The 56570-nt window shown below is 71.7% G+C and carries 51 protein-coding genes (1 of these 51 running past the window's edge); 20 read left to right on the top strand and 31 right to left on the bottom strand.

The genetic code is table 11. The features are described from left to right. Positions 1-365, top strand: the end of a protein-coding gene (locus ACFVH5_RS19455; RefSeq protein WP_385834909.1) for a hypothetical protein. 1084 nt of this gene lie to the left of the window's left edge; 365 of the gene's 1449 nt are visible here — the last part of the coding sequence; its start codon lies off the left edge, out of view; its stop codon occupies positions 363-365. Positions 366-583: 218 nt separating this feature from the next. Here the strand turns inward: ACFVH5_RS19455 and ACFVH5_RS19450 are convergent, their stop codons facing one another. Continuing rightward, positions 584-1003 carry an STAS domain-containing protein gene (locus tag ACFVH5_RS19450; RefSeq protein ID WP_385834896.1) on the bottom strand — a complete coding sequence of 140 codons (420 nt, stop codon included), beginning with the start codon at positions 1001-1003 and terminating at the stop codon, positions 584-586. A gap of 114 nt (positions 1004-1117) precedes the next feature. Then, on the bottom strand, positions 1118-1597 hold the full coding sequence (locus ACFVH5_RS19445) for a helix-turn-helix domain-containing protein (RefSeq protein ID WP_385834895.1): 480 nt from the start codon (positions 1595-1597) through the stop codon (positions 1118-1120). Positions 1598-1670: 73 nt separating this feature from the next. Between ACFVH5_RS19445 and ACFVH5_RS19440 the strand changes: the two genes are divergently transcribed. Next, complete coding sequence (locus ACFVH5_RS19440) at positions 1671-2561, top strand: class I SAM-dependent methyltransferase (RefSeq protein WP_385834893.1); 891 nt, start codon at positions 1671-1673, stop codon at positions 2559-2561. Positions 2562-2629: 68 nt separating this feature from the next. Here ACFVH5_RS19440 and ACFVH5_RS19435 read toward each other — a convergent pair whose 3' ends face one another. The 3 genes from ACFVH5_RS19435 to ACFVH5_RS19425 all read right to left on the bottom strand — a co-directional run bounded on the left by ACFVH5_RS19435 (position 2630) and on the right by ACFVH5_RS19425 (position 6012). Next, on the bottom strand, positions 2630-3139 hold the full coding sequence (locus ACFVH5_RS19435) for a DUF5990 family protein (RefSeq protein WP_385834892.1): 510 nt from the start codon (positions 3137-3139) through the stop codon (positions 2630-2632). A 92-nt stretch (positions 3140-3231) separates the two neighbouring features. Then, a complete protein-coding gene (locus tag ACFVH5_RS19430) occupies positions 3232-4671 on the bottom strand; it encodes an NAD-dependent succinate-semialdehyde dehydrogenase (protein ID WP_385834891.1) in 1440 nt (479 codons plus the stop codon). A gap of 81 nt (positions 4672-4752) precedes the next feature. Next, positions 4753-6012 (bottom strand): aspartate aminotransferase family protein, encoded by a 1260-nt coding sequence (locus ACFVH5_RS19425; RefSeq protein WP_385834890.1) that lies wholly within the window; start codon positions 6010-6012, stop codon positions 4753-4755. 172 nt (positions 6013-6184) lie between these two features. On the opposite strand from ACFVH5_RS19425, the gene ACFVH5_RS19420 reads away from it, so the two are divergent. Continuing rightward, positions 6185-7930 carry a PucR family transcriptional regulator gene (locus ACFVH5_RS19420; RefSeq protein WP_385834888.1) on the top strand — a complete coding sequence of 582 codons (1746 nt, stop codon included), beginning with the start codon at positions 6185-6187 and terminating at the stop codon, positions 7928-7930. Between the two features lie 37 nt (positions 7931-7967). Here ACFVH5_RS19420 and ACFVH5_RS19415 read toward each other — a convergent pair whose 3' ends face one another. The 7 genes from ACFVH5_RS19415 to ACFVH5_RS19385 form a co-directional block, all read right to left on the bottom strand. Further along, a complete protein-coding gene (locus tag ACFVH5_RS19415) occupies positions 7968-8990 on the bottom strand; it encodes an SMP-30/gluconolactonase/LRE family protein (protein WP_385834887.1) in 1023 nt (340 codons plus the stop codon). Positions 8991-9160: 170 nt separating this feature from the next. Next, positions 9161-10084, bottom strand: coding sequence for a helix-turn-helix domain-containing protein (locus ACFVH5_RS19410; protein ID WP_385834886.1), 924 nt, complete (start codon positions 10082-10084; stop codon positions 9161-9163). A gap of 89 nt (positions 10085-10173) precedes the next feature. Further along, on the bottom strand, positions 10174-12267 hold the full coding sequence (locus tag ACFVH5_RS19405) for a xanthine dehydrogenase family protein molybdopterin-binding subunit (RefSeq protein WP_385834885.1): 2094 nt from the start codon (positions 12265-12267) through the stop codon (positions 10174-10176). A gap of 26 nt (positions 12268-12293) precedes the next feature. After that, on the bottom strand, positions 12294-13289 hold the full coding sequence (locus ACFVH5_RS19400) for an FAD binding domain-containing protein (protein WP_385834884.1): 996 nt from the start codon (positions 13287-13289) through the stop codon (positions 12294-12296). Continuing rightward, positions 13286-14032, bottom strand: coding sequence for a (2Fe-2S)-binding protein (locus ACFVH5_RS19395; RefSeq protein WP_385834883.1), 747 nt, complete (start codon positions 14030-14032; stop codon positions 13286-13288). Before ACFVH5_RS19395 ends, ACFVH5_RS19400 begins: the two co-directional genes overlap by 4 nt. Positions 14033-14184: 152 nt before the next feature. Further along, positions 14185-14610: a DUF6003 family protein gene (locus ACFVH5_RS19390; RefSeq protein ID WP_385834882.1), complete on the bottom strand. Its 426-nt coding sequence runs from the start codon at positions 14608-14610 to the stop codon at positions 14185-14187. Positions 14611-14717: 107 nt separating this feature from the next. Next, positions 14718-15863: a hypothetical protein gene (locus tag ACFVH5_RS19385; protein WP_385834881.1), complete on the bottom strand. Its 1146-nt coding sequence runs from the start codon at positions 15861-15863 to the stop codon at positions 14718-14720. 229 nt (positions 15864-16092) lie between these two features. Between ACFVH5_RS19385 and ACFVH5_RS19380 the strand changes: the two genes are divergently transcribed. Genes ACFVH5_RS19380 through ACFVH5_RS19360 form a run of 5 tightly spaced genes read left to right on the top strand, consistent with a single transcriptional unit; the run spans position 16093 to position 20118 of the window. Next, a complete protein-coding gene (locus ACFVH5_RS19380; RefSeq protein ID WP_384802703.1) occupies positions 16093-16281 on the top strand; it encodes a hypothetical protein in 189 nt (62 codons plus the stop codon). 12 nt (positions 16282-16293) lie between these two features. After that, entirely contained in the window at positions 16294-17013 is a 720-nt protein-coding gene (locus tag ACFVH5_RS19375; RefSeq protein ID WP_385834880.1) for a hypothetical protein, read from the top strand. Next, on the top strand, positions 17010-18095 hold the full coding sequence (locus ACFVH5_RS19370; RefSeq protein WP_385834879.1) for a DUF6895 family protein: 1086 nt from the start codon (positions 17010-17012) through the stop codon (positions 18093-18095). The genes ACFVH5_RS19375 and ACFVH5_RS19370 overlap by 4 nt, the downstream gene beginning before the upstream one ends. After that, the gene (locus ACFVH5_RS19365; RefSeq protein ID WP_385834878.1) at positions 18092-19012 is read left to right on the top strand and encodes a DUF6895 family protein; all 921 of its coding nucleotides are present in this window, start codon (positions 18092-18094) and stop codon (positions 19010-19012) included. The genes ACFVH5_RS19370 and ACFVH5_RS19365 overlap by 4 nt, the downstream gene beginning before the upstream one ends. Then, the gene (locus tag ACFVH5_RS19360; RefSeq protein WP_385834876.1) at positions 19009-20118 is read left to right on the top strand and encodes a serine hydrolase domain-containing protein; all 1110 of its coding nucleotides are present in this window, start codon (positions 19009-19011) and stop codon (positions 20116-20118) included. The genes ACFVH5_RS19365 and ACFVH5_RS19360 overlap by 4 nt, the downstream gene beginning before the upstream one ends. A gap of 140 nt (positions 20119-20258) precedes the next feature. On the opposite strand, the gene ACFVH5_RS19355 is transcribed toward ACFVH5_RS19360, so the two are convergent. Beyond that, positions 20259-21620, bottom strand: a complete 1362-nt coding sequence (locus ACFVH5_RS19355) for a carbohydrate-binding protein (RefSeq protein WP_385834875.1) — start codon at positions 21618-21620, stop codon at positions 20259-20261. A 237-nt stretch (positions 21621-21857) separates the two neighbouring features. Continuing rightward, the gene (locus ACFVH5_RS19350) at positions 21858-23522 is read right to left on the bottom strand and encodes an alkaline phosphatase D family protein (RefSeq protein ID WP_385834874.1); all 1665 of its coding nucleotides are present in this window, start codon (positions 23520-23522) and stop codon (positions 21858-21860) included. A gap of 369 nt (positions 23523-23891) precedes the next feature. Here ACFVH5_RS19350 and ACFVH5_RS19345 point away from each other — a divergent pair, with 369 nt between their 5' ends. Further along, positions 23892-24434, top strand: a complete 543-nt coding sequence (locus tag ACFVH5_RS19345; protein WP_385834873.1) for a hypothetical protein — start codon at positions 23892-23894, stop codon at positions 24432-24434. Here ACFVH5_RS19345 and ACFVH5_RS19340 read toward each other — a convergent pair. From ACFVH5_RS19340 to ACFVH5_RS19325, 4 genes are all read right to left on the bottom strand, one after another. Further along, complete coding sequence (locus ACFVH5_RS19340; RefSeq protein WP_385834872.1) at positions 24431-25078, bottom strand: CatB-related O-acetyltransferase; 648 nt, start codon at positions 25076-25078, stop codon at positions 24431-24433. The genes ACFVH5_RS19345 and ACFVH5_RS19340 overlap by 4 nt on opposite strands. A 53-nt stretch (positions 25079-25131) precedes the next feature. Beyond that, on the bottom strand, positions 25132-26418 hold the full coding sequence (locus ACFVH5_RS19335; protein WP_385834871.1) for a HEAT repeat domain-containing protein: 1287 nt from the start codon (positions 26416-26418) through the stop codon (positions 25132-25134). 109 nt (positions 26419-26527) lie between these two features. Beyond that, positions 26528-28171: a thiamine pyrophosphate-binding protein gene (locus ACFVH5_RS19330; RefSeq protein WP_385834870.1), complete on the bottom strand. Its 1644-nt coding sequence runs from the start codon at positions 28169-28171 to the stop codon at positions 26528-26530. Then, positions 28168-28953, bottom strand: a complete 786-nt coding sequence (locus ACFVH5_RS19325; RefSeq protein WP_385834869.1) for a cyclase family protein — start codon at positions 28951-28953, stop codon at positions 28168-28170. Before ACFVH5_RS19325 ends, ACFVH5_RS19330 begins: the two co-directional genes overlap by 4 nt. 101 nt (positions 28954-29054) lie before the next feature. Between ACFVH5_RS19325 and ACFVH5_RS19320 the strand changes: the two genes are divergently transcribed. After that, positions 29055-29672: a hypothetical protein gene (locus ACFVH5_RS19320; protein ID WP_385834868.1), complete on the top strand. Its 618-nt coding sequence runs from the start codon at positions 29055-29057 to the stop codon at positions 29670-29672. A gap of 4 nt (positions 29673-29676) precedes the next feature. Here ACFVH5_RS19320 and ACFVH5_RS19315 read toward each other — a convergent pair whose 3' ends face one another. Further along, complete coding sequence (locus tag ACFVH5_RS19315; RefSeq protein ID WP_385834867.1) at positions 29677-30756, bottom strand: protein kinase family protein; 1080 nt, start codon at positions 30754-30756, stop codon at positions 29677-29679. Positions 30757-30886: 130 nt separating this feature from the next. Between ACFVH5_RS19315 and ACFVH5_RS19310 the strand changes: the two genes are divergently transcribed. Next, the gene (locus ACFVH5_RS19310) at positions 30887-32071 is read left to right on the top strand and encodes a PP2C family protein-serine/threonine phosphatase (protein ID WP_385834866.1); all 1185 of its coding nucleotides are present in this window, start codon (positions 30887-30889) and stop codon (positions 32069-32071) included. Positions 32072-32223: 152 nt separating this feature from the next. Here ACFVH5_RS19310 and ACFVH5_RS19305 read toward each other — a convergent pair whose 3' ends face one another. After that, complete coding sequence (locus tag ACFVH5_RS19305) at positions 32224-33234, bottom strand: ArsR/SmtB family transcription factor (RefSeq protein ID WP_385834864.1); 1011 nt, start codon at positions 33232-33234, stop codon at positions 32224-32226. 344 nt (positions 33235-33578) lie between these two features. Here ACFVH5_RS19305 and ppk2 point away from each other — a divergent pair, with 344 nt between their 5' ends. Then, a complete protein-coding gene (gene ppk2, locus ACFVH5_RS19300) occupies positions 33579-34565 on the top strand; it encodes a polyphosphate kinase 2 (RefSeq protein ID WP_385834863.1) in 987 nt (328 codons plus the stop codon). 145 nt (positions 34566-34710) lie between these two features. On the opposite strand, the gene ACFVH5_RS19295 is transcribed toward ppk2, so the two are convergent. After that, positions 34711-36363, bottom strand: coding sequence for a serine/threonine-protein kinase (locus ACFVH5_RS19295; RefSeq protein WP_385834862.1), 1653 nt, complete (start codon positions 36361-36363; stop codon positions 34711-34713). A 452-nt stretch (positions 36364-36815) separates the two neighbouring features. On the opposite strand from ACFVH5_RS19295, the gene ACFVH5_RS19290 reads away from it, so the two are divergent. Further along, complete coding sequence (locus ACFVH5_RS19290) at positions 36816-37298, top strand: ATP-binding protein (RefSeq protein ID WP_385834861.1); 483 nt, start codon at positions 36816-36818, stop codon at positions 37296-37298. Positions 37299-37491: 193 nt separating this feature from the next. Here the strand turns inward: ACFVH5_RS19290 and ACFVH5_RS19285 are convergent, their stop codons facing one another. The 5 genes from ACFVH5_RS19285 to ACFVH5_RS19265 form a co-directional block, all read right to left on the bottom strand. Next, complete coding sequence (locus tag ACFVH5_RS19285) at positions 37492-38058, bottom strand: snapalysin family zinc-dependent metalloprotease (protein WP_385834859.1); 567 nt, start codon at positions 38056-38058, stop codon at positions 37492-37494. A gap of 229 nt (positions 38059-38287) precedes the next feature. Next, positions 38288-38410 carry a type B 50S ribosomal protein L36 gene (gene ykgO / locus ACFVH5_RS19280; protein WP_107014949.1) on the bottom strand — a complete coding sequence of 41 codons (123 nt, stop codon included), beginning with the start codon at positions 38408-38410 and terminating at the stop codon, positions 38288-38290. 29 nt (positions 38411-38439) lie between these two features. Then, positions 38440-38700 carry a type B 50S ribosomal protein L31 gene (locus ACFVH5_RS19275; protein ID WP_385834858.1) on the bottom strand — a complete coding sequence of 87 codons (261 nt, stop codon included), beginning with the start codon at positions 38698-38700 and terminating at the stop codon, positions 38440-38442. A 46-nt stretch (positions 38701-38746) separates the two neighbouring features. Then, positions 38747-38911, bottom strand: a complete 165-nt coding sequence (gene rpmG, locus ACFVH5_RS19270) for a 50S ribosomal protein L33 (RefSeq protein ID WP_107014951.1) — start codon at positions 38909-38911, stop codon at positions 38747-38749. A 122-nt stretch (positions 38912-39033) separates the two neighbouring features. Continuing rightward, the gene (locus tag ACFVH5_RS19265) at positions 39034-41376 is read right to left on the bottom strand and encodes a glycoside hydrolase family 36 protein (RefSeq protein ID WP_385834907.1); all 2343 of its coding nucleotides are present in this window, start codon (positions 41374-41376) and stop codon (positions 39034-39036) included. A gap of 89 nt (positions 41377-41465) precedes the next feature. On the opposite strand from ACFVH5_RS19265, the gene ACFVH5_RS19260 reads away from it, so the two are divergent. The 6 genes from ACFVH5_RS19260 (at position 41466) to ACFVH5_RS19235 (ending at position 51492) form a co-directional block, all read left to right on the top strand. Further along, positions 41466-42512: a LacI family DNA-binding transcriptional regulator gene (locus ACFVH5_RS19260; RefSeq protein WP_385834857.1), complete on the top strand. Its 1047-nt coding sequence runs from the start codon at positions 41466-41468 to the stop codon at positions 42510-42512. Between the two features lie 68 nt (positions 42513-42580). Then, on the top strand, positions 42581-43915 hold the full coding sequence (locus ACFVH5_RS19255) for an ABC transporter substrate-binding protein (RefSeq protein ID WP_385834856.1): 1335 nt from the start codon (positions 42581-42583) through the stop codon (positions 43913-43915). Between the two features lie 37 nt (positions 43916-43952). Then, positions 43953-44891, top strand: coding sequence for a carbohydrate ABC transporter permease (locus ACFVH5_RS19250; RefSeq protein WP_385834855.1), 939 nt, complete (start codon positions 43953-43955; stop codon positions 44889-44891). Then, complete coding sequence (locus ACFVH5_RS19245; protein WP_385834854.1) at positions 44888-45754, top strand: carbohydrate ABC transporter permease; 867 nt, start codon at positions 44888-44890, stop codon at positions 45752-45754. The genes ACFVH5_RS19250 and ACFVH5_RS19245 overlap by 4 nt, the downstream gene beginning before the upstream one ends. A gap of 124 nt (positions 45755-45878) precedes the next feature. Further along, a complete protein-coding gene (locus ACFVH5_RS19240) occupies positions 45879-48347 on the top strand; it encodes a CBM35 domain-containing protein (RefSeq protein WP_385834853.1) in 2469 nt (822 codons plus the stop codon). 205 nt (positions 48348-48552) lie between these two features. Next, entirely contained in the window at positions 48553-51492 is a 2940-nt protein-coding gene (locus tag ACFVH5_RS19235) for a SpoIIE family protein phosphatase (RefSeq protein ID WP_385834852.1), read from the top strand. A 121-nt stretch (positions 51493-51613) separates the two neighbouring features. Here the strand turns inward: ACFVH5_RS19235 and ACFVH5_RS19230 are convergent, their stop codons facing one another. The 4 genes from ACFVH5_RS19230 to ACFVH5_RS19215 all read right to left on the bottom strand — a co-directional run bounded on the left by ACFVH5_RS19230 (position 51614) and on the right by ACFVH5_RS19215 (position 55429). Further along, entirely contained in the window at positions 51614-53158 is a 1545-nt protein-coding gene (locus tag ACFVH5_RS19230; RefSeq protein WP_385834851.1) for a CHAD domain-containing protein, read from the bottom strand. A 60-nt stretch (positions 53159-53218) separates the two neighbouring features. Beyond that, positions 53219-54190: a pyridoxal-phosphate dependent enzyme gene (locus tag ACFVH5_RS19225; RefSeq protein WP_385834850.1), complete on the bottom strand. Its 972-nt coding sequence runs from the start codon at positions 54188-54190 to the stop codon at positions 53219-53221. Between the two features lie 97 nt (positions 54191-54287). Then, positions 54288-54605, bottom strand: a complete 318-nt coding sequence (locus tag ACFVH5_RS19220) for an AzlD domain-containing protein (RefSeq protein WP_384802800.1) — start codon at positions 54603-54605, stop codon at positions 54288-54290. Then, positions 54602-55429, bottom strand: a complete 828-nt coding sequence (locus ACFVH5_RS19215; protein ID WP_385834849.1) for an AzlC family ABC transporter permease — start codon at positions 55427-55429, stop codon at positions 54602-54604. Before ACFVH5_RS19215 ends, ACFVH5_RS19220 begins: the two co-directional genes overlap by 4 nt. A gap of 49 nt (positions 55430-55478) precedes the next feature. Here ACFVH5_RS19215 and ACFVH5_RS19210 point away from each other — a divergent pair, with 49 nt between their 5' ends. Next, a complete protein-coding gene (locus tag ACFVH5_RS19210; RefSeq protein ID WP_385834848.1) occupies positions 55479-56084 on the top strand; it encodes a CGNR zinc finger domain-containing protein in 606 nt (201 codons plus the stop codon). On the opposite strand, the gene ACFVH5_RS19205 is transcribed toward ACFVH5_RS19210, so the two are convergent. After that, a complete protein-coding gene (locus ACFVH5_RS19205) occupies positions 56054-56431 on the bottom strand; it encodes a DUF952 domain-containing protein (protein ID WP_385834847.1) in 378 nt (125 codons plus the stop codon). The two genes, ACFVH5_RS19210 and ACFVH5_RS19205, sit on opposite strands and share 31 nt — an antisense overlap. Positions 56432-56570 lie beyond the last annotated feature (139 nt).

The raw sequence follows: 56570 nt of genomic DNA, 5'->3' as shown, positions 1-56570 counted from the left end.
CCGTCGCACTGGTCCGTGGACGCCAAGGGCTGCTGCCCCACCGCGAGGCCCGGGGGCCGGGGGCCGGGGGTCCAGTGCCCGGCGCCGAGTCCCCGACAGCAGGCGTCGCGTCTCCGGGGGCGGGCGCCGAGTCGCTGCGGGCCGGTGCTCAAGCCCGGCTCGCCCTGCTCGTCCTGTGCGGGCTGCTCGCCCTGCTCATCGCCGACCTGTCCGGGATGAGCAAGGCCGAGACCGAACGCATCTGGCTGCCCTTCGCGATGTGGCTGCTCCCGGCATGCGCGCTGCTCAGCCGTCCCCGGGCCTGGCTGGGCGCCCAGGCCGTACTCGCCCTGCTCCTCAACCATCTGCTGCTGACCGGTTGGTGACCGCCCTCGTGCCCGTCGTCAGGACACCGTCACGATTCTTTTGCTCGCCCGCCGCCCAAAGAACCGTATTTTCCCGCGCGGGTGTGGCAAGTTGTACCTCAGCCGGTCCCGTCACTTCCCCCCGTAGTGGCGGGCCCGGCGTTTTTTGCGTCCGGCCGGTGCGGTGGACGCCCCCTCCGCGCTCGTCCTCCGGTCCTCACCCGTCGCCTCACCGGTCCTCACCCGTCGCCTCGCTTGTCGTCGGGATCGGGCATGGGGGGCCAGATGGGGCGATGGGCCTCGGGGAGTTCCAGCAGAGCCGGCCCGACCGCCCGGCGGACGGGCAGCAGCTCCGTACTGCCCGTCTGGACGAGCAATTCGGAGAGTCTGCGGCCCGCTCCGGCCAGGATGAGCCTGCCGTCCAGGCGTTTCAGCAGCCATCTGATCGCGAGCAGGCAGTTCAGCCCACGTGAGTCGCAGAAGACGAGCGCTGTCACATCGAGCACCAGGTGCCGTCGCCCCGCGTCGACGATGGCGGCGAGGGTACCCAGGAAGTACTCCTCACAACTCTGGTCGAGTTCGCCGCTGATCCGCAGGACCGCGCAGTGCTCGCCGTCGGTTATCTGGGTGATGGTCAGGCGGTGGGTCTGCGTGGACATCACACCTCCCGGTTCCAAGGCCACGGGCGCCCGGTGGCACGCGCCCGTACGCGTCCGTGTGCCCCGCATTCGAGCGGACAACGGCGCGGGCCGAAACTCTCTCCGCGCGGTGGATCACGGTTGCCCGGGACCCTGCTTCCGAGGCGTTCCCGGTGTCCTTTCCGGTGCCCCTTTCGGAGTTCTCTTCCGTGGCGCTCCGACGACACCGGCCGCCGCGGCCCTGAGGAGGCGACGGAAAGTGGGGCATTCGACGTGGCTCGGCGCGGGGCAGGCCGCGGCGTGCCGCAGGGAGTCCCGCAGGACAGCGAGCTCCTGGATCGTCCGGTCCAGTTCGTCCGCCCGGTCGGTCAGCAGCTGCCGGTCGATACGTGGTTGCCCGTCCGGCGCGAACATGCGGGCGATCTCGTCGAGCGAGAACCCGGCGGTGCGGCCCAGCGCGATCAGCGACAGGCGCTCCAGCACGGCGGGGTCGTACTGACGCCGCAGACCCCGTCGGCCGGTCGGGGTGATCAGGCCTTTTTCCTCGTAGAACCGCAGGGTCGAGGCAGGCACCCCGGCGCGGTGCGCCACCTCCGCGATGTCCAGTTCCGGCATGTTCTTGACCTCAAGTCGGCTTGAAGTAGCACGGTGTCATCTCCATCCGGGCGAGGCAAGCACAGGAGACACCATGGACAGGGGCATCGACATCACGCACGGGACCGACAACGAGCAGGCGGCCCGCTGGAACGGGACCGCCGGCCGCGCATGGGTCGAGAGCCGGGCGGTGCTCGACGAGTTGTTCAGGCCTTTCGAGGACCTTCTCGTCGAGGCGGCCGTCACCGAACGGGCCGGCCGGGTGCTCGACGTCGGCTGCGGCACCGGCAGCACCACGCTGGCCGTCGCGCGGCGGCTCGGCGCGCGCGGGCGCTGCGTCGGCGTCGACCTCTCCGAGCCGATGATCACGGTCGCCCGGACGCGCGCCGGGCAGGAGGGCGGGCAGACCGGGCGGGAGGGCGGGGAGGAGGGCACACGGGCGGCCTCGTTCGTGCTCGCCGACGCACAGGATCACGCGTTCGAGCCCGGCAGCTTCGACCTGGTGGTCTCGCGCTTCGGAGTCATGTTCTTCAACGACTCCGTCAAGGCCTTCACCAATCTGCGGCGTGCCGTGCGCGACGACGCCGGGCTCAGGTTCATCGCCTGGCGCGGCCCCGCGGAGAATCCGTTCATGACGACGGCCGAACGCGCCGCGGCACCGTTCCTGCCGGACCTGCCCGCCCGCCGTCCCGACGAGCCCGGCCAGTTCGCCTTCGCGGCTCCCGACAGGGTGCGCCGCGTCCTGGAGGAGAGCGGCTGGACCGGGGTCGACATCCAGCCGCTCGACGTCGACTGCACCCTGCCCGAGAGCGAACTCGTCCCCTACTTCACCCGGCTCGGACCGCTCGGCCTGGTCCTGCGCGAGGCGGACGAGCGGACCCGTACGGACCTCGTCGAAACGGTCCGCGCCGCGTTCGACCCGTACGTCCAGGGTGCCGAGGTCCGCTTCACCGCGGCCTGCTGGACGGTCGGCGCGCGGGCGTAGGCCGCCGCTCCCACCCGGGCGCCCGGCCTCCGGGACGGGTACACGTAATCCGCGACGGCGTCCCGCGATCAGGCGTCCCGCGCGACGACGGGCGGCGCGCAGGTGTCGCGTTCGGCGGTCCAGGTGATGTGCGGGGGGACGACCCGTGCGCACAGGGGGCCGCCCTGGGGGTCGGTCAGGCCCAGACGTGCCACCAGTACGCCCTCGCGGGCGGCCTCCGCGAGTACGTCCGCAGGGACCATGTCGAGCATGAGCTTGGCGCGCCGGAACATCGAGAAGACGCCCTCCTCGTCGACCGTGCCCCAGGACAGGTAGACGAAGCGGCGGCCCAGGCGGTCCTGCACGTAGGGGCCCTGTACGTCGGTGCCGGTCGGTGTCGTCGTCGCCGTGCACTCCAGGGTCCAGGTCGCCGACTCCGCGTCCCCGGGGTGGGGGTCGAGCACTTCGCCCGGCCTGCTCCGGCGCTGTACGGCCACGTGGATCTCGCGGGGCTCTTCCGGGCCGTTGCGGCTGATGGGGACGGGGTGGGTGCGTCCTGGGAGGTCTACGGCTTCGATACGGATGCGCAGGGCGGTCATGGGGTCATCATGCCGCCGTGCGGAGCTGCGGCTTCGTCGGGGCTGGGCGCGCCGTTCCCCGCGCCCCTTTCGGGGCGCCCCTCGCTCAGGCCTCAGGTCACGGGGATCGCCACGTACTGGTAGTCCAGGAACTCGTCCATTCCCACTCGGCCGCCCTCCCTGCCCAGGCCGGACTGCTTGACCCCGCCGAAGGGGGCCGCCGGGTTGGAGACCAGGCCGGTGTTGAGGCCGACCATGCCGACCTCCAGGAGTTCGCTGACGCGGAGGGCGCGGTCCAGGCCCTCGGTGAAGACGTAACCGACCAGCCCCCAGGGGGTGTCGTTGGCGCGGCGGACCACCTCGTCCTCGTCGTCGAAGGTGAGGATCGCGGCGACCGGGCCGAAGATCTCCGCGCCCATCAGACGGCTGCCGGTGTCGACGTCCGCGAGCACGGTCGGCGGATAGAAGCACCCCGGCCCCGCGGGCGTACGGCCGCCGACGAGCACCCGGGCGCCGCGTTCCACCGCGTCCGCGACCAGGTCCTCCACCTTGGCGCGGCCCTTCGCGTCGATCAGCGGGCCCACGTCGACTCCCTCGCGCGTGCCCGGCCCCACGACGAGCGCCCCCATCCGCCGGGCGAGCCGCTCGCCGAACTCCTCGGCCACCGTCCGGTGCACGAAGAAGCGGTTGGCGGCGGTGCACGCCTCCCCCATGTTGCGCATCTTGGCGGTCATCGCGCCGTCCACGGCCTTGTCGAGGTCCGCGTCGCCGAAGACGATGAAGGGCGCGTTGCCGCCCAGCTCCATCGAGGTGCGTACGACAGCGTCCGCGCACTGCGCCAGCAGCAGCCGACCCACCTGCGTGGAGCCGGTGAACGACAGTTTGCGGATGCGTCCGCCGCGCAGCAGCGGCTCGCAGACCTCGCCGGCGCGGGAGGTGGTGACGACGTTCAGGACGCCGTCCGGCAGCCCGGCCTCCTGGAGGATCGCGGCCAGCGCGAGGCTGGACAGCGGTGTCTGCGGAGCCGGTTTGAGCACCATCGTGCAGCCCGCCGCGATCGCCGGGCCGATCTTGCGGGCGCCCATGGCCAGCGGGAAGTTCCACGGGGTGATCAGCAGACAGGGGCCGACCGGGCGGCGGGAGAGCAGCATGCGGTGCCGCCCGTCGGGCAGCGTGCCGTGGCCGCCGTCGACGCGTACGGCCTCCTCGGAGAACCACCGGAAGAATTCGGCGGCGTACGCCACCTCTCCCCTGGCCTCGGTGAGCGGCTTGCCCATCTCGGAGGTCATCAGGTGGGCGAGTTCGTCGGTCCGTTCGAGGACGAGTTCGTGTGCGCGGCGCAGGATCTCGCTGCGGGTCCGGGGTGCGGTACGGGCCCACGTCTCCTGGGCCCGTACGGCGGCGTCCTCCGCGAGCCTGGCCTCCTTGAGGCCTCCGTCGGCGACATGGCAGAGGATCTCTCCGGTCGCGGGGTCGTCGACGGGCAGGGTGGCGCCGTCCGCGGCATCCACCCAGGCGCCGCCGATGAACAACCGGGTCGGGGTGTCGGTCATGGTGTCGCTCCTGAGTCGATCGGCGGCGGGGCGGGCGTGCGGCTGCACACGGGCCGGGGCCGGTCCTTCAGCGGCGGCGGTCTAGGCCGGTGATGTACCGGCCTCCACCGCCGCCGCCCACGCCTCAAGGCCCGCGTCCACCGCCGTCTCGTCGATCACCAGCGCCGGGATCATACGGACGACCTGGTTCCAGGCGCCGCACAGCAGCAGGAGCAGGCCCTCGTCGACGGCGGCCCGCTGGACGCGGGAGGCGGTCACTGGGTCGGGGCCGCCGTCCGCGTCGACGAACTCGCTGCCCAGCATCAGCCCGAGGCCGCGTACGTCCCCGATGGCGGGCGTCCGGTCGGCCACCGCAGCCAGGCCCCGGCGCAGCCGTGCCCCCATCGCCTCGGCGTTCTCGACCAGTTTCTCGTCGCGTACGACGTCGAGGGTCGCGCAGGCCGCGGCGCACGCCACCGCGTTGGCGCCGTAGGTGCCGCCCTGCGAGCCGGGCCACGCCTTGGCCATCAGCTCCTCGGGGGCGGCGATGCCGGACAGCGGGAATCCGCTGGCCAGCCCCTTGGCGGTGACCAGGATGTCGGGGGTGACACCGAAGTGGTCGTGTCCCCAGAACCGGCCGGTGCGGCCCACCCCCGTCTGCACCTCGTCCAGGATCTGCAGGAAGCCGTGCCGGTCGGCGCGTTCCCGCAGCCCTTCCATGAAGGCGCGGGTCGCGGGCACGTAACCGCCCTCGCCGAGCACCGGTTCGACGATGACGGCGGCCGTGTCGGCGGGCGAGGAGATCGTCTGCAGCGTGTGGTCGAGCTCCTGGAGGGCGAAGCGGGTGGCGGTCTCCTCGTCCCAGCCGTACCGGTAGGCCGTCGGGAACGGGGTGACGACCACGCCGCTCATCAGCGGGGAGAACCCGGAGCGGAAACGGGTGCCGGACGTCGTCATGGCGGCGGCGGCCACGGTCCGGCCGTGGAATCCGCCGTGGCAGACCAGGACGTTCGGGCGGCCGGTGGCCTGCCGGGCCAGCCGCAGCGCGGCCTCCACCGCCTCGCTCCCGGAGTTGGTGAAGAAGAGGCTGTCGAGGCCGGCGGGCAGCACCTCGCCGAGTCTGTCGACGAGCCGGCGCAGCGGCTCGTGCATGACCGTCGTGTACTGGCCGTGGATCAGCGTGCCCACCTGCTCCTGGGCGGCTTCGACGACCCTCGGGTGGCAGTGTCCGGTGCTGGTGACACCGATGCCCGCGGTGAAGTCGAGATAGCGGCGGCCGTCCTCACCGAAGAGGTGGACGCCCTCGCCCCGGACGGCCACCACGGGAGTGGCCTGGCGAAGGTGCGGCGACAGTGCGGTCATGTGCGTCTCCCGGCCGTGCGTCGTCGTCTGCTCCCGAAGGGCGAGCATCTCGACCGGGGCGGCAGGCGGCAATGCGTGAACTGTCCGGCCCGGCGGCGGGGTTCGGACGTTGTGTCAACCGTGCGCAGGTCAGCCACGCTTGTCACAGGGTCCGGGCGGGCAGGCACGCACCATGAGCGAGTACGCCGAAACGCCCCGCACGTCCCTGGCCGAAGGACGGCCGGGCACAGCTCCCGCGGGCCGCGCGCTCACCGTCGCCGACGTCCTGGCCCTGCCCGTCCTGGCCGCGGGCAGACCGGAGGTGGTCGCCGGGGCGACCTGTCTCGACCGGCCGGTCCGCTGGGTCCACATCACCGAACTCACCGACCCCGCCTCCTTCCTCAAGGGCGGCGAACTCGTCCTGACCACCGGTATGCCGTTGCCCGAGGACCCGGCGGGCGTACGCCGTTACGTCGACGAGCTGGCCGACGTCGGGGCCGCGGCCCTGGTCATCGAACTCGTACGGCGCTACCACCGCCCGCCCACACCCCTCATCCAGGCGTGCCGCGTCCGTGGCCTGCCGCTCGTCACCCTGGCCGAGGACGTCAACTTCCTTGAGGTCACCCAGGTCGTCCACACCCTCATCCTCGGCAGCCAGGCGGACGCCGTGCGCCGGACCCAGCGCATCCACGAGGCGTTCACCGCCCTGACGCTGCGCGGCGCCGGACCCGAGGACGTCGTCCGCGCGGCGGCGGAGATGAGCGGGCGTACGGTCGTCCTGGAGAACCTGGTGCATCAGGCGCTGCTCTGCGAGCCGTCCGGCAGCACGGTGGACGAGGCACTGACCGGCTGGGAGCGGCGCTCCAGGGCGACGCAGCACGAGCAGGCCCCCCGGACCGCCCGTCCGGAGGTGACCGGTCCCGAAGTAACCGGCCCCGACGTAACCGGCTCGGAGGTCACCGGCCCCGAAGTGACCGGCCCGGAGGGCTGGCTCGTGGCCCCCGTGGAGTACCAGGGCGAACTCTGGGGACGCGTCGCCATGCTGCCGCCCTCGGCGCCGTCGGCGGTGTTCGGGCCGCAGGACGTCACCGTCCTGGAGCGGACCGCGATGGCCCTGACGATCGCCCGCCTCATCCACGCCACGCCCTGGGAGCGCACAGCGCACCGGAGCGCCCTGCGCGACCTCGCCGAGCAGCGCCACCGCTCCCCCGCGGACGCCCGCGCGCGCCTCGCCGCGCTGGGCCTGCCCACCGAGGGCACCGTCTTCCTCGCGGTCCTGATGGACACCCGGGCGCCCGTCGACGGCACCGGTCTGGAGGCCCGTCTGTCCCAGGAGCTCCGGACGACGGGCACAGCCGCGCTGGTCGGCGTACTGGCGCCCGCGCGGCTCGGCATCCTGCTGGCCCTGCGCCCGTCCCAGCCGTGGCGGTCCGTCGTCGAGCAACTGGGCCGTACCGCGCTGGAGGTGGACCCGTGTGCCGTCGTGAGCGTCGGTTCCGAGGTCATGGATCTGGCCCGCACCGCCCGTTCCTTCCGTGAGGCGTCCCGCGTCGCGGAAGCCACCCGTCCGGGCCGGCCCCTCACCACGGGCAGGTCGTACAACGAACTGTCCGACATCGGACTGCGCCGCCTGCTGTACGCGCTGCGCGAGGACACCCGTGTCCAGGAGTACGCCGAACGGCAGCTCGGCCGGCTCATCGACCACGACGTCCGGCACGGCACCGAACTCCTGGGGACCCTGCGGCACTATCTGGACGCCGCGGGCAGCAAGACCGGTGCCGCCCGGCTCGGCGGGCTGTCCCGGGAGACCGTCTACCAGCGTCTGCGCACCATCGAGCGGCTGCTCGACTGCGATCTCGAATCCGGTGAGCGGCGTACCGGACTGCATGTGGCCCTCACGGCCCTCGACGTCCTGCGGGAGGGCGGAGCGGCGACCTGAGACCGGTCGCCGCTCCGCCGTCGAGCACGGCCGGGCTCTACAGGTGGCCGCGCAGGCGTGCGCGCAGCAGGTTGGGGTCGGTGGCCGTGGCGTAGGCGGCGCTGAGCACGTACACCTCCTTGCCGCGCAGCGCCACGGAGCTGGGGTTCTGGAGTCCGTCGGCGGTGTCCAGGACGGTGGTCCGGGTGCCGTCGGGCCGGATGCGCACGACCCTGTTGGTGGTGTTGAGCGTGGCCAGGACGTCGTCGCCGTGTCCGGTGAAGGCGAAGTCGTCGATTCCGACCAGGTCCGGGTCCGACGCCTTGATCTGCGGGGTGCCCGCGCGGTTTCCCGGGCGGATCGGGATGCGCAGGAGCGTGCCCCGGTCGAGGTTGGTCACCCAGAGGGCGCCGTCGTGCACCTTCGCCCCATTGACTCCGAGGAAGCCGGCCGGGGCGAGTTCGGGTGCGGTGGACCAGGCGGTGGGGGTGCCGCCGGTGACGGGGACGGTCCACACCGTGCCGAGCACCGAGTCGGTGATGTAGAGGTGCTTGCCGCGTTCGTCCAGGGCCAGTCCGTTGGGCAGTCCGTCCTCGGGCAGTGCGGCGATGCGCTGCGGGGCCTTCCCGGGGCGCAGCCGCCACAGGCCTGTCAGGTCGGCGGTTCCGGTCGCGTACAGCACGTACAGGGTGCCGTCCGGGGTGCGGGCGATCCCGGTGGCCAGCGGGAAGCCGAGGGCGGGGGTGTGGACTCCGCCGTCGGCGGGCGCGGGCAGGGTCGCCAGGACACGGGTCGCGCCCCGGGGGCTCACCTCGGCCACCTGACGGCTCGCGGCGAAGGTGACGGCCGCGGTGCCGTCGGGCAACAGGGCGATGTTCTCCGGCAGTTGACCCGCGGACACGTCGAAGTGGGTGGCGATCCGTACGTCGGTCAGCGGTTCGCGGGTGGGACGGGTGGGGGTGGCGTCGGCCGGCAGGGCCGAGGCGAGGGTGGCGGCGGCCACCGCGACGGCGGCCATGAGTGTCTTGACACGCCGGTTCGACGGGGGACTCGACGTGCGGTTCGATGTGTGGTTCGACATGGTTCCTTCTCCGGTTTCGGGCATGCGGCAGCCGTGGTGCGGCGCCGGGGTCGAGGGCGCCTCGGTGAGAGGGCGTGAGGGTGCGACCGCCCCGCGAAGGGCGCGGGTCAGGCGGTGCGGGTCAGCGGGTCAGTGGATTAACAGGTCAGCAGGTCAGCGGGGTCGGCGGGTCAGGCCGTGCGGGACTCGGCGGCGTGGTGCGGCCGGTCCGCGTCCCGGGGTGCGGTGGCATGGGCGAGCAGCGCCAGGGCCGCCGCGGACGGGGAGCCGGGGTCGGCGGTGGCCACCACCAGGGACGGTCCGTCCCCCTGGGGGCTCTGCAGTGTCTGCTGGGTGACGGTCAGGGTCCCGACCAGCGGATGGCGCATCTCGTAGTCGGCGACATCGCAGGCGAGCACCCGGTGGTCGGCCCACATCGTGGCGAACTCCCGGCTGCGCATGGTCAGTTCGCCGATCAGCGCGGCCAGCAGCGGGTCGTCCGGGTGCCGTCCGGCCGTCAGCCGCAGATTACCCACGACGGCCCTGGCCTTGGCGTGCCAGTCGGTGTACAGGTCGCGGGTGTGCGCGTCCATGAACACCAGCCTGGCCATGTTCGGCCGTCGCCCCGGACCGCCCGTGCTGCCGGGATCGTCCGGGCTGTCCGGATCGAGGTGCCCCGCGAACAGCCCGTGCCCCGGGCGGTTCCAGGCCAGGACGTCGCTGCGGCGCCCGATCACGACGGCAGGGGTGCCGTCGACGGCCGCCAGCAGGGCGCTGGTCGCGGGAGTGATGCGTTCGGGACGCGGCCGTGCGCCGGGCCCGCGCCGCCTGGGCGCAGCACTGGCCAGGGTGTGCAGATGGGCGCGCTCGGAGTCGTCCAGTCGCAGGGCGCTCGCCACGGCGTCCAGCACCTCGCGTGAGGCGTTGCGCGACTGACCCTGTTCCAGGCGGGTGTAGTAGGGCGCGCTGATGCCGGCGAGCATCGCGAGTTCCTCCCGGCGCAGCCCCGGCACGCGGCGCCGCTCGCCGTAGGTCCGCAACCCCACGTCCTCGGGGCGCAGTTGGCTCCGGCGTGCCTGGAGGAACTCGGCGAGGTGCCCGTCGTGCTTGTTCATGACACCGAGTATGCGGACCGCCGCCGGTCGGCGCCTCACCCCGCCGGGGTAGGGATCGGCGGGGTCAGCCTGCAGGCCCGAGGGTCTGTCTACAGGCCAGCGAGCACCCGGTCCGGGGTCAGGGGCAGTTCGCGGTGGCGGACGCCCGTGGCGTGGTGGACGGCGTTGCCGATGGCGGCGGCCGTGCCGACGACGCCGATCTCGCCGATGCCCTTGCTGCCCATCGGGTTGAGATGCGGGTCGTCCTCGTCGATCCAGTGCGCCTCGATGTCGGGCACGTCGGCATGGGCCGGGACGTGGTACGCGGCGAGGTCGCGCTCCATAAAGTCGCCGGACGCGGCGTCCATGGTGCTGCTCTCGGTCAGCGCCATGCCCAGGCCCATGGTCATGGCGCCGATGAACTGGGAGCGCGCGGTACGGGCGTTGAGGATGTGTCCGGCGGCGTAGACGCCCAGGAGTCGGCGTACCCGGACCTCTCCGGTCACCGTGTCGACGGTGACCTCGGCGAAGTGCGCGCCGAAGGCGTGCCGGGAGTAGGGGCTGTCGGCGTCGGCGGTGCCCGCCGTGTCGGCACGCGCCCGGAGCCCTTCGGACGGCAGGGGGCCGGTGTGCTCGGCGAGGCTCGACGCCAGCCGCGTACAGGCCTCGTGGACGGCCCAGCCCCAGGACGCCGTACCCGAGGAACCCCCGGCCAGTGGTGCGGACGGCAGGTCGCTGTTGCCGATTTCGGCGCGTACGCGGTCCAGGGGGACGCGGAGTGCGTCGGCGGCGACCTGGGCGAGGACGGTACGGGCGCCGGTGCCGATGTCGGTGGCGTTGATGCGGACGACGAAACCGCCGTCGGGAGTCGCGTGCGCCTCCGCCCGCGCCGGACTGGCCATCACCGGATAGGTCGCGGAGGCCACCCCCGTGCCGACAAGGAGCGGGCCCTCGGAACGCGACCGGGGGCGGGGGTCGCGTGCCGCCCAGTCGAAGCGCCGCGCGCCCTCCCGCAGGCAGTCGACGAGGTGACGGCTGCTGAACGGTCTGCCGCTGTCGGGTTCGGTGTCCGGCTCGTTGGTGATCCGCAGTTCCACCGGGTCCAGGCCTGCGGCCAGGGCGAGTTCGTCCATGGCGGACTCCAGGGCGTACATGCCCGGTGCCTCGCCGGGTGCGCGCATCCAGGACGGGCTGGGCACGTCCAGCGGCACCACCCGGTGGGAGCTGAGCCGGTGGGGTGCCGCGTACATGATCCGGCTGGGTACGGCGGCCTGCTCCACGAACTCCTTGATGCGGGAGGTGTGGGTGGTGACCTCGTGAAGGGACGAGGTGAGGGTGCCGTCGGCGGTGGCGCCCAGCCGGAGCCGGTGCAGGGTGGGCGCCCGGTGACCGACGACGGCGGGCAGGAAACGCCGGGGCAGCGCGACGGTGACGGGGCGTCCGGTCTCCCGTGCCGCCATCACGGCGAGCACCACATGGGGCCGCGGGGTGCCCTTGGACCCGAACCCGCCGCCGACGTGTTCGCTGATGACGGTCACGTCGTCCTCGGACAGCTCGAACAGCGAGGCCAGGGTGGCGCGTACGGTCGTGGCGCCCTGGCTGGAGTCGTGCACGACGAGTCGGTCGCCGTCCCAGCGGGCGGTCGCCGCGTGCGGTTCCATGGGGTGGTTGTGCAGCGGCGGTACGCGGTAGCGGGAGTCGACGCGGACCTCGGCGGACGCGAACGCGCCCTCGGGGTCGCCCTGTTCGCGGCGTGCGGGGAAACCGCCGTTGGCCTTCTCGGGTGCGTAGGCCTCGGGGTGGTCGTCGGTCAGGGTGACGTCGTGTTCCTCCACGTCGTACGCGACCCGGACCGCGGCGGCGCCCGCGCGGGCCGCCTCCAGGGTCTCGCCGACGACCAGGGCGACGAACCAGCCGTGGTGCGGCACGCGCGGGTCCTGCAGCACGGAGAGCGTGGGGTCGTCGGCGGGGGCGAGCCGGGGCGCGTTCTCGTGGGTGAGGACGGAGAGCACCCCGGGCAGCGCCAGGGCGGCCTCCGTGTCGACGGCACGGACGCTCCCGCGGGCGATCCCGGCGGCCACCGGCCAGGCGTGGGCCCTGCCGGGATCGGTCTGTTCGGCGGCGTAGCGGGCCCTGCCGGTGACCTTGTCCCGGCCCTCCCGGCGCTCGGCGGGCGCGCCCAGCGCGGTGCCGGTGTCGGCCATGACTGCTCCTTCTGCTGGGTTTCCGGTCAGGTCCTGGTGGTGGGCGGCGCGAGCCGTCGCAGGGCGTCCACCGCGAGATTGCGGGCCAGCCGGACCTTGAAGCCGTTGTCGCGCAGCGGCCGGGCAGCGGCGAGTTCGAGGTCAGCGGCCCGCTCGAACGCGGCCGTCGTCGGCGCCGCGCCCAGCAGTGCCTCTTCCGCGATCCTGGCCCGCCAGGGCCGGTGGGCCACTCCCCCGAAGGCGAGGCCGACCCGCCGGACGACACCGCCCTCCACGTCGAGCACCGCGGCGACGGAGACGAGGGCGAAGGCGTACGAGGCCCGGTCGCGGGCCTTGCGGTACAGCGAGGGCAGCCCGGCCGTCGAGGCCGGCAGGACCACACCGGTGATCAGCTCACCGGGGCGGATCACCGTGTCCTGCTCGGGACGGTCCCCGGGCAGCCGGTGGAACTCTGCCACGGGAACGGTCCGCGGCCCCTCGGCCCCGTGCAGTTCGACCGCCGCGTCCAGGGCGGCCAGTGCCACGGCCATGTCCGACGGATGCGTGGCGATGCACTGCGGAGAGTGCCCGAGCACCGCGTGATCACGGTGTACGCCGTCCAGGGCGCCGCAACCGGAGCCGGGAACCCGCTTGTTGCAGGGCTTGCCGGTGTCCTGGAAGTACGGGCAGCGGGTGCGCTGGAGCAGATTGCCGCCGGTGGTGGCCGCGTTGCGCAGTTGCCCGGAGGCCCCGGCCAGGAGTGCCTGGGAGAGCGCCGGACAGCGGTCGCGGACCGTTGGGTGGGCGGCGAGGTCGCTGTTGCGGACCGTGGCGCCGATCCGTACCGATCCGTCGGGCAGTTCGTCCACCGTGTCGAGGGGCAGCCTGCTGACGTCGACCAGCGTGGACGGTTCCTCCACGCCGAGTTTCATCAGGTCCACCAGGTTGGTTCCGCCGCCGAGGTAGCGGGCGCCGGGGTGGGCCGCGTACAGCTCGGCGGCCTCCTCGACACTGCCGGCGCGTGCGTAGGCGAGGGGTTTCACCGGATCACGTCCTCGACGGCCCGCACGATGTTGGGGTAGGCGCCGCAGCGGCAGAGGTTGCCGCTGAGCCGCTCGCGGATCTCGTCGGGACCGAGCGGCACGGGCTCCCCGGACGGGGTCGCGGGGTCCGTCACGTGCGAGGGGTGGCCGGACTGGGCCTCCGCGATCGCGCCGACGGCGCTGCAGAGCTGTCCGGGCGTGCAGTAGCCGCACTGGAAGGCGTCGCGGTCGATGAAGGCCCGCTGCAGGGGGTGCAGCTCGCCGTCGGCCGGCCGTTCTCCGCCGTCAGCCCGCCGTTCTCCGCCGTCGACGCGGTCATCACCGTCGTTGCGGTCATCGCCGTCAGCGTCGTCACCGGCGGCGAGTCCTTCCACCGTCGTGATGTCGCAGCCGTCCTGGGCCACGGCGGGCAGCAGGCAGCTGTTGACGCGGCGGCCGTCCACCAGGACCGTGCAGGCACCGCACTGGCCGTGGTCGCAGCCCTTCTTGGCGCCGGTGAGGTGGAGCTGCTCGCGCAGCACGTCCAGCAGGACGGAACGGTGGTCGACGACGAGCGTGCGCGGCCTGCCGTTCACCCGCAGGGTCACCTCGGAGTGGTGGCGATCGGGTGACGAGGGGATGCGTTCCCCCCGACGGACGGCGCCCGGGCGGGCGGTCCCGTCGTCCGCGGCCGAGCCGTTCGTCGGGCTGTCGCTCAGGCTGTTGTTCGCGCTGCTTCTCGGGCTGTTTCTCGGGCTGCCCATGCTGTTCATGACCTTCCGACGGCACTCCGGACCACGCAGCTCACGTGTCCAGGCTGCGGCCCGCCGGACCTCCCCGCACGTCGGAGCCGAGCGGGGGGCGTGCGGGAGGACGTGCGGAGGGTGCGTTCGGGCGGCCCTTTCGCCGGCCCCTGTCAGCCGCCGGCCGCGGCCGTGACCGTCGCCGGGTCCTCGCCGGTCAGCTCCACGATGCGGTGCGGCGCCACACCCGCGGCCAGCGCCCGTCCGATCAGCTCGTCCCGGCCGTCCGCGATGTCGCGATAGGACAGCAGCTGCTCCTCGACCCGCGCGATCGCCTCCGGACCGGTCCGTCCGCGCACCCGGCTCAGTTCCTCGTCGCTCAGCGGCACCGGCAGCCGCTCCGCTCCCTCGGGGACGGAGCCCGTCTCCTCCGGCGGCAGCAGGCGCAGCTCCGGAGCGGTCGCCGTCGTTCCCTGGGCGTCCAGCCATGCTCGTACCGCGGGAGTCTCCATGCAGGCGAGGTCGCCGACGGCGGCCGGGGGCACGCCGAGCCGCACTGCCGCGTCGTCGAGCAGGAACAGGTAGGCGTCGTCGGTCATCCTCGGCTCCTTCTCAACGGGGTCCGGTCGCCCTCCCTCTACCCCGCCGCCTCCGGATTACCGCCGCTCTTCGAACCGGCCGGCCCGGCCGACGATCACCGGCTGGTTCACGGTCGCGGGGTCAGGGCCCCGAGCACCCACGGCATGCGCTGCCGGTCGGTGACGATCAGCACGGGGACGCCTCCGTCCTCGCACTCCAGGACGCAGGTCCGGCCCCGCAGCCCCGGCGGCGAGGGGTCGGACCAGTACGGATGACGGACGCGCAGCGGGGTCAGGGTGCGCGGGACCGCCCGGCGGTGGGCCGCACCCGGGTGGCCCATGGTCGTCGCCAGGAGGCCGGCGGCGGCCAGCAGGTGGGTGCCGTGCTCGGCGTAGGGGACCTCGCCCACGATCCGGCCCGGGAAGTGCTGCTCCTCCGTGGGCACGGAGGGCGGCATGTCGACGGTGTCGTCACCTCGGCTGCGTCGGCGCAGGAACACGGCGGTCACCACGCAGACGGCGACCGCGACCACGGTGGCCTGTCCGACGAGAAGGAGCGCCGCTCCCATGTCGTCGGTGGCCCACGGGGCGAGCGCGCCGACGAGTGCCAGGCAGACGGCTGCCAGGAAGGGCACGCCGATGTCCCACGGGTGCGCCCTCCTGGCCACCCGGGAGTGCAGCGCCATCCAGAACCAGCACCAGAGGAAGCCGGTGCCGTAGAGGCCGATGGCGAGGCCCGGGGTGGCGACGACCTTGTAGTCGTCGCGCGGGTCCGCGTGGGAGTACTTGCGCCCGGTGGCGAGGTCGACGTACCGGATCTGTCCCCGCCAGTAGGTGACCCGGACGTCCGCTCCGGGGGAGGCGACCGGGCGGTGCGAGGCATCGCCTCCGAGGGTGGCACGGCCCTCGGTGCCGTCCGCCTCCACGACGTACAGGCGGTACGAGGGTGTCTTACGGCCCTGTACGTGTTCGGTGTGGTCGATGCGCGCGCTCACGGTCCGCAGGCAGTCGCCGGAGGCGCTGCTGCCGGAGGGACTGTCGTCCGAGGCGCTGCCGTCCGACGCACCGCTGTCCGACGCCCCGTCGCCCGAGGCGCAGCGGGATGCGGTCTTGAAGGCGTGCCCCTCGCCGAGCGCCGCGGGCGTGCTGATCAGCAGCAGCCATGCCGCCGCCAGCGTGCACACGGCGGCGACGACCGCGGCACCGATCAGCTGCCCACGGTTCCTTGAACGCCGTACTACAGGCGGTACTTCAGCGGATATTTCGGTCCTCACGCGCGTCACCAGCACATTCTCTAGGGGCGGGAGCCGGAAGAACATGAGTGAACTGGGCCCTGTGACGCGCCGGTTGTTGCCGGGATCCGGCAGGTGGGGCGCGAGGCGGGAGAAGTTGAAAGAACTACCGAAGAGACAAATGCGACTTCTATGAATACGTTTGGACATAACGGTCACTCGTACCTTCGAGAACCGAGAAGAACATGTCTCTCGCAAAGGGGATAGTGGTATGTCTTCGACCGAGTTTCTGACCGACGAGCTCACCGAGGTCCAGGGCCTGGACATCGAGGCGGCTCTCGACCCGACCGAGGCGGACGGCACCTTCCGCGACAGCCGCGAATGTGCGGCCCTCGCGCTGGCGGCCGGACAGGGCGCAGTGCTCCTGTCGCCTCCGACCCCGCGGCCGAAGAAGGGCTGACGGGACACTCACATGGAGCAGTCAGGCACTTCGACCCGCCTCGCGGGCGCGGTGCAGGGCCTCACGTCGGAACTGGTCTCCGCTCTTCGGAGCGGGGGCCCGTTCCGGTTGACCGGCAGCGTCCCGGGCGTCGGCACCCCCGAAGCCGCGGACGGCATCACCCTCGCCGCCCTGCGGGTGGTGGGGGCCGACGCCGCCCTGCCGAGCGTCCTGCGCCGCACGCCGTCCGAGCCCGACGACCTCGCCGTGTTCGGCAGAGCCGTGCGGGCCTACCCGCCTCCCCCGGACGCCTCCCCCACCTCGGTGTGGAGTCACTGGGCCATGGAGCGGACACTTCAGCGGCTTGACGCGTCCCTCGGCTCCCCCGACGGCATGCCGGGCGGCGACGCGGAGCTCGACGCCACATGGCTCGACAACGCCTCGTGGCAGTCACTGACCCACCAACTCGCCGTGCTGGCCCCGCTCGCGGTCCCCGGCGAGGACTGCGCGGTGACCCGCGTGGCCCGTGGCCGCACCGTCGACGTCGCCCGGGGATTCGTCCGGGCGGTGCGTCGCCGCGACTGGCTCCAGGCGGCGGGAGCGGGTCGCTGGCTGGTCCTCCTCGACGATGTGCCGGACACCCTCGGGCTGGAGTCAGGGCTTGAGTTCGTGGCACAGATGGGCTGCGACGATCCACGCGTGGCACTGCAGGTCGAGGCGGCACGACTGCTGCGCGCCGGAGTACGGGTGTGACGGCGCGCGACGTCCGGGAACTGGGCGAGGCCGCGTTGGCCTGGGTGTCCGCCCACCGCGGCGCGTTCGAGCTCGGCGACGACGCACTCGCCGAGCACGGTGATGTGAACCGCACCTGGAAGCCCCTCGGCGAACTGGCGCAGGTGTGCGTCAGTGTCCGCCGGCACACCGAGCCCACCGACCCGCTGCACGCGGCAGCCGCCGACCTGCTGGCCTTCGCCTGGCACCAGACCGGGCAGGGCTCTCTCTTCCTCGAACTGCAGCGGCTGGAACCCTTCGCCACGTATCCGCTGGAGATCTACGCGGCGTTCGCGTCGGCCGGACTGCGCCACACCGGCTACGAAGAGGCCGTCGCGACGGTGGCCCGCACCCGTGGCTGGCAGCTCACGGAGCAGGAGCCCAACCGACGCCTCAGTGTCCTCAACTCCCTCCGCCGCAGCGGCATCCCGCAACGGGACGACATGGGACGGGCGCTGTCGCGCACCTGGCTGGGCGGTCTGCCGGAGCCCTGGACGTTCGAACGGGCCGCCGGCTACACGCTCACCCATGTGGTCTTCCACCTCACCGACTGGGGCCTGACTCCGCGGAACGTTCCCCCGCGGATCGATGCCTATCTCCGGCTGTGGCTGCCGCCCTGGCTGGACACCTGTCTGGACGCCGGGCAGTGGGACCTCAGCTGTGAACTGCTGGCCGTGGCCGGCAGCCTGCCGGGTCCACCGGACCGGCCGATGCTGCGGGAGGCCTGGGCGAAGCTCGCACGAGCACAGGACGCGTCCGGCGCCGTCCCCGAAATCGGCGCCGGAACGGATACAAGCACCAGCACTGACACCGGTTCCGGCACCGACTCCGGCACCGGCTCCAGCTCCGGCTCCGGCTCCGGCTCCGGCTCCGGACGAGACGGTCTGCCGGCCGCGCACGATTTCATCCGCTGCTACCACTCGACCCTGATGACGGCCTTCGCCGCCGTGCTGACCACCCACCGTCTGCGCGCGAGCGCCGACGACGGCGTGGAGCCGGAGAAGGCACGTGCCTTCGAGCACGCGGCGCATCCGGGCCGGGGTGGGCGAGGAGTGTCGAGATGACCAGCACCCGCCTCATCCACACGGTCGGAACCGGCGCCCTGGAGTGGCTGCACGCCCACCGGGACGGATTCCGCCTGGAACAGGACGTCGACCCGGAGGTCGGCTTCCTCGAACGCTTCAAGCCGGTCGGCGAACTGGCGCTCATCTGCAAGGTGTTGTTCCGCGAAGGCGTGGCCGGCTCCCGACAGGCCCAGCTGGCACGGCAGTTGCTCGACCACGCGTGGCGCGACACGCTGGACGGCGGCCGGATGCTGGTCCGTGGCCAGCGCATCGAGCCCCTCTCCCCCATCCCGTTCGAGGTCTATCTCCCGTTCAAGGAACTGGGATACAGCCACCCCGGGATCGAAGAGGCCTTCCGGCTCAACCAGCGGTTGGAGAGTTTCGCCGCCTACGAGGTGCCGCCGGTGCGCCGCCTCGGCCTGTCCGCGTTCCAGCGCCGTTTCGGCCTGTCACCCCGGCCGCCGGAGTCCGAGGTCCTCACCATGACCTGGCTCGGCCGCACCCCCGAACCCTGGACCGTCGAGGGGCACATCGCGTACGACATCACCCACACGGTCTTCCACCTCACCGACTGGGGAGAGAACACCGCCGGACTGCCGCCCGCGCTCGCCGACTACCTCGCCACCTGGCTGCCGGTCTGGCTCGACGACTGGCTCGACCTGGAGCGCTGGGACCTGCTCGGCGAACTCCTCGTCGTCGACGCCTGTCTGCCGCGCCCCACCCTGGACGAGCGGGCCTGGGAAGGCTTCGCCGCCGCCCAGCAGCCCGACGGGGCGATGCCCGCCGTGCGCACCATGCCCGAGGGCGACCGCGAAGAGGTCTTCGACCTCGTCTACCACCCGACGCTGGTGGCCGCGTTCGCCTCCGTACTGGCCACGTCCCGCGCGCTGACGCAACTCGCGCACGCACCGGCATGACACCACGACGTGAGCCCTGGCCGGGCGTTCCCCTCGGCTTCACCGGCGAACTACCGCCGGCCCGCCCCTCGACGCGGCCGCTCCCGGACGGCGGGACGGTACCGGAACTGCTCGACGACGCCGTCGACGCCGTCGACGCGCCCGACGTCGTCTTCGCCCTCTCCCGGGACGGTCACCGCACGGTCCGCTGCGGGGGCACCGGGACGCCTCCGTCCGTTCCCCGCGACCGACTGCGCTACGAGATCGGTTCGGCCTCCAAGACGTTCACCGGGCTGCTCCTGGCCCAGCTGACCGAGTCGGGCACCCTGTCCGCGGGTGAACCGGCCGCCGTCTGCCTGGATCCGGCCCGCCCGGCGGGCCGGGACCCCGTCACCCTCGCGCACCTGGTCACCCACACCTCCGGACTGCCCGCCCTGCCCGCCGACTTCTTCCTGCGGGCCCTGCCCACCTGGCACACCAACCCGTACGCCGGTTACCCGGACCGGAGAGTGGTCGACGCCTTTCTGCGCCGTCGACGGGACCGGCGGCCCGGCAGCCGCTGGCACTACTCCAACTACGGTGTCGCCGTGCTCGGTCACGCCCTGAGCGCGGCGACCGCGACCCCCTGGGACGACCTGCTCGGCGGCCGGGTGCTGCGGCCCCTCGGGCTGAGCGGCACCACCCTTCGACCCGGCGGACCGGCCGACGACGCCACCGGACACCGCGCCGACGGCACCACGCCCACACCCCCGTTGACCGTCGGCGGATTCCAGTCGGCCGGCGCCGTCCGGGCCACCCCGCCCGACCTGCTGACGTTCCTCGAAGCACACCTGGAACCGTCGGGCCCGGCTCCCGCCGACGCCACCCTGGCCGACGCGCTGCGGGCGGTACGCCGTCCGGTCCTCCGGCGCGGGTGGGGGCACCGGCATGTGCACACGGTCGCCTGGTTCCAGCACCCCACCGGCCACGGCCCCATGTACTTCCACTCGGGGGCCACACTCGGTCAGCAGGCCTTCCTGGGCTTCAGGCCGGACATCGGAACGGCCCTGGCCGCCGTGTGCACCCGCCGCTTCAGGACCCGGGACACCTTCGTGGCGACGGCGTACGGGCTGCTGGCCGGGATGTGAGACCCGGCCGCGCCCATCTCGCGTCGGGCTCACCAGGCACAGGGGGCACCGGGCGCACACGAAGGCGCGAGGGCCGTGTCCGGAGACAGGCACCCCGCGCCAACGTGACGTGACGCCGCGTCGCCGCGGCCGAGTGACCGTCAGAGGCGCTGCCACAGGGCCGGCGTGAGGCGGGGCTGCCACGCTCCCTGCGCCTGGTGCGTCTGCAGACACTGGTACGAGACTCCGTCGTAGGTCACGCGGGTCCCGGTCTCGTACACCCGGCCCGTGGTCCAGCCGACACTCTGGCCGTCCTCCGGGGCGGGCGTGCCGCTCTGGCCGGGGGCGGTCTTGAGCGTCAGACCGTATGTGGTGAGCAGCGGGTTGACGGGCTGGTGGAACGTGATGCCGCCGGACTTGCAGTCGCCGCTGCCTCCGGAGGTGACGCCCTGGGCCTGGGTGCCGGACATGTAGGAGCCACCGGAGTCACCCGGCTCCGCGCACACGGTCGTACGGGTCACTCCGTTGATGTCGCCCTCGGCGTAGCTCACGGTGGTGTCGTGCTGCTCGATCGTGCCGCAGTGCCAGCCGGTGGTCGAGCCCGAGCGGCAGATCGCCGCGCCCACCAGCGCCTGTACGGAGCCGGCGACCTGCACGTTCGTGTCGCCCTCGCCCTTGACGGCGGGCGTGGCGGTCCACTCGCTGTTGACGCTCACCCAGGACATGTCCTGCCCGGGGAAGACCGAGGCCTCGAAGGTGCCCTGGGCGACCTTGTTGAAGCCGGTGGTCTTGGCGCCCGCCTTCCCGCAGTGCCCGGCGCTGGCGAACCCCTGCTGCTCCCCCTTGGTGACGGAGAAGCCCACCGAGCAGCGGGCCTTGTCGTCGATGTAGTACGCGTCGCCGCCCCGGACGTCGTACAGGGCGCGCGGCCGGTCCGCCGACACCTTGACCTCCACGAGCCGCCGGTCGATCCCGGCCGCCGCGATGAGCTTGTCGGCGGCGGCACGGCTCGTCGCCTGCACGGTCACGAGGTTGGTCCGGACGTCGACGTACCGGACCGGCGTGTCGAGGGACTTACCCGCCGCGGCGGCGTCCAGTTTCGACTTGGCGGTGTTCAGGTCCTTCAGCGCGTTCTTGACGACCTTCGCCTGCGCCCCGTCGGCCTTGATGGCGGCGACACCGGCGGCGTCGGTCGTGGCGACGGTCAGCCCTGCGGAGGTCGTGCCGTGCACCCAGGCGCCCGCGAAGTGCTTGCCCAGTACGTTCTGGAGCCGGCCGGCGCGGGTGCCCGCCTCGGCCTCGTTCACCAGCCGCGCCTTGGCCTGTGGGCCCGTCAGCCGCAGGTCGCGCTGCATCGCGCGCAGCACGACGGCCGAGGGCCGGTCGGCGCCGAGCGTCTGCGCGGAGGACGGCGCCGGCGCGGGCGGCTCTGCGGCCGCGGCTGCGGGCAGCGCGGTGAGGGCGACTGCGCCGAGCACGGTCAGGGCGGTCCGGGCGGCTCGGCCGGCGTGTCTGGGGACCATCGGGTGACTCCTCGTTCTCGGGGATCTAGACCTTGCCGACATGGACTCAGAAAATGTCCGGATTCGGATGGTTCGGCACTTCGGACGACGTGAAGGACCCGCCCGGCGGAGTACCGGATGCCGGGGAGCACCCTGTCCGGGTGCTGATGTCCTGCGACCGTCGGGGATCGTTCGCGACCGTCCGTCACCGTCCGGGATCGTTCGTGGGAAGGGCGGCAGTGGGGCGGACGGCGCTCGTCAGACGGCCTTGAGGCCCGGATCGCCCGCCTCGGTCACGAAGGACGCGGCTGTGGTGATCGGTGCGCCGGGTGTCGTCACGGCGGAGACGGTCCGGTAGTCGGCCCGGGCCTTCGCACTGTCCAGGGCGACCCGCACATAACCGCGCCGCCCGTTGTAGAACTTCAGGTGCGGGTTGGCCTTGAGGTAGGTGTCCCAGTTGCCGGGCCTGTCCGCGCCGTTCTTGCCGCTGGTGACCGAGGTGGCGACGATCTCCGTGGCCAGCGTCTTCGACGCCGGGTCGTCGAAGTCCTCCTTGATGTCGAAGGCGTACCCAACATGCACGTCCCCCGTCATGACGACCAGGTTGTCGACCCCGGCGGAGTCCGCGCCGTCGAGGACGCGCCGGCGCGAGGCACGGTAGCCGTCCCAGGCGTCCATGGACGTCCGCGCCTCGGCGCCGACATCGAACCTGCGCTGCGAGAAGCACACCTGCTGCGCCATGACGTTCCACAGGTTCCGCGAGGCACGCCAGCCGTCGATCAGCCACTTCTCCTGCGCCGCCCCCGTGATGGAGCGTTCCGGGTCGTCCGTCTCGGGACCGGGGGCGTGCAGCGTGTCCCCGTACGCCTGGTCGGAGCGGTACTGGCGCGTGTCGAGGACGTCGAACTGGGCGAGGGTGCCCCACTGGAGCCGGCGGTAGAGCTGGGCGTCCGGGCCGTTGGGCAGCTGGGCGTTGCGCAGGGGCTGGTTCTCCCAGTGCGCCCGGTAGGCCGCCGCGCGCCGCAGCAGGAACTCCTGCGGCGGGTCGTTGTTCTCGCTGATCGCGCCCGCGTAGTTGTTCTCGGTCTCGTGGTCGTCCCAGGTGACGACGAAGGGATGCGCCGCGTGGGCCGCCTGCAGATCCGGATCGCTCTTGTAGAGGGCGTAGCGCAGCCGGTAGTCGTCGAGGGTCTTGGTCTCACGGTTGTAGAGGTCGGGCAGTTTCCGGTCCTTGTAGTCGCGCGCGCCGCCCACGGAGTCGACGGCGTACTCGTAGAGGTAGTCACCCAGGTGGAAGACCACGTCGACGTCGTCCTGGGCGAGATGGCGGTGCACGGTGAAGTACCCGTCGTGGTACGCCTGGCAGGCCACGGCCGCGTAGGTGAGCTTCGCGACGGCGGCCGCGGTGGCGGGCGCCGTACGGGTCCGGCCGGTATCGCTGATCCAGGTCCCGGTCCTGAACCGGTAGTAGTAGACCCGGCCGGCTTCGAGGCCCTCGACCTCCACGTGCAGGCTGTGGTTGTACTCGGGGAAGGCGACGGCGGTGCCCCTGCGGACCGTCAGGGCGAAGAACTCGTCGGTGGACACCTCCCACTCGACGGCCACGTACTGCCCGGGCAGTCCGCCGCCCGGTTCGTACGGGGCGGGCGCGAGGCGGGTCCACAGCAGTACGGAGCTGGGCAGCGGGTCTCCGGAGGCGACGCCGAGCGTGAACGGATCGGTGGGGATCCTCGCCGCGTCCAGTTCCCCGGTGCCTGCCACGCCCCGGGCCGGCAGCTGGGTGCCGAAGGCGAGGGCGGCGGCCGCGGCGGTCACCGTGAGGAACCGGCGGCGCCCGAAATGCCCTGCGGCGGCGCGCAGTTCGGGGTCGTGTCGTGCCGAGGTGTCCTGCGTCAGCGCTCTGCGACGGCCTGCCGGGGCCATGGAGGCCTCCTCTCACGGTTGACGACACGCACAACGGACCCACCGGCTGCGTGCGACCAGGTCACAGGGCCGCCGGAAGTGGATCACCGCATGTTAAACAGATAAAGCGCATAAATGCCGCAAGCGTGGAGATGGCGGGGCGTCCGCGCCGCACACGAGGGGACAGCCCGGGAGCCGTCCAGCCATCCGGACCGTCACCATCCGTCTTTCGTGCCGGACTTGACCGGTTGCGGACGATGGCGCGGCGACCCGGGGTCCTCCTCGTCGTCGCCCTGGCCCCACGGATCGGAACCGTCCGCCGACGGCTCCGCGTCCAGGGCGGAAACGACCGGTATCAACCGGAATCGATCCGACCGCGGGGGACGGACCATGGAACGCTTCACCACTTTTCTAGGCAAGCACGTGTGGCTGCACGTCACCCTGTCGACCGTCATCGCCAGCGCCCTGGTGGTGCTCCTGTTCCCGGAGTCCTCGGTCCTCTCCGCAGTGATCCGCACGGCCCTCATCTCGGTCACGGTCGTCGTCGTGGTGCTCGCCGCCCGGCGCGAGGAGAAGCGCGCGGTCGGCGGCACGAAGAACCTCGTCGCGCTGGAACGCAAGGTGCGCAAGGGTGATGTGCCCGCCGATCCGGCGGAGCGCGATGCCATGCGCGGACTGGTGGACCGGCGCCTGTACCGTTCACGTCACCGCGTTGCGGCCCTCGTCCTCCTCACGGTCGTCCTCGGCTCGATCACCGCCCTGTCGGCCCTGGCCGGCGAGGAGCGCCAGGCCATCGGCTTCTCGCTGTTCGCCGTGGCCTTCACCGGCTGGAGCATCGTCGACAGCTCCCGCCGGCACCGGCGCCTGACCACCATGGACGCGGCGCTCAGGAGCGGCGGCGCCGCCGAGGGGTCCGGCTGCTCCCAGGCTTAGGCCGTACCCGGCGCCGCGGCCTCAAGGTCGTCGATGCTGCCCGACATGATGGTCCGGACGTGCCCGGTGATGTGCTCGGCGGGCCAGTCCCACCAGGCGAGAGCCAGCAGCCGCGCGATGTCCTCGTCGGCGTACCGGCGCCGCAGGAGCTTGGCCGGGTTGCCGCCGACGATGCCGTAGTCGGGCACGTCGTCGACCACGACGGCCCCGGAGGCGATGATCGCCCCGTGCCCGATCCGGACCCCGGGCATCACCATGGTCCGGTATCCGAACCAGACGTCGTTGCCGACCACGGTGTCACCCCGGCCCGGCAGCCCGGTGATCAGATCGAAGTGCTCGGCCCAGTCCCCTCCCATGATCGGGAAGGGGAACGTCGAGGGACCGTCCATCCGATGGTTGGCCCCGTTCATGATGAACCGCACGCCTTCGCCCAGCGCGCAGTACTTGCCGATCACCAGCTTCTCCGGCCCATAGTGATACAGCACGTTGCGGGTCTCGAAAGCCGTCGGGTCGTCCGGATCGTCGTAGTAGGAGTACTCCCCCACGTCGATCAACGGCGAGGTGACCAGGGGCCGCAGGAGCACCACCCGGGGCTGCTCGGGCATCGGATGCACCACATCGGGATCGGCGGGAACGACGGGCATCACGGATCAACTCCTCATATGTCGATGACGGATCCCATGATCGCGCAAGCAAGTCAGCCGGCTCCGGCCGCGTCCAGCAGTTTGCGCGCGGCCCCCCGGACCTCATCAGACGCGGCCTCGTCCGCCAAGTGGCGGAGGGCGGGGAGCGCCTCGTCCAGGCCGTCGAGCGCGTTGCAGATGCGCCAGGTGTCGTCCCTGTCGGATGCGAGGTGGGCGGTGAGCGCTTCCGCCACGGGGCGGCGTTCCCAGAAGCGGAGGCCGTCGTGGACGAGTGCGCCCAAGCCGTCCACCGCTCCCGCGCGCACCTCGGCTCCGGGGTCGTCGAGGAGCGGGAGCAGCAACCACACCGCGTCCCATCTGCCCGCCCTGCCGACCTCCACCGCGGCGGCGCCCCTGGTGGTCGCCGGCAGCGCCCTGTCGGTGAGTGCTCTGCGGAGATGCTCCCCGGCGGTCCCCGTGCCGAGGTGTCCGAGAGCGGTCGCGGCATCCCGTCCGGCCCGGGGGTCGCCGAGCCATCGCACCGCGAGGTCGGTCACCCGGCGCTCGCCGTGCCACCCGAGTCCGCTCAGCAGCAGGCCCGCGGCCTCCGGGTCCCGTTCCGTCCGCAGGGCCTCGACCAGGGCGTCCCGCACCGAGTGACTTTTCAGGTCCAGCAGCCGTCGGGCCACCGCGTACCGCACCTGGGGGGACGGGTCGCGCAGTCCGGTGAGCAGCGAGTCGAGCAACCGCTCGGTGCAGTGTCTCGGCAGCATCTCCAGGACCTGCGCCCTGGCGGCGCCCTCGCCCTCCCGGGCCGTGCGGATCACCTCCGCGCGGACGGCCGGGTCGTCGCGAAACCGGTACAGCAGCTTCCAGGCGCGCCCCCACACCGCGCCCTCCGGATCGCCGAGCAGCCGTGCCAGCGCCGCGACATCGCCCGTCACGCCCAGCGCGTTGAGGCCGTCCAGGGCGTTGATCCGCAGGTGGTGGTCCGGGTCGTCGAGCAGGTTCACGAACGCGTCCCTGATCGTCGGGCCCGTCAGCTTCAGCCGGATCGCGGCGACCGAGGCCCGCCGCCGCACCCAGGGGTCCATGTCATGCATCAGCCCCGGCAGTACGCTGCCGCCCGCCGCCGGGACGGCCGGGCGGCCGAGTCGGCCGAGTCCCAGGGCCGCCGCCGCGCGCACCGCCGGTACGGGGTCGTCGGCGGCCTCGACGAGGGCTCCGGCGTGCTCGGGCCGGCCGATCCTACCGAGGCCCTTCGCCGCCGCCGCGCGTCGCTCCGGGTTCGCGTGCGGCTTGGCGTGCGAGTCGGTGTGCGGGCTGGCGTGCGGGTCGCTGTGCGAGCTGGCGTCCCTCAACTCTCTAAGAAAATAGGCGATTTGCTGTTCCGTCCCCATGGCACCCCCTGTAAGGGAGACGCATGAGATGCCGTGGGGTTGCGCTTCCGCAGCCCGGGTGCGTGTCCGGTCAGTGGCCTCGGAACGCCTCTTCGAGCCACCAGGCCCCGTGGTCCCGGGTGACCTTCGCGTCGATGAGCAAGGGGGCGGACCGGGATCCCGCGACCCAGTCCTCGACGGCCTTCAGGTCCGTCGGCGTGCGCACGGTCACCGCTTCGAAGCCGTGGCCCCGGGCCACCGCGGCGATGTCCGTCGGCGGGAACTCGACCGTCGCCAGGGGGTGTCCGTCCGGTCCGAAGTGGTGCACTTCCGCTCCATAGGCGTCGTCGTTGTAGACGACCACGACCATGGGCAGTCCAAGTCGGCGGACCGTGTCGAACTCCGCGGCGCCCATCATGGCCCCGCCGTCGCCGAGCGCCGCCACCGCGAGCCGGTCCGGCCGTGCGAGGGCCGCGCCGATCGCGGTCGCGAGGCCCAGGCCGATCGCCTGGAACGCCTGCGTGAAACACAGGCCGTTCTCGTCCGGCACCGACAGATACATGCTCGGGTGGCCCATGAAGTTGCCGGAGTCCACACCGATGACGCGCTCCGCGGGCAGGATGTCGTCGAGGGCGATGCTCAGCGTGCGCGGGTCGATCCGCTCACGGCTGCTGTCGTCCTCGTACGGCACGTCCCGCCACCGCACGCGGGCGGTGATGGCCTCGGCGATGTCGGTCGTCCGGTAGCCCTGCCGTTCCGCGGTGCCGCCGGTCTCCAGGGCATGCCGGGCGGTGAGTTCCACGTCGCCGGTGACGCCGAGCCGTACCTCCCGGTGTGCGCCGAGCGCCGACGCCTCGTCGTCGACCTGTACGACGGTCGTGCCGGCGCCGATCAGCCGGCCGTGCCGCATCGTCCACATGTTCAGGGCGCAACCCCAGCCCACGATCGTGTCCGCGGCCTCGATCAGTTCGGCCGTCAGAGGGGACGCGAAGCCTCCGGACACGTCGAGCGACCAGGGGTTGCCGTGGAACAGGCCGCGTGCCACGGCCGACGTCGCCAGCAGGGCCCCGTAACGGTCGGCGAGCGCTTCGAGGGCGGCCCGTGCTCCCGGTGAGCGTGCTCCGCGGCCGGCCACGAAGAGCGGCCGACGCGCCTGTTCGAGGACGCGCACCAACGCCGTCACGTCGTCCGGCGACGGCTGCACCGCCGCCCGTTCCCGCGGTGGTGCCGCCTGTGCCAGGGCGCTTTCGGGAACGTCCAGGGACTGCACCGGCAGGGGGACGTTGAGCAGCACGGTCCGCCGCTCGTGCACGGCTCGTGCGACCGCCGCGCAGGCCTGCTCCACCGCGTGGTCGGCCGAGGTGATCCGCAGCGGGACCGCGCCCACCGCCCGGGCCAGCGCCTCCTGGTCGATGTGGAAGTTGGACCTTTGCTCGGTCACCTCGGCCGCCAGCACCAGCAGCGGCGTACGGCTCTTGGCCGCTTCGGCGATGCCGGTCATCGCGTTCGTGAGGCCGGGTCCCTGATGGACGCTCAGTGCGGCCACCGTGCCGCTCGTGCGGGCGTAGGCGTCGGCCATGGTCGCGGCGCCGCCCTCGTGGCGTGCGGCGACGAACCGTGCTCCCGCCGCGACCATGGCGTTGGTCAGATGGAAGTTGCCCGATCCGACGACGCCGAAGACCTGGCCGACCCCGGCCGCGTACAGCGCGCGTCCGACGGCCTCCGCGACCTTCATGAGTGCTCCACCAGGGCGAGCACCCGGGCCGGGGATCCGGAGCCCGAGACGATGGGCAGCGGTCCGGCGACGACGACGGCGCCGGTCGGGGGCAGTGCCGCGAGGTTCTGCAACTGGGTGAGCCCGTACTTGTCACTGCCCATCAGGTACGAGTGGCACGGGAAGGCCGGGTCGAAGGTGTGCCCGCGTCCGGCGTCGGTGCCCACCGTCTCGACGCCGAGGCCGATCACCGGCGACTCCTCGGCCACCCAGCGGGCGCACTCCGGCGACAGACCGGGGGTGTGCGGGCCGTTCTCGTCCGCGTTCAGGAACGCCTCCTGCTCGTGCGAGCGGGCGTCCCACCCTGTCCGCAGCAGCAGCCAGCCGCCGTCGGGCAGCGGCCCGTGCTCGGCCTCCCATCGCCGCACGTGGTCCACCTCCACGAGGAAGTCCGGGTCCTTGGCAGCCTCGGCGGTGAAGTCCAGCACCGCGGCCGGCGCGATCAGCCGCCCCGCCGGTACGGACGCCACGTCGGCGAGGTCCTTGCCGGTCACCCAGTGGTTCGGGGCGTCGAAATGGGTACCCGTGTGCTCGCCGCTGCGGAAGTTGTTCCAGTACCAGGCCGGCCCCCGGTCGTCGTACCTGCTGATCTCCTCCAGGGTGAACACCTGGGTCTGGCCGAACTCCGGCGGCAGCTGGAGCACCGGGGTCGACGACGACAACGGCGAGGTGAGGTCGACGACTTCGATGGACCCTCCTCGCAACCCGGCCACCAGCGCGGCGAGAACGGACGGCTCGGACATGCGGCCTCCTCGTATCACGGAAGAACTGACAGCATGGCAGCCGGGACCGACAGTCGCCCCGGTCCGACGAGCGGAAAGCGGGTGGAGGCAGAGTGCGCGCGATGCCCAGGAGTACGACGGCGGCGGCCGTGTTGGCGGCCACGGTACTGAGCCTGGCCGGCTGTTCCGGAGACGGCGGTGAGGACGCGGCGCGGTCGTCGGAACCTTCGGCCGGCACCACGACCGCTTCTTCGGCCGGCGCCACGGCTCCTCCTTCCGCCTCCCCGTCCGGCGAACCCCCCAGCCCCAGTCCCACCCCGACCTCGCCCCCTCCGGCGACGGACGCGGCTTCCGCCTCGGTCACCGCCCCGCCCTCCGTGAGCCCGTCCCCGGTGCCCACCGCAGGGCAGCGGCAGAAGCTGGTGACCATGACCGTCACCGGCGGCTTCGCCGGTGTTCAGCAGGAAGTGGTCCTGCGTGGCGACGGCACCGTCCGCACCAGCGACAAGGGCGACACCGAGGTACGCCGCAGCAGCGCGGCCCAGTTCACGCGGTTGCGTACGCTGCTCGGGGACCCGGCGCTGGACGACGTGCCCGCGTCCACCGTGGACCGGGGCGCGGCCGATCTGTTCCAGTACACGCTGCGGTTCGACGGCCGTACGGTCGTCACGGACCGTTCCGCCGAGCGGCCGGCCCTTGACCGGCTCATCGACGCCCTCGGCAAGTGGCTGCCCGCCTGACGGCTCACACCGGTGAGCCGCCGGACGCACTGCGGACCGCACCGATCCGCTGGAGTTCCTTGAGCGGGTACGGCGTGTGCTTGCTCTCGTCCGTGAGTCGGCGGATGAAGTCCGCCATCACCTCGGCGAGCGGCGCGTCGCGGCTGAGGACCGCCGCGACCCCCGCCGGAACTCCGGTGGGACGCTCGCCCTCGGCGTACGCCCGCACCTGCGCCGCGCGCCTGTCCCTCCCGTACAGGGTGGCGACCAGCCAGTTCACCAGATAGCCGGCCGAGTAGCAGCGGTCGTAGCTCCGATGCCGGTCGAAGAAGGCGCGCTCCTCCCCCGTCAGCTCGAACAGGGAGGAGAGGGCGAGGCCGTAGTCCGCGAAGTAGAGGCGCTCACCGTCGGTGAGGATGTTCTCGAAGTGGGTGTCGAAGTGCAGCAGGCCCCGGCTGTTCATGAAGGAGGTGCCTGCTTCCAGGCCGCGCTCCACCAGGGCGCAGGCCCGGTCGGCGGCCTCGTCACCGGCGGCCAGTTGCTGCCCCAGCCACTGGTGCACGTTCTGCGGGACGTACTCCAGGAACAGCGCGATGCTCGCCGAGGAGTGCCGCAGGGCGTCGATCCGGCGGCGTACGGCTGATCCGCCGCTGTCCCAGCTCGCGGCGGCCCGTTCCATGTCGGCCAGTTCCTCGTACAGGGGCGCCGAGTCCGGCAGGATCCGCCAGTGGTACGTCAGGGGGAAACCGTCGTACTCGCCCGCGATCACCCAGTTCGTCGTCATGGTGTGCACGGCGAGTTCCCGCCAGGCCCCGAACCCCGGCCCGCCGACGCCGTACTGGCTGAAGAGCGGCAGCTCGAACAGGTTCGCCGTGGAGCGTACGTTCCCCGGCTGCCGTTCGAGGTCGGTGAGGGGCACCCGCTTCACGAAGACCCGTGTTCCGGCGACCTCCAGCAGGGTCGTCCTGCCTCCGATACCGGTACCGGTCGTCCCGGCGGCGTCCAGGATTTCCTGGAGCGCCCGGTCGCTGAGCAGGGCCAGGGCCGTGGAAACGGCTCCATGGGCCGTGAGCCGCGCACTCCGGCCCGTACCGCCACGTTTCACAACCGACTCCGCTCCGAATGATCCCAAACGCGCCCCGGATGCGTGTTCGAACACACCCCCGATACGCGTCACATTAAGTGAGGTCCAGGAAAGTCGGGGCAGAAGGAACGGAATCCGATGGGAGGTCGTCGTGGATGGTGGAGATCTGGAATTGGGTGAGCTGTTGGCCTCTGCGGAGGCCGCGCCACCCGGAGAGTCGGTCGACGTGGTGGCACGCAACCTGCAGAAGCGCTTCGGCGCGGAGCACGTTTCGTTCCTGTTCGTCGACCTCATCGGTCATCGGCTGGTACGGCTGGCCCCGGTCGCCGAGGACGCGGAGCGGACCGAGCCGATCGACCTGGAGGGCAGTGTGCACGGCATGGTGCTGCGGAGCCAGCGCCAGCACGTGGAGGCGGACGGCCAGGGCAACCAACGCATCATCACGCCCGTGTCCAACCGCGGCGACTGCATCGGCGTGCTCGAAGTCACCCTGCAGCACGCGGACGACACGGTACTGAGACAGGTGCGGGAAGCGGCACACGCGCTGGCCTACATCATCGTCACGGACCGCCGTTTCACCGACCTGTACCACCTGCGCCGGCGCACCACCGACACCAGCCTGGCCGCGGAGATCCAGCACCAGCTGCTGCCCACGGCGTCCAGCTGCGAGTCGTCGCAGTTCACGCTGGCCGCAGGGCTGGTCCCGGCCGACGACATCGGTGGTGACACCTACGACTACACCCTGGACCGCGACACGCTGCATCTGTCGATCACCGACGCCATGGGCCACGACACCGATTCCGCCCTGCTGGCCACTTTGCTGCTCGGTGCGCTGCGTGGGGCCCGCCGCAGTGGCTGCGACCCGGTCGGACAGGCCCAGCAGGCCCACCACGCGCTGCTGAAGCACAGCCGGGGTCTGGCCACCGGGCAGCTGCTGTGCATCGACCTCGCGTCGGGTGTCTGCCGACTGGTCAACGCCGGTCATCCCTGGCCGATGCGGCTGCGCGACGGGGCGGTCGAGGAGGTCCGGCTCGCCGTCAATCTGCCGTTCGGCGTGCCCGCGCCGATCCCCTACCGCGAACAGAAACTGGATCTGCGGGCCGGGGACCGGCTGATACTTCTCACCGACGGCATGCAGGACCGCGGTGCCGCCGCCGTCGACCTGGCCGGGGTCGTCCACGACACCCGCGCGCTGCACCCCCGGGAGGCGGTACGGACGCTGACGGCCACGGTCTCGGAAGCCTGCCGGGGCAACCTCAGCGACGACGCCACGGTCCTGATCCTGGACTGGCACGGCAACCGTGCTCCTTCACCGGAGACAGTCGCGGCGAACTGACGGCGTACGGCCGCGGACGACCGTGGACGAACACGGACGACCGCGGACAGGGTCACCCGACCCGCCACGCAGGTACTCGACGCCGGTACTCGATCGAGGCACGTACGCAACGCCTGCACTCGACTGTTCATGTGACAGCACGTACGCATGTACTAACACCTGTGCAGGGGCGCCTGCGGAATCTGCCGGTGGCCGTCCAGCAACGCGCCTCCGAGAGGGGTGACGCTGTGATGCACACTCTGCCCACGGCGCTGCGTGACGATCAGGCCCGAGTCGCGCAGCGCCGCGGCATGCTGCGAGACCGACGCCGCGGAGACCACGAGCCGCCGGGCCAGATCGCTGGTCGACCCGCCGTGGTCCGCGACGGCCGCCAGCACCTCGGCGCGGGTCTTCCCGAGCAGGGCGCCCAGTGCCTCACGGGCCTCACGGCCCCTGCCGTCGTCGGCCTGCGACCACCCGAGATCGTGGGAGACCGGGTAGACGACCACGGGAGGAAGACCGGGATCGCGCAGCGTGATGGGCGCCCGCCAGCAGAAGAAGGAGGGCAGCAACAGCAGGCCGCGGCCGTCGAGACGGATGTCGCGGTCGTAGGCGCTGGCCACCGTGAGGACACCGGGCTGCCAGCGCAGGGCGGGATGCAGGGTGGACAGCATGCCCTCGGTGCCGCCGTCCAGGAGCGCCCGCACCCGGACGGCTCGATCCGCTTCGATCGCGTTCCTCACCTCGGCCCAGTACGGGCGCAGCGCGATGTCGAAGTAGCCGCGCATGGCCGTGCCGAGGCTGCGCATCGCGTCGGAGCCCGCCTCGGCCAGCGACAGGGTTCGCGCCCCGAGGTTGCGGGCCGCGGCGAGCCGGGCGATGTCCCGTCTGAGCCCGCCGCGCGGGGTGGACAGGACGGCGTCGATCCCCGTTTCGAGGCCCCCGCGATCAGGCGCCGGAGTGAGGAAGTCGGCTGAATATCCCCGGGGCGGCGCCAGATCGAACAGCAGCCGGGTGCTGCCGGGCAGGCGGTTGCGGATCCGCCGTTTCCACGCCCCGAAGACGACCGATCCGTCGTTCCCGCCGAGCAGATGCAGGCTGAGCAGCAGCTCCCACATGGGATCCGGGCCGCCCGCCATCCGGATACGGGCCATATCTGCGTCCGTGAAGTGGAACTTGAGCATGGTTCCCCCGTGTGCGTTCCTTACGTGACTCGTCCCGTACCCACTTAAGAGCCGTCAGCCGAGACGGGAGTTGCACGGGGGCCGGGAACCGGGCGTGCATTGGCCGGATCCGTTCGGCCCGTCGTCAACGCGGCCCGTCGTCAGTGCGGGCGGCGGGCCCCGGCAGTGGATCCCGCCGTGAGGGAGGGCGTCGGCGGGGTACTGGGCAGACGGACGTCCGGGACGGGCGGCCTTGACCGTTCCGCACGGCGCCGGGCGCTCGCCCGCATGCCATTCTGACGGAGGCGGGACTCGTACGCCGGTCCGTCGGCGGGCGCTGCCGCCAGGCTATGAAGGGACCACAGGTGGCTGATCCTCTGAACGTGCCGGCCTCCGACGGCGGAGAAGAACCGTCCGTGGAGACGGAGTTGCTCGCCGGACTGCTGGTGAACGAGGAGCGACCCGAACAGCCTGTCCTCCTGGACGGCGAGGGCAAGCCCCTCGACACCTGGCGCGAGAACTACCCGTACGAGCAGAAACTGCGCCGGCGGTCCTACGAGCGGCAGAAGCGGATCCTGCAGATAGAACTGCTCAAACTGCAGAAGTGGGTACGGGACACCGGCCGGCGGGTCGTCGTGGTGTGCGAGGGGCGCGACGCGGCGGGCAAGGGCGGCACCATCAAGCGGTTCACCGAACGCCTGAACCCGCGCAGCGCCCATGTGGTGGCGCTGGACAAGCCCACCGAGAAGGAAGCCGGGCAGTGGTACTTCCAGCGTTACGTCCCTCATCTCCCGGGCCCCGGCGAGATCGTCTTCTTCGACCGGTCCTGGTACAACCGGGCCGGGGTCGAACGCGTGATGGGCTTCTGCACCCCGGCCGAGTACCGGCACTTCTACACGCAGGCGCCCATCTTCGAGAAGATGCTCACCGACGAGGGCATCGTGCTGATCAAGTTCTGGTTCTCGGTGTCGCGCGGTGAGCAGCGCACCCGGTTCGCCATCCGCCAGGTCGACCCCGTCCGGCAGTGGAAACTGTCCCCCACCGACCTGGCCTCCCTCGACCTGTGGGACGCCTACACGGAGGCGAAGGTCGACATGTTCCGCGCGACGGACACGCCGTACGCGCCATGGACCGTGGTGAAGAGCAACGACAAGCGCCGCGCCCGCCTCGAAGCCATGCGTCATCTGCTGCTGCTCTGCGACTACACGGCGAAGGACGAGAAGGCCGTCGGCACGGCCGATCCACGGATCATCGGTTCCGCCAACACTCTCCTGGAAAGCGACGAGGAACCAACGGACCTCTCCCCCACCCCACTGACTCCCCACCCCGAGGGCCCTGGCCGGCATCCCTAGGGGAGGGCGCGGCGGCTCCGGGGGGGGCGAGGAAACAGGAGCAGACCGTCATCGCCGCAAGCGGTCTCGTGCGGGATCCGTCGGGCTGACCGGTCGGGAGGATCGGGCGGGGTGATCCGGCGGGGTGATCCGGCGAAGTGATCGGTCAGTTCGGGAGGCCGCGGAAAGTTGCCAGGAACGTTTTCAGTGCCTGCTGGTTGTCCGCTTCCTCCCAGTCGGCGGCCGGTGTCTCCCAGCGGATCGAGAAACCCTCGCCGCCCCCGATCAGGAACCCACGGCCGAAGGTACGCACGCGCGTGCCCTCCGACTCGTCGACCCATTCCATGTCCGCGGCCTTGCGGCCCTGGTAGGTCGTCGCGCGGATCGCGCCCAGCCTGTCGTAACCGGGCTCCTTCTGGAGCGAGGGCTCGACGGTGTCCCGCCACACGGCCACCGGGTCGGAGCCGACGCGCGTGCTGTGGGTGACGGCCAGTTCCCGCGGGTCGCCGTCGGCGCCGAACACGACCCGGTACGAGCCGTCCTCGGCGCGCTTCGTGCTGATCCGCTGCCAGCCCTTGGGAAGGGCGACGGCGAAGCCTTCCGACGCCGTGAAGGCACGGAAGCCCGCCGGAAGCTTCCCCGCAGCCGAGGACGAGGAGGAGGAAGCGGGGGAAGAGGGGGAGGGAGAGGGTGACGGTGAGGAGGAGGGAGAAGGGGACTCCGAGGGGGAGGTTGTGGGGGACGCGGATGACGGCGTACCCGCTCCGTCCGTGTCGGCGGTCGGGAGGACGGGGACGGGGCGCGAGGCCGTCGCGTCGGACGCCGAGACGTCGTCGCCCGAACCGTCGCCGGTCGCGGCGAGAGCGGTCATCGTCACCGCGACGACGGCGGCGACCGCGGTCCCGACGAGCGCCGCACGGCCGAGGTTCTTTCTCCCCCGGGCCAGGCTCATCACGCGGTGGACCGAGGGCCGCGACTGCGGAAGGGACGCCTCCGCGGCGGCGGGGTCGTCGTTCACGATACGGACGAGGGCGTCGCGGACCACGGGCCCGGTGAGCCGTTCGCGGGAGTCCTTGCGGAGCAGTCCCTGCATGATCCGGGCGAGCGGGCCGGCGTGCCGCGGGCTGCGCAGCGGCAGCCTCACGATCGCCTTGAGGGTCGCCTCGGGCTGGCCGCGGTCGCGGAAGGGCGGGCGCCCCTCGGTCATCGTGTAGAGCAGCGCGCCCAGCGCCCACAGGTCGGCCGACGACCCGTAGGCCTCGCCACGGGCCTGCTCGGGGGACGCGTACGCCGGTGCGCCGAGCCGTGCCCCGGGACCGGCGCCCGCCAGACCGTACCCGGAGACGGCGACGCCGCCGTGGTCGCGCACGAACACCTGGCCCAGGCTCAGCTCGCCGTGCACGAACCCAGCGCCGTGCGCGGACTCCAGGACATCCAGGATGTCGAGCCCGATACGGGCGGCCCGCGCGTGGTCGAGCGGCCCGTACTGGTCGAGGAACTCGCCCAGGGGCATGCCGTCGATCCATTCGACGACCGTCCAGAGGCTGCCGTTCTCCTCGACGACGTCGATGACGCTCGCCACCGCGCCCGGACACCGCAGTCCCATGACGTCGGACGCGTGGGTGATCCGTGCGACGGCCGACCCGGCCCGGTCCTCCATGGGATCGGGCGGAAGCTGCGTCTGCGTCAGCAGCCGCGGGCGGGCGTACTCGATGTCCTCCCCGTACCAGCAGACGCAGCCCACTTCGTGGTGGACGACCTCCTGGAGCCGATACCTTCCGGCGACCAACTCTTGTGAAGCGGCACCCGCGTTGCCCATGCCCATCCCTCGCTGAAGCCTTGCTCCCGGTCACCAGCAATACGCAGAGGGCCATGTCCTGCGTTCAAAGGATTCGCAATTCGTGCCATCGCCGAGGGCCGATGCGCCTGCCGCGCCTTGATCCGGGGGCATCCTCGGAAAAATCGCCGAGCGGAGTACGGACACACGAAAACGGCGGGAAAGCGGGACGTGTGACCTCCCCAGGCTCCACGTCCCGCTTTCCCGCGACATGGGGCCACTACCCGCGCCCCCCCGGGCTTACTCCCACCGGTATTCCACCGCGGCTCCACCTCGGCTTCACCCCATGAAGCCGACGCGTGAACCCGGCGCCGGATCTTCCGTTCCGCGTCGAAGTCGTCGCCGGAACAGCGGGTCGAATTTCGCCGACAGCGGATGCGTAGGTTGCGAAAGAGGGGGTACATGCGGGCGAGCACCGGGTGAGGACAAACTGCATGGAATCTTTGATCAAGGGCGGAGGCCGTATGGCGCCGCAGCGTGGCCGTATAGAGACCACTGTTGCTCTGGAAGGCGATTCGCTCTGCATCGCCGAGGCCCGTCATCTCGCGGCCGACTTCCTGTCACAGGCTCAGGCCGAACACGGTGTGCCCGTCACGGCCCGGGCGATGGACCTGACCCAGCTGGTGGTGAGCGAGCTGGTCACCAACGCCCTGAAGTACGCGCCGGGGCCGGTCCTGCTCGCTCTGCGGATCGTCGGCGGCCTGCTCGAAGTGGCCGTCTGGGACAGCGATCCGGTCCTGCCGGTGGCCCGGGCGGCGGATCCCGGCCGGGTGGGCCAGCACGGCCTGGAGATCGTCATGGCCATCTGCGAGGGCTTCGAGGTCCGAAGAGAGCCGGTCGGCAAACACATCACGGCCCGGATCGGGCTGCTCGCCGACACCCACGCCGTCACCCGCGCCGACGTCGACACCCGCTGACGGGCGGCCCCGGGCGGACCAGCACGTCGAATCGGACCTTCGGACCGGACCTTCGGATCGGGACCTCGGACCGGAACTTCGGACAAGGACGTCGGATCGGGTCCGTACGCCCCGGAACGCGCGATCCGTTTCCGGGGCGTACGGCTGCTCTCGTATTTCGTTGCGCGCGTTCGGTGACTCAGCGCGCGTCGCGTCAGTCCACGATCGTGACGCCGACCGGTACCGCTCCGGCCGCCCGCGCCAGCTCACCGCCGAAGTTGCCCTCGACCTCGGACTTCTCGGCCGCGTTCGGGTACGGGTTCGTGCACGCGACGCCCGCGCTGGAACCGGACATCAGGCTGGTGCACGGGCCGGGCTTGCGGTCCGGCAGACCGAGGATGTGCCCCAGCTCATGGGACGAGATGCGGATCGTGTTGTAGCCCTGATCGACCGCCTGCCGTCCGATGTAGACGGTTCCGTTGCCGAGCGAGGTGGTCAGGGCGCGGGGCCAGCCGTTGTCCGCCAGGACCCGGATGTTGGCGCGCTGTCCGGACGCGACGGGCTGCAGTTCGACGGCGTCGACGCTTTCGTTCCAGATCGCGGCGCCTCGGTCCACCGCGGTCCTGAACTCCGCGGAACCGCTCGCGTCGTAGGTCACGACCCGGGCGGCGGCGAGGTGGTCCGCGACCGGGGCCGGGGCGGCCACGGCCTGGCCACCCAGCAGGGAAAAGGTGACCGCCAGGGCGGCGGCGAGTCCACTGGTCAGCTTGCGGACGTGCATGGTCGACCTCCTTGTGGGGGGGGAAGGTAGTCGTGCACATGACATGACATTCCCTGGCTCCCTGCCCAGCGAGGACGGACGCCAATCCGTCAATCCGGCCGCGTACCGCCGCGGACGGCTCAGGCGCCGGGCTGCCGCGTACGGCCCGGGCGCCGGGATCGACCGTGACGCGGACAGGGCCCGGCCCCCCCCTCTCCGGGGGCCGGGCCCTGCTGCGTGCCGCGCCGCGTCAGCCCTGACGGGCCTTGAAACGCGGTTCCTTCTTGTTGATCACGAACACCACGCCCCGCCGGCGCACCACCTGCGCTCCGGGCTTGGACTTCAGCGAACGCAACGACTTGCGCACCTTCATGACTGTGCCCTCCTCATCAGGTCATCGATTCATCGGGACGTCGATGCCGTACGGCCGTACCGCCGTTCGAACCGCTCCACCCGGCCCGCGCTGTCGACGACCCGCGCGGTTCCCGTGTAGAAGGGGTGGCTGGCCGACGAGACCTCCACGTCGATCAGCGGATACGTGGTGCCGTCCTCCCACTCGATCGTCGTCGCCGAGGGCGCGGTCGAACGGGTGAGGAACATGGCGTCCGAGGCGCGGTCGCGGAAGACGACCGGGCGGGACACGGGATGAATACCGAGCTTCATGGGGTTTCCTTCCTTACAGCCGTACGCCGCAGGGCGACGGCCTGGTTCATCGCTCCTCGCGGAAGAGAACGTGCTCCCCCGCCACCCGGTCGTACTTGCGCAGGACCAGACGGTCGGGGTCGTTCAGGCGACTCTTCCGCGTCACATAGGTCGCACCGGTTCCGGCCGTGGACTTCAACGTCACCACCGGACGCGTACCTCTGGCAGCCATGAACGCCTCCTTTCGCACCCCCGGACACCCACCTCAATTGATGGGGCCATGTCATTCACGAGCCGTACAACCGGGCCCCCGGCGGATGTATTCCCCCTTCCCCAGAGGGCCCAGGACGCCGGCTACGGGGTCGCCGTGAGGCGGATCAGCAGCACACCGGGCGTACGCGGCAACGTGACCCGCACTCCCCCTCCGTCTCCGCCTCCATCCCAGACCGCCGAACCCGCCGAACCCACCGAACCCACCGAACCCACCGAACCCACCGAGCCGGCGGAACCCACGGAGCGCGACGAGGACGAGGGCGGCGCCGGATGGAGAATCTCCACGGTCACCTCCCGGCCCCCGCCCGCCAGGTGCTCGACAGGAAGCAGCACACCACCCTCCCCGCCGTCCACGCCCTCTCGGCCACCTCCGCCCCGGCGCCAGACCGACACATACGCCGTACGGTCTCCACGCACCCGCATGCCCACGGCAGTCCACTCGTCCGTCCATCCCGGCAGACCGAGCGGCCAGAACGGCAGGGCCTCGGACAGGTCCCCGCGGATCGACTTGTAGACGGCCACCGCGCCTCGTACGAGGGCGAGTTGGCGGTCCGACATCCGGTCCAGGTGGCCCGAGAGATGGACGCGGCCGAGCAGTGCCCCGCCCAGGGTGAAGGCGATGAGGTCGTCGTCGAAGGCGGGCTGCGGGTAGGCCCAGACGGCACCCTGCTCGGGCGGGACCGCCGTGGGCGCGGCGGCGGCGATCGGCGGGCAGCGCAGCGGGTCCTGCTGGTCGCTGGTGGACTGGAGCTGGGTGACCGCCAGCGTGGCCCCGTCCATCCGCATCCCGCCGGAGGCGCAGTTCTCGACGACCAGGGCCGGGTGGCGTTCGAGCACCTCGGCGAGCCAGCCCAGGTACGCCTGGGCGTGGCCCAGCAGGCCCGCGCCGGGCGAGAGGTCGTCGGGCGCGCATGTGCCCGGGTCGACCAGGATGTTGTAGTCCAGTTTGAGGTAGCCCACGCCCCAGTCGCCGACGATCCGGTCGACCGTCTTGTCGAGGTGGGCCCGCGCGGCCGGGTGCCGCAGGTCCAGCTGGTGGCGGCCCTGTTCCACCAGGCGTACGCCGTCCCGCTGGAAGAAGGCCTCCGGTGGAAGTTCGGACGCGACCGGACTGCGTACCCCCACGACCTCGGGCTCCAGCCACAGGCCCGGCACCATGCCGCGCTCGCGGATGCGGTCCAGGACGGCGTGGATCCCGCCGTCGGGGAAGCGGCGCGACGACGGCAGCCACTCGCCGACGCTGTCCCACCAGCCCTCCGTACTGTCGTCGTACCAGCCGGAGTCGACGCAGAAGTACTCCGATCCGGCCGAGGCCGCCGCGTCGATCAGCGGGAGCAGTTTCTCCGTCGTCGGGTCACCCATCAACGTGTTCATGTAGTCGTTGAAGACGACGGGCAGCGCGACATGGTCGGGGTGCGGGCGACGCACGGCACGGCGGTACGAGGTCAGGGCACCGAAGGCGTCATCGAGCGCGGAGCCGGGCGCGGAGCCGGTCCCTGAGCCGAGCCCCGTGCCGAGGGCCAGGACACCCGGCACGGTGGTGAACTCGTCGCCGGGTTCCAGCCGGACCCGCCACTGGTGCTCCGCGTCCGTCGGCCCGTTCAGCGCCAGATACGTACCGTGGTCGCGCTCGCCCACGTCCCAGCGCCAGCCCGCCGGGGACTCCACCTGCCACAACCAGGCCCGGCCGCCGCCGCGTTCGGTGAGGGCTCCCATCGGCAGGTGGCCGCCGCTGGACCAACTGCCGCGCCCGGTGAGGGAGAGCGCGGCCCGGCTGTCGTGCTGGTGGACGTCGACGCCGATGTCGGCGACGGTGTCGCTCAGCGGTTCCGCGTACCAACGGCCCTCCGCAAGCCAGTCGTTGCGGGCGCGGTGGACGTCGAGCCGGCCGGGCGGCGGGAGCGCGCCGAGCAGCAGGCTGCTGAGGGACTGCACGACGAGCGGCGCGGAGCCGTCGTTGCGCAGCCGGACGCGGGAGCGGAGCACGGGCAGACCGAGGGGTGAGGCCAGCTCGGCGAAGGCGGTCAACCCGGTTCCGGGGTCGTGCAGTTCGACGGTCAGGCGGGTCCAGCCGTCGTGTTCCTCGGTGGTGTGCGAGCGGTGGCGCAGGCGCGGGCCGAGGGCGGTGCCGGTGAAGCGCGGTCCCGACCAGCCGCTTCCGTGGCCGAGGGCGGTGAGTTCGACGAGCGGGAGGGGAGCGTCGGCGCCGGACGTCGGCCCCTGGTCACCGGGGTGCGCGAGCCGGACCAGGCGCAGGTCTCCGTCGGGGCCGACGGCGAACTCCGCCTCCAGCGCCCGATGCCCCCAGGCGATCGTCCGCCGAGCGCCCGTGCGGCCCGCACCCGCCGCACCCACCGTGTCCGACGTGTCGGTCAACGTCTCCCCCTCTCCATGACCGCCCCCGGTCACCACTGAGGGCGCCATGACCGCCCCCGGGAGCCGTCCGAGTCGGTCGCGTGAATCCATGGTTACGGACTCTTGACGAGCCTCATGTGACCGGTCACAATCCTGGCATGAATGTGACCGGTCACACAAGGCGCTCGGTGAGCATCAGGGACGTCGCCACCGCTGCCCGTGTCTCGTACCAGACCGTCTCCCGGGTGATCAACGGACACCCCAGCGTCAAGCCGTCCACCCGGGAGCGGGTCCTCGCGGCCATCGACGAACTGGGCTTCCGCCGCAGCTCCACCGCGCTCGCCCTGGCCAGCGGGCGCAGCAGGGCCGTGACCGTACTGACCGCCGACACCACGCACTACGGCTACGCCTCGATCCTCCAGGGCATCGAGGAGGCGGCCCGCGCCTCCTCGTACGCCGTGGGGATCGGGGTCCTCGAATCGCCGGACGGGACCGACGGGGCCGAGGTCGCCGCGCAGGTGCAGCGGGCGGCGGACACCGGCGGCGGTCTGATCGTGATCGCGTACGATCCGGCCGGTGTACGCGCCCTGGAAGCCGTACCCGAGGGACTGCCGGTCGTGGGTGTGGTGGAGACCCCCGCCCGGCCGCCCGGCGGCGACCGCCCCTGGGTGTGGACCGACGACCGCGAGGCCGCCTACGAGGCGACCCGCCATCTGCTCTCCCTCGGCCACGAGACCGTGCACTACGTCGCCATCCCCTCCAGCACCCGGCGCACCAGCGCCCGTACCTCCGGCTGGCAGCAGGCGCTGAAGGAGGCCGGAGCCCCGCAACCCCGTGCCGTACAGGGGAGTTGGGGTCCGGCGGGCGGCCACGCGGCGGGTCTGGGGTTCGCCGGGAATCGTGCGGTCACCGCGATCCTGTGCGGGAACGACGACCTCGCGCTCGGCGTGATCCGCGCCCTCCACGAGAAGGGCCGGTCGGTGCCCGGTGACGTGAGCGTGGCCGGCTTCGACGACGCGCCGCACTCCGCCTTCCTCACCCCGTCGCTGACGACCGTACGCCTGGACTTCACCGGCCTCGGGCGGTCCGCGTTCGGTCTCCTGCACTCCGTGCTGGAGGAGTCCGCGCAGGTCGGCCCGCACCCCGTCTCCGTACCGGAGCTGGTGGTGCGGGAGAGCTCGGGGCCGCCGCCCGGGCGCCCATGACCGTGTGCCGCCCGCGCCGGACCGCTTCTTGATGCCCCTGCCCGAGCCCCGTTCGCGAAAGGCACGTCATGAAGAGAAGAGCCCTGCCCGCGCTGGCGCTGATATGCGCCGCCGCCCTGTCCGCCACCGCGTGCAGTGACCCCACCGCCGGGGACTCCGGTTCCCCGGCCGGTCCGGACGGCAAGCAGGCGAAGGTCGACCCGACGGCCCGTCTGGACGGCGTGAAGCTGACCATGTGGACCGCGCAGAACACGCTCAACGCGCCCGAGCAGGTCGTCGACGCCTTCGAGAAGGCCACCGGCGCGCAGGTCGAGACACAAGCCGTCCCGGACCTGTACGAGCAGAACGTGCCGACCAAGCTCGCCTCGGGCGACAAGCCGGACCTGATGTTCTGGCAGCCGTCCGTCTCCACGCTGCCGTTCATCCAGCCGAAGCAGAACCTGCTCACCCTCGACGGCGAGGAGTGGGTCTCCGAACTCGGCGACACGGAGAAGTCGTTGGGTGTCATCGACGGCAAGCGGTACGCGGCGATCGTCACCAGTCCCGCCACGCTCGGCGTCTACTACAACAAGGAAATCTTCAAGGAGGCCGGGCTCTCCGAGAAGGACTTCCCGAAGTCGTACGACGAACTGCTCGCGCTCGGCCGGACCGTCAGGGACAGGACCGACGCGGCCGGCTTCTACGAGGCGGGCGGCGACAAGTGGCCCCTGCAGTGGCAGATGCAGGTCCAGCTCACCGATCTCGACAAGGAGTGGTGGGCCGGCCTCAACGAGAACAAGGAGAAGTGGACCGACCCGGTGGTGGTCGGCGCCATCAAAAAGTACAAGGAGAAGCTGCTCGACGCGGGGCTCGCGCAGAAGAACTACAGGACCGGCACCTTCACCGGGCAGGCCGACTCCCTCTGGAAGGGCGAGTCCGGCATGGTCCTCAACGTCACGTCCTTCCAGAGCCAGTTGCAGGCCAAGTACTCCACGGCCGAGATCGACGAGAGGATCGGCTGGTTCCCGATCGCCAACTCCTCGGCCACCGGCATGTACTCGCCCGACCAGACCAACGGTGTCGTGGCGTTCAGGACCGGTGACGAGAAGCGGCAGAACGCCTCCCGGCAGTTCATGGCCTTCTGGCTGGGCCCCGACTACGCCGACTACATCAAGGCGATGAAGATCCCCTCGGTCCAGCCGTCCGTGCCGACCCCCGCGGGCCTCCCCCAGGCCTCGACGGCCCAGGTGGAGGCGCTGCCCACGGCCATCGGCGTCTTCCAGGCCAGAGCGATCGTCGCCCCCGACACCCATCTGTACCTCGCCGACATGATCTACGGGAAGAAGAACCCGCGGCAGGTCGCCCAGGCGATCCAGGACCAGTTCACCCAGGTGGCCAAGGCCCAGGGCGCACCCGGCTTCTAGAGATCCCAGGGACGCTGACGACGCTGAGGGGCTTCTGATGGCGGACACGGCTGTACGCACACGCGGGCGCGCGCGACATCCGGCGCCCGCCGGGAAGAGCGGGGAGAGGAGAGCGGGGCGGCTGTCCCGCAACGCCGTCCACCATCCGTGGTGGTTCGCCCTCCCCGCGATCGCCGTCTTCACGGCCTTCTTCCTGGTGCCGAACCTGCTCAACTTCTACTACCCGTTCACCGACTGGTCCTCGTACCACCCGGACATCGCCTTCACCGGCCTCGACAACCTCAGGACCATCGCCGACGACGGTTCCCTGCTGCGGGCGATCCGCACGACCCTGCTGTACGCCGCCCTCGCCGCGCTCTTCCAGAACGGCTTCGGGCTGGCCCTCGCGCTGCTGCTGGAGGCGGACAGCCGCTTCAACCGGTTCTTCCGGGCCGTCTTCTTCCTGCCGGTGCTGATCTCGGCGCTCGCGACCGGCTATGTCTTCCAGGCCCTGCTGGACCAGGACGGCGCGGTCAACGGCGTCCTCGGCACCGACATCCCCTGGCTCGGCTCGACGACCTGGACGCTCGTTCTGGTCACCGTCATCCACGGCTGGAAGTGGATGGGCCTGTCCATGCTGATCTATCTGGCCGGCCTCAAGGGCATCCCCGGCGAGATGCTGGAAGCGGCGAAGTGTGACGGCGCCGGGCCGTGGCGGACCTTCTGGTCCGTGCGCTGGCCGATGCTGGCGCCCGCCGTCACCTTCAACGTCACCACGGCGCTGATCGGCTCGATGAACACCTTCGACATCGTGCAGGCCACCACGGGCGGCGGCCCGGCCGCCTCCACCGAGGTCTTCAACATCTACATGTTCCGGATCTTCGGACAGGGCCTCTACGCCCAGGCCTCCGCGATGAGTCTCGTCCTCTTCCTGGTCGTGGTCGCCGTCGCGATCCCGCTCGTCGTCGGACTGCGCCGAAGGGAGCAACTGCTGTGAGCACTGGGGTGGTTCATGCCGTCAGACGTCCGTCCGCCACGCGTCCCGTGTGGCGTTACGGCCGTCCCGCGCTCGTCCTGCTGCTCGCCGTCCTCGCCGTCGGCGTACCGCTGTGGCTGGTCGCGGTCACCTCCGCCAAGCCGCAGGCCGAGGCCATCCGGCCGAACCTGGACCTGCCCCGGCAGTGGCAGCCCGCGGCCAACTACGAGGACGCCGTCGGCCAGGGCGAGATGCTGCGTGGTTTTCTCAACTCCCTGCTGGTCGTGGTGCCCTCGGTCGCCCTCGTGCTGGTTCTCGGCGCCGGCGCGGCCTGGGTCTTCGCGCGCCGCGAGTCCAAACTGGTGTCGGCTGCGTACGCGCTGTGCATCAGCGGGCTGCTGCTGCCGCCCGCCGTCATCACCGTCGTGATGGAACTGCGGCAGCTCGGTCTCGCGGGCACCCGGCCCGGCATGATCGCCGTCTACACCGGGATGTACCTCTCCACGTCGATCTTCTTCATGACCGGCTTCGTCCGGGCCGTCCCGCCGGAGCTGGAGGAGGCCGCGCGGATGGACGGCGCGAAGCCGCTGCGGATCTTCCTGCGGATCGTGCTGCCGCTGCTCAGACCGGTCATCGCCACCGCCACGATCATGGTGACGCTCTACGCCTGGAGCGACATCTTCTACGCCTTCTTCGTCCTCGGCGGCGGAGAGCGGGCGACCCTGCCGCTCAACCTCTACAAGGTCGCCAGTGCGCAGCTCTACCTCGACAACTGGCATCTCGTCTTCGCGTACGTCGTGGTGATGAGCCTGCCCATGGTCGCCATCTTCCTGGTGGCGCAGCGAAGCATCGTGTCCGGAATCACCAGTGGAGCCGTCAAATGACCGGAGGTCCGACCGCGTGATCACCCCCACCCGCACACCCTCCCCCACTCCCCTTCGTACGAGATCCCGCAGCGCGTCCCGCACCCGGATCGCCCTGCTCACCGCCGTACTTGGAGTCAGCGCCATGGCAGGCACCCTTCCCGCGTCGGGGGCCACGGCCGCCGCCGCGCCGCAGCGCGTCACCGTCGATCTCGCCGCCTCCGAGGGCCCGGTGATGCGCGGCGCCAACGGCACGCTGTACGGACTCAGCGACGACGGCGTGCCCAGTGACGCCGCGCTGGCACCCCTGAAGATCACCAGCATCTCGCAGAAGCCGGAGGGCGGCGCCCAGCATCCCAACGGGGACGCACTCACGGTCTCCAGGTCGTTCTTCCGCAACGGCGGCGGCGAGATCAACGTGATGATGCAGGACATCTACGCCAAGTGGCCGTACGAGGATCTCGGCATCGACGACTATCTGCCCAAGGTCGACAAGATCGTGAAGGAGGTGGCGGCGGACCCGAACAGCGAGCGGTTCGTCTACATCCCGTTCAACGAACCCGACCAGATCTGGTACAACCTCGGCACCTCCGACCAGGCCCGGTACGAGGCCGGCCGCGACCGGTTCTTCAAGGACTGGAAGACGGTGTACCAGCGGATACGCGCGGTCGACCCCGATGCCAGGGTCGCCGGCCCGAACGAATCCGCCTACCACACACGCCTGTTGACCGATTTTCTCGCCTTCGCGAAACGGGAGAACGTACTCCCCCAGGTCATGACCTGGCACGAGCTGGGCTCCGGCTCCCTCCGGGACTTCCAGGGGCACTACGACACCTACCGCTCCGTCGAACGCGACCTCGGCATCGCACCACTGAAGATCAACATCGACGAGTACGCCAACCGCCGCGACCTGTCGGTGCCCGGGCAACTCGCCCAATGGGTCTCGATGTTCGAACGGAACAAGGTGTACGCCAACCAGGCCTACTGGGACGCCGCCGGCAACCTCGACGGCAACGTGGTGCGCTCGAACATCCCCAACGGCGGCTGGTGGTTCTTCCGTTGGTACGCGGGACTCACCGGCGACACCGTCAAGGTGACCCCTCCGCAGGCCAACACGATCGACACCCTTCAGGGACTGGCCTCGTACGACACGACGAGGCGTCAGGCGCAGGTCCTGCTCGGCGGTTCCGCCGGTGACTCCGACGTCGTGGTCCGGAACGTCTCGCGGTCCGTCTTCGGCGGCACGGTCACCGCGACCGTCGCCGAGGCGGCCTGGTCCGGTTACGAGGGCCGGCACGCGGCTCCGCGCGTCCTCGCACGGACGAAGGTCCAGGTGGCGGCCGACGGCTCGGTGACCGTCCCGCTGCGCCGCCTGCACAAGATGTCCGCCTACCGGATCGTCCTGACACCGGGCGGCTCGGACACCCCGTCCACCCCCGTCGTCCCGTGGACCGGCTCGTACGAGGCCGAGGACGCGGCCGTCACCGGCGGTCAGGTGTACACCCAGGGCACGGTGAGCAACGCCAACGGATACGCGGCCTCCGGGACGAAGGACGTCGGTTCGCTCAACACGGCCACCAGCAAGGTCGACTTCACGGTGACGGTCCCGAGGGCGGGGACGTACGACCTGGCGATCCTGTACGGCAACCAGTCCGGGACACCGGCCACGCAGAAACTGTCGGTCGACGGCCGGGACCCGGTCACTGTCAGCTATCCCTCCACCGAGAACTGGACCTACCGCGCCAAGAAGGACCTCGCCGTCGAGCTGTCCGCCGGCACCCATGTCCTGACCCTGGCCAAGGGCGACGCCGAGGTCACCCTCGACCGCGTCGACCTGACCGCCCGTACCGCCGCCGAGCCGTCCGCCGCCTACGAGGCCACGCTGGCGGACCTCGGCGGGAAGCCGTCCTTCGACTACTCCTCCTCCGCCGGTGCCGGCACGGGCGCCCTGGTCCTGCGCGCGGGCGACCAGGCCGTCTTCGACGTCTACGCACCCCGCGACGGGTACTACACAGTGATCCCGCAGGCCTCCGCGGCGGTCCGGCTCGACCTGCACGGGGAGACGGTGACGGCGGCGCCCGGACAGCCACTGCGGCTGTATCTCGTGGCGGGCAACAACCGCGTCCGGGCCACGGCCCAGCAGGCCGCCGTCCGCTCGCTCGACGTCTCCGGGGCCGGTTCGACGGCCGGCACACTCTCCTACGAGGGTGCCTCGGCGACCCTGGCGGGCGGGGCCCGGCTCGTCGACTCCGCGTACGCCTCCGCCGGTTCGTACATCGGCGACCTCGGCAACGGCGCGTCCAGCACCGCCGAGTTCACCGTGGACGCCCCGAAGGCCGGCCGCCATGTCCTGGTCGTCCACTACGCGCACAACGACCGGCGCGACAACGGCCACGCCTACAACACGGACATCATGTCCCGTACGGCCGACATCACGGTGGGCACCGCCGCTCCCGTCAGAGCCACCTTCAAGAACACCTGGGGGTGGCACGACTACTGGACGCTGAGCATCCCCGTGGACCTGAGGAAGGGCTCCAACAAGGTGACCTTCGCGAACGCGAGCGCCTGGGCACCGCACATCGACCGGATCGAACTGGGCCGCGTCGTCGGCTGAGCGCTCCGCGTGTGGCTCCGCCGGGAGGCCGGTGCGTCGGATGCGGGTACGTCGTGGCTCGTCACGCCGTTCCCCGCGCCCCTTCTGGGCGCCCTCAGGGGACGCTCCCCAGGGAGCGTCCCCTCGGGGCTGTCCTGCCGGAGACCGGCGTAAGAGACCTGCGAAGCAAGGTTTCAGGTGAGGTCGGAGCGTTAAGGTTCGCAATATGAACGCACGGCTGGATCTTCTCGGCACGGTGGCCCCCGGTGCCACGGAAAGCGAGGTCTTCCGGCTGGCGCTCCAGCACGCGATGGGAGAGCTGGGCGCGCTGGGTGGAGCGATCCACCTGCGCGGGCCCATGTCCGCCCTGCGACTGGTGTCGGCGGTCGGCCTGCCGTCCGCCCTCACCCGTTCATGGGAGATCGTCGACCAGGAGGGGCCGTCCGCCCCGGCCCTGGCACTCCACCAGGGCAACGGCGTGTGGGTCCCCCTGGGCTCCGGCGACGCCTTCCGGACCGGGTCCGGCCTCGCCGCCCTGCCGGTGTCCAGCGAGAACCGCCGCATCGGCGCGCTCACCCTGCTGACGGGCGACCGGGGCGAACCCACCCCCGCGCAGTGGGATTTCCTGCGGGCCGTCGTCGGCTGGGCCGAGGAGCGCATCCTCCAGGCGCCGATGCCGTCCGGGCCCGTCCACACCGAGCTGCACGGGGACCGTCTGCGGCAGGCGCTCAAGGAGGTCAGCGTCGGTTCGTGGGACTGGGACATCCGCACCGGCGAGCTGATCTGGGACGAAGCCGCCCTGGAGCTGTACGGCACCAGGGCCGCCGACTTCACCGGGCGGATCGAGAACTGGATGCGGATCGTCCACCCCGACGACCTGCCTTTCACGCTCGCGGCGGCGCAGCGGGCGATCCACGACCACACCGTGTTCGAGGCCGAGTACCGGGTGCGGCGGCTGGACGGCTCGTACGGCTGGACCCGGGCCCGCGGCCGGGCGACGTACGACGACGGGGGCGAGGCGCTGCGGATGATCGGCGTGGGCTGGGAGAGCAACGAGTCCCGCACCGCCCGTGACGCCCTCAGCCGGGCCCTGCGCCATATGAGCGACGGCTTCCTGTCCGTGGACGAGCGGTGGCGGATCACCTTCGCCAACCTGGAGGCCGAACGCACCCTGGGCTTCTCCGAGGAGGAGCTGTTCGGGCGCGTCCTGTGGGACCTCCCCTCCGCCCGGCGGATCCCCGGCCTTGAGGAGCGCTGTCGGGAGGCCGCGGCCCAGGAGACGCCCGTCGGCTTCGACGTCCGCACGCCCGACACGGGAATCCTCTACCACCTGCGGCTGGTCCCGGGTCCCGACGGCCGCACCCTCTACTTCACCGACGTGACCGACAAGCGGCGCCGGGCCGAGGAACGCCGGTCGGCCGAGCTGGCCACGGCCGAACGGGCGGCCCGGATCGCCGAGCTGACCACGGATCTCGCCAAGGCGACGACCACCCAGGACGTGGTGGAGGCGGTCGCCCGGCGCGTACTGCCGCCGTTCGCCGCCACCGGGCTGCTGATGCAGGTCGTCGAGGGCGACCGGCTCCACCACGTCGGATCCGTCGGCTACCCGGACGAGTTCCTGGCCCAGCTGGACAGCCGCCCCCGCGGCCCCGGCGACCCGGCCTGGCAGCCGATCATGTCCGGCACCCCGCTGTTCCTGTCCTCCGCGGCGGAGTTCGCCACGCACTCGCCCACCCGCGTCGACATGCCCACCCGGGCCGGCAAACAGGCCTGGGCGTTCCTGCCGCTGGCCGCGTCCGGGCACACGTTCGGCGTATGCGTCGTCTCCTTCGACCGGCCGCGCCTGCTCACCGACGAGGAACGCACCCTGCTGACCACGATCAGCGCCCTCGTCGCCCAGGCCCTGGAACGGGCCCGGCTGTACGACGCCGAACACGCCCGGTCCCGCGAACTCCAGCGCAGCCTGCTCCCCCAGGGACTGCCCGAACTGGCCGCGTGCACGGCCGCCGCCCGCTATCTCCCCGCGGGCCAGGGCATGGACGTGGGCGGCGACTGGTACGACATCATCCCGCTCTCCGGCGGCCAGGTCGCCCTCGTCGTCGGCGACGTCATGGGCCACGGCCTGCCCGAGGCCGCCACCATGGGCCGGCTGCGCACCGCCGTGCACACCCTGGCCGACCTCGAACTGCCCCCCGACGAGATCATGAGCCACCTGAACGACATCGTCGGCGGCATGAACGAGGAGTCGTACGCCACCTGTCTGTACGCGCTCTACGACTCCACCACCCGGACCTGTTCCATCGCCCGTGCGGGCCATCCGCCGCCGGCCCTGGTGCACCCCGACGGCAGTGTCCACTTCCCGGAACCGGCCGCCGATCCGCCGCTGGGCGCGGCGAAGCCGCCGTTCGAGACGGTCGAGATCACGGTGCCCGAGGGCAGTCTGCTGGTGCTCTACACCGACGGCCTGGTCGAGTCGGCGAAGCGGGACATCGACGCGGGGATGGCCGACCTGGCACGGCTCCTGCACACCACCCACGAGGACGGCACCGACGCGGACCTGGAGCGCCTCTGCGACACGCTGACGGCCGGTCTGCTGCCGGCCGACCAGCAGGCGGCCGACGACGCGGCGTTCCTCGTCGCCCGTCTGCACGCGCTGCCCGAGGACCGGATGGCCGCCTGGCCGCTCCCCAAGGACCCGAAGGCGGCCGGCCAGGCCCGCCGCCATGTTCGCGGGCAACTGGCCGACTGGGGCCTGGACGACCTCGTACCGGCCACGGAACTACTGGTCAGCGAGCTGGTGGGCAATGTCGTCCGCCATGCCAAGGGACCTGTGCGGCTAAGGCTGCTGTACGGCGCCGAGCTGATCTGCGAGGTCTTCGACGGCAGCCTGACCATGCCGCGGATCCGCCGCGCGTCCGAGAGCGACGAGGGAGGGCGTGGACTGCAGTTGGTCACGGCGCTCTCCGAGCGCTGGGGGGTGCGGTACACGCGGACGGGCAAGTGCATCTGGACCGAGCAGGGGCTGCTCGGTCCGGACGGCGACGCGGACCCGGCGCCCGACGCCCAGGACCTGATGTTCGACCCGGACCTGTTCGTGGACGATCTGGACGCCCTGCTGTCCGGGGATTCCGGCACCTCCGCGGACTCCGGGGGCGCTGGCTCGTGACGGCGCTGGCTCGTGACGGCGCGGGCTCGTTGCGGCGCGGGCCCGTAGCAGCCCGGGCCCGTAGCGGCACGGGCCAGTTGCGGTGCGGGGGCTCTGCCGGGGATTCCGCTGTCGGGGTTTCCTACCGGCCGATCTTCTCGCGCGTGACGGGATCCGAAGCCAGTTCCCATACCGCGGGCAGCTCCCGTTCCCTGTTCTCCGCGCGGGCCTGCTCGGTGCCGTACAGCAGACCCCAGGTGAAGCCGGCCTCGCCCGCGGTCTGGGCGGCGACGGCGAGGTCCCTGAGGGCAACCCGGGCCACCACGCTGTCCTGATGGTCGCCGAGAACCTTCTGCACCGCCTTGACCCGCCTGCCCAGACTCTTCGCCGGTTTCCCCAGAGCCGGACGGGCCACCTCCGTCGCGTAGCGGACCTTCTTGGCCGCCTTGCGGGCCTCGTGGAGGGCCACATCGCGTTCGGGGCCGGGCGACAGCTCCAGGGCGTCGGTCATGCGCGCGGCCAGTCGCCCGTACTCCTTGAGGACGGCCTCGGCCATGACCTTCTCGGCGTCCTTGGCGGCCTCGGCCCGCAGTGGCGGGTGCTCCAGCAGCGCGGCGAGGGAGTCGAGCAGGTCGAGGTGGCGTCGCGAGCCCAGCGCGTCGAGGCTGCGCAGATGGGACTCCGTGCTGTCGACGACGTTCCACACCCGCAACCGTGCGCCGACGGGGCCGAGGACCAGTTCCTCCGGCAGCGCCTCGATCTCGCCGCTGAGCCGCTCCATCAGTACTTCCTGGTCGCGTTCGGCGCCCAGTTCGCCGGCCAGCCACTTCAGTTCGCCGCGGACCTCGTCGGTGACGTCGCGGTCGAGGACGGACCGGTAGGACCGCAGACAGCTGCGCAGACGACGGCAGGCGACCCGCATCCTGTGCACCGAGTCGGGCCTGTTGCGTCGCACGGCCGGGTCGAGGGCGGTCAGGGCGCGGATCTGCTCCCGCACGTACGCGAGGACCTGGGCGCCCGCGGAATCGTCGTCCGGGCCGGCGGGCCCGTCGGGTGCGGCGGCGGCTTCGGCCGTGGTGGTCACGGTCTCGTCGAGGGCCCGGGCCAGCTTGGACGGGGAGTGCGCCCGCGCGATCCCCTTCTTGCGCAGCTTCTTCTCCACGGCGTCGAGGAGGGCGGGGTCGGCGTCCTCGGCCAGCTCGACCTCCAGCTCGTTCCACGCCGCATGCCGGCCGTCGGCGCGCAGGGACTCCGCGCGGACCGAGTCGACGCACAGCTCGGCACGCGTCGTGCCGTCGGCGTCAACGAGGTGGCGTACCTCGCGTGTTGAGCGGATACGGACCACCGGGGTCAGCTCCGCCCCGCGGGTGCGGGACCTGGTCAGGTCGAGCAGGGCGTCCGGGACGGTGTCGGTGAGGGCCGAGCGGATCTCCTCGCGGCTGTCGCCCGACAGCGGCAGCTTGAGATGCCAACCGGCGTCGGTGCCACCGGTCCTGCGGCGCAGCACGGCCGAGGAACCGGACAGGCGGAGATCGTCGGTGTCGTAGTAGACCGCGTCCAGCTCCTCGGGGCTGCGGTCGACGACGGCCGCGACCCCGTCCACACGCGCCAACTCGGGCAGCCAGGAGGTGTCCGCGGGGGAAGGGACCTCGTACTTTCGTTCTGTCTCTCGCATCGACTGGACCATGTAGTACCGGTAGACACAATCCGCCGAACGAAACACGACTCGGGACAAGCCACCCCGTATTCAGCCGGTCCGGTGCATGTCGTCGGCGAACGCCAGTGCCTCGGCGTGCCCGAACAGCCCGGGGAGCCCGCCGGTGTGGAGGAAGACGGTCCGGTCACCCGGGACGATCTCGCCGCGACGGGCCGCCGCGACGAGTCCCGCCATCGCACGCCCGGTGTACGTGGGGTCGAGGACGACTCCCTCCAGTCGGGCACTCAGTGTCATCGCCTCCTCGACGCTCCTGCCGAGGCGCGCGTAGCCGGCGCCGATGTGGCCGCGATCGATGCGCAGATCGCCGGCGCGGACGTCCGGGGCGTGCGGGACGGCGAACGACTCGACCCGCCGGCGGGCGTCGTCCACGGCTCCCACGTCGACGCCGAGCGTGCGCTCCGCGCCCAGACTCGCGACGAGTCCGGCCATCGTGGCCCCGGACCCCAGGGCGACGACGGCGGTCCGCAGACCGGGGACCTGGGTCATCAACTCCTCGCCGCAGCGCACGTAACCGCGGGCCGACAGCGCGCTCGAACCGCCGAACGGGAGCAGCGCCGGGCGTGCCCCCTCCGAACGCAGCCGGTCGCAGACCCGCGAGGCGGCGTCCGCCAGCGCCTCCTGTCCCGTCACCCCGCTGAAGACGATCTCGGCACCGAGGAACGCGTCCAGTACGAGGTTGCCGGAGCGGGCCGTCCCCCGTTCGCCCGGGAACACCAGCACGGCGCGCAGGCCGAGGCGGGCGGCGGCAGCGGCGGTGAGCCGGGCGTGGTTGCTCTGCGGAGCACCGGTGGTGACGAGCGTGTCGGCGCCGTTCGCGAGCGCTTCGGCGACCGTCCATTCCAGCTTGCGGATCTTGTTGCCGCCGCCACCGAGTCCCGTGAGGTCGTCCCTCTTGATGAAGAGGTCGTCCCGCCCGAGACCGAGTGCGGCGGCCAGCCTGGGCATCGGCTCGACCGGGGTGGGCCAGGTGCCGAGCGAGAGCGGGGTGATCGGTTCGGACATGCCGGCGGCTCCGTGATGTCGATGGGTGTTGATACGTCGATAGGTGTTGGTACAGGGAGAGTTCTACGGGCGCGGGCGGTCCGTCGGGGGCGGTCCGTCAGCCCCACACCAGTCTGATGAGCGCCGTGGCGACCATGCCGGCGAGGATCGCGAGCAGCATCGGTGCCCGTGACAGCCGTGCGACCACCACCGTGGCGAGTCCGAGGAGCAGCGGTCCGTCCAGCGCCGTCCACCGCGGGCCCGCCACGTCGACGACGAGGAGTCCGGCGAGCAGCACCGGCGCGAGCAGCGCGATGACACCGCGCGCCGCCGCGGGCAACTGCCGGTCGCCGAGGACCGCGGGCCCCGCCGCCTTGAACGCGAAACTGATCAGCGCGACGCAGACGATGGCCGACCACAGATGCCACTGGTTCACGATCCGCCCGCCTCCTTCGTGTCGCGAGAGCCGTGCGAGTCGCGAGTGCCGCGCGTATCCCGCGTGTCCCGCGGTACGAGTCCCTTGCGCAACCCGAGCAGGGCCGCCGCGCTCGCCCCCAGCAGTGCGAGACCGGCCGGTACCCAGATGACCAGCACGGCGGCGAGGCACGCGCCCAGCGCCGCCGCCGCGCGTGCCGCCCGTGACCCGCGTAGCTCGTCGAGCAGGAGCAGCAGGAAGAAGGCCGGGAAGACGAGATCGAGGCCGAGCGACTCCACCAGGCTCTCCGGTGGGGCCATGACGACGCCCAGGGCGGTGCCCGCCACCCATGCGGGCCACTGCACGGCGGTGGCGCCGAACAGTTTCCAGCGGTCGAAGCGGCCACCGCCCAGATGGGCTGCCACCCAGGAGCCGTCCACGACGGCCTGGCCCTCAAGTGCCCGGCGGATGCGGCCACCGCGCAGGTCCTTGGCCACGGCCACGCCCATCGGGATGAAGCGGCCGTTGATCAGCGCCGCCGCCGCGACGGCCGTCGGCACTCCACCGCCGCCCGCCAGCGCGGTGGCGAGGGCGAACTGGGCGGACCCGGAGAACACGACGAGGGAGCAGACGATGGGGGCGAGGACTCCCCAGCCCTCCGTGCGGGCGAACGCTCCGAAGGTGACGGCCAGGACGAAAGCGGCCGCGGCCAGGCCCGTACCGACCTTGATGCCCGCGACGAAGCCCTCCCGACGGGAGTCACCGGCCGTCCCCTGGACCGACGCCGTCACTGTCGCTGTCGGCGCCGGTGTGGAGCCCTTGGCTTGCGGAGGTGACCGGTCCATATCACGAGGCTAACAGTCATCAGCGTCTATGGGTATTAGAATGTGTGGCATGGAAACGACCGCGTCGGCACTGATCGGCGGTCACGTGGTGCTGGACTTCGCCAACACGATCGCGTGGCGGCTCGACGAACGGCGTACGGCCGACCGCGTGTCCGATCCCGCGGCGCTCCTCACCTGGGCGGGCGTGAGCGGCCTGCTGTCCGCCGACCGGGTCGACGCGCTCCTGGCCGCCGCCGCGGAGGACCCGGACTCCGCCGCGGACGCGCTGCGGGCGGCTCGGCGGTTGCGGAACGCGCTGCACCGACTGCTCGACTCCTCGGTGGACGACCGCCCGCCCCGCCGTGAGGACCTGGCCGTGCTGCGCGGCTTCTTCCTGGACGCCTGGCAGCGGGCGGAGTTCGCGTCGGCCCTGCCCCTGCGCCCCGAGCTGGACGTCACGGGCCCGATGGACGTCGTACGGCTACTGGCGCTGGAGGCCACGGAGCTGCTGTCCGGGCCGTCGGCCCCGCTCCGGCGGTGCCAGGGGCCGGGCTGCGGGTGGTTCTTCCTCGACCGCAGCCGCAGTCACACCCGGCAGTGGTGCCGGTCCGGCGACTGCGGCAACCGTGAGCGGGTGCGGCGGCACTACGAGCGCTCGCGCGGCTCCCGGGGCTGAAGGCCCACCGCCCGGCCGTCGTCGTCCCACCGGATCTCCAGGACGCGCTCGACGGCGTCCCGGTTCACGGGACCGAACAGATGGGGGAACAGGACGTCCGCGCCGACGCCGGGCGGCGGGGTGGGGTCCGCCGCTTCGAACTCCAGCCGTGCCGTGAGCCGGGCCTCGTCGAGGACCAGCGCGAGCAGCGGCCGGGGCGAGGCCCGGTAGAAGGCGTTCACGACGGCCAGCGCGGTCTCCTCGTCGGGAGCGCAGTGGATGAAACCGTCCTGCGCAAGGGAAGCGGGCGCGTACGGGGCCTCGGGGCGGGCGCTCCACTCACCGAGCGGCACTACGTGATAGATCATGATCCGGTTATACAACAGCGGAAATCCGCAGACCTGAATTTGCTTAATCCGTAGCCGGGGAGCCCGCGGATTGGTCTGAAAAAGAAGTGCGCCGGATCGGGTGATCGACCAATCCGCGCAGCATTCAGGACCGGATTCC

The sequence above is a fragment of the Streptomyces sp. NPDC127119 genome (assembly GCF_042677425.1).
Classification (GTDB): Bacteria; Actinomycetota; Actinomycetes; order Streptomycetales; family Streptomycetaceae; genus Streptomyces.
The sequence above is the reverse complement of the archived record's forward strand: the minus strand, read 5'-3'. Positions and strand labels throughout refer to the sequence as shown.

Coding starts and splice junctions, on each gene's coding strand:
- ACFVH5_RS19450 (WP_385834896.1), bottom strand. CDS start 1,003: ATGTCCACGCAGACCCACCGCCTGACCATCACCCAGATAACCGACGGC.
- ACFVH5_RS19445 (WP_385834895.1), bottom strand. CDS start 1,597: ATGCCGGAACTGGACATCGCGGAGGTGGCGCACCGCGCCGGGGTGCCT.
- ACFVH5_RS19440 (WP_385834893.1), top strand. CDS start 1,671: ATGGACAGGGGCATCGACATCACGCACGGGACCGACAACGAGCAGGCG.
- ACFVH5_RS19435 (WP_385834892.1), bottom strand. CDS start 3,139: ATGACCGCCCTGCGCATCCGTATCGAAGCCGTAGACCTCCCAGGACGC.
- ACFVH5_RS19430 (WP_385834891.1), bottom strand. CDS start 4,671: ATGACCGACACCCCGACCCGGTTGTTCATCGGCGGCGCCTGGGTGGAT.
- ACFVH5_RS19425 (WP_385834890.1), bottom strand. CDS start 6,012: ATGACCGCACTGTCGCCGCACCTTCGCCAGGCCACTCCCGTGGTGGCC.
- ACFVH5_RS19420 (WP_385834888.1), top strand. CDS start 6,185: ATGAGCGAGTACGCCGAAACGCCCCGCACGTCCCTGGCCGAAGGACGG.
- ACFVH5_RS19415 (WP_385834887.1), bottom strand. CDS start 8,990: ATGTCGAACCACACATCGAACCGCACGTCGAGTCCCCCGTCGAACCGG.
- ACFVH5_RS19410 (WP_385834886.1), bottom strand. CDS start 10,084: ATGAACAAGCACGACGGGCACCTCGCCGAGTTCCTCCAGGCACGCCGG.
- ACFVH5_RS19405 (WP_385834885.1), bottom strand. CDS start 12,267: ATGGCCGACACCGGCACCGCGCTGGGCGCGCCCGCCGAGCGCCGGGAG.
- ACFVH5_RS19395 (WP_385834883.1), bottom strand. CDS start 14,032: ATGGGCAGCCCGAGAAACAGCCCGAGAAGCAGCGCGAACAACAGCCTG.
- ACFVH5_RS19390 (WP_385834882.1), bottom strand. CDS start 14,610: ATGACCGACGACGCCTACCTGTTCCTGCTCGACGACGCGGCAGTGCGG.
- ACFVH5_RS19380 (WP_384802703.1), top strand. CDS start 16,093: ATGTCTTCGACCGAGTTTCTGACCGACGAGCTCACCGAGGTCCAGGGC.
- ACFVH5_RS19375 (WP_385834880.1), top strand. CDS start 16,294: ATGGAGCAGTCAGGCACTTCGACCCGCCTCGCGGGCGCGGTGCAGGGC.
- ACFVH5_RS19365 (WP_385834878.1), top strand. CDS start 18,092: ATGACCAGCACCCGCCTCATCCACACGGTCGGAACCGGCGCCCTGGAG.
- ACFVH5_RS19360 (WP_385834876.1), top strand. CDS start 19,009: ATGACACCACGACGTGAGCCCTGGCCGGGCGTTCCCCTCGGCTTCACC.
- ACFVH5_RS19355 (WP_385834875.1), bottom strand. CDS start 21,620: ATGGTCCCCAGACACGCCGGCCGAGCCGCCCGGACCGCCCTGACCGTG.
- ACFVH5_RS19350 (WP_385834874.1), bottom strand. CDS start 23,522: ATGGCCCCGGCAGGCCGTCGCAGAGCGCTGACGCAGGACACCTCGGCA.
- ACFVH5_RS19345 (WP_385834873.1), top strand. CDS start 23,892: ATGGAACGCTTCACCACTTTTCTAGGCAAGCACGTGTGGCTGCACGTC.
- ACFVH5_RS19340 (WP_385834872.1), bottom strand. CDS start 25,078: ATGCCCGTCGTTCCCGCCGATCCCGATGTGGTGCATCCGATGCCCGAG.
- ACFVH5_RS19330 (WP_385834870.1), bottom strand. CDS start 28,171: ATGAAGGTCGCGGAGGCCGTCGGACGCGCGCTGTACGCGGCCGGGGTC.
- ACFVH5_RS19325 (WP_385834869.1), bottom strand. CDS start 28,953: ATGTCCGAGCCGTCCGTTCTCGCCGCGCTGGTGGCCGGGTTGCGAGGA.
- ACFVH5_RS19320 (WP_385834868.1), top strand. CDS start 29,055: ATGCCCAGGAGTACGACGGCGGCGGCCGTGTTGGCGGCCACGGTACTG.
- ACFVH5_RS19305 (WP_385834864.1), bottom strand. CDS start 33,234: ATGCTCAAGTTCCACTTCACGGACGCAGATATGGCCCGTATCCGGATG.
- ACFVH5_RS19295 (WP_385834862.1), bottom strand. CDS start 36,363: ATGGGCAACGCGGGTGCCGCTTCACAAGAGTTGGTCGCCGGAAGGTAT.
- ACFVH5_RS19290 (WP_385834861.1), top strand. CDS start 36,816: ATGGAATCTTTGATCAAGGGCGGAGGCCGTATGGCGCCGCAGCGTGGC.
- ACFVH5_RS19285 (WP_385834859.1), bottom strand. CDS start 38,058: ATGCACGTCCGCAAGCTGACCAGTGGACTCGCCGCCGCCCTGGCGGTC.
- ykgO (WP_107014949.1), bottom strand. CDS start 38,410: ATGAAGGTGCGCAAGTCGTTGCGTTCGCTGAAGTCCAAGCCCGGAGCG.
- ACFVH5_RS19275 (WP_385834858.1), bottom strand. CDS start 38,700: ATGAAGCTCGGTATTCATCCCGTGTCCCGCCCGGTCGTCTTCCGCGAC.
- rpmG (WP_107014951.1), bottom strand. CDS start 38,911: ATGGCTGCCAGAGGTACGCGTCCGGTGGTGACGTTGAAGTCCACGGCC.
- ACFVH5_RS19265 (WP_385834907.1), bottom strand. CDS start 41,376: ATGGCGCCCTCAGTGGTGACCGGGGGCGGTCATGGAGAGGGGGAGACG.
- ACFVH5_RS19260 (WP_385834857.1), top strand. CDS start 41,466: ATGAATGTGACCGGTCACACAAGGCGCTCGGTGAGCATCAGGGACGTC.
- ACFVH5_RS19255 (WP_385834856.1), top strand. CDS start 42,581: ATGAAGAGAAGAGCCCTGCCCGCGCTGGCGCTGATATGCGCCGCCGCC.
- ACFVH5_RS19250 (WP_385834855.1), top strand. CDS start 43,953: ATGGCGGACACGGCTGTACGCACACGCGGGCGCGCGCGACATCCGGCG.
- ACFVH5_RS19240 (WP_385834853.1), top strand. CDS start 45,879: ATGGCAGGCACCCTTCCCGCGTCGGGGGCCACGGCCGCCGCCGCGCCG.
- ACFVH5_RS19235 (WP_385834852.1), top strand. CDS start 48,553: ATGAACGCACGGCTGGATCTTCTCGGCACGGTGGCCCCCGGTGCCACG.
- ACFVH5_RS19230 (WP_385834851.1), bottom strand. CDS start 53,158: ATGGTCCAGTCGATGCGAGAGACAGAACGAAAGTACGAGGTCCCTTCC.
- ACFVH5_RS19225 (WP_385834850.1), bottom strand. CDS start 54,190: ATGTCCGAACCGATCACCCCGCTCTCGCTCGGCACCTGGCCCACCCCG.
- ACFVH5_RS19215 (WP_385834849.1), bottom strand. CDS start 55,429: ATGGACCGGTCACCTCCGCAAGCCAAGGGCTCCACACCGGCGCCGACA.
- ACFVH5_RS19210 (WP_385834848.1), top strand. CDS start 55,479: ATGGAAACGACCGCGTCGGCACTGATCGGCGGTCACGTGGTGCTGGAC.
- ACFVH5_RS19205 (WP_385834847.1), bottom strand. CDS start 56,431: ATGATCTATCACGTAGTGCCGCTCGGTGAGTGGAGCGCCCGCCCCGAG.